The organism is Sphingobium sp. FW306-1B-F04DB (genome assembly GCF_058781925.1).
Map to the genome: position 1 here is coordinate 1 of NZ_JBYSXE010000022.1, position 54292 is coordinate 54292.

General features: G+C 65.1%; 63 protein-coding genes, 1 tRNA gene and 1 pseudogene (1 of these 65 cut by a window edge). 35 read left to right on the top strand and 30 right to left on the bottom strand.

From position 1 onward, the window contains the following. The 3 genes from AC3WJD_RS11360 to AC3WJD_RS11370 form a co-directional block, all read right to left on the bottom strand. Window positions 1–810: TIGR04222 domain-containing membrane protein (locus tag AC3WJD_RS11360; protein ID WP_492746751.1), on the bottom strand; the 810-nt coding region annotated here is incomplete at its 3' end. Between the two features lie 16 nt (window positions 811–826). After that, window positions 827–1396, bottom strand: a complete 570-nt coding sequence (locus tag AC3WJD_RS11365; RefSeq protein WP_492746752.1) for a glycine-rich domain-containing protein — start codon at window positions 1394–1396, stop codon at window positions 827–829. Between the two features lie 69 nt (window positions 1397–1465). Then, window positions 1466–2077, bottom strand: a complete 612-nt coding sequence (locus AC3WJD_RS11370; RefSeq protein ID WP_492746753.1) for a TetR/AcrR family transcriptional regulator — start codon at window positions 2075–2077, stop codon at window positions 1466–1468. A 64-nt stretch (window positions 2078–2141) separates the two neighbouring features. On the opposite strand from AC3WJD_RS11370, the gene AC3WJD_RS11375 reads away from it, so the two are divergent. Continuing rightward, window positions 2142–3593 (top strand): 8'-apo-carotenoid 13,14-cleaving dioxygenase, encoded by a 1452-nt coding sequence (locus tag AC3WJD_RS11375; protein ID WP_492746754.1) that lies wholly within the window; start codon window positions 2142–2144, stop codon window positions 3591–3593. A gap of 3 nt (window positions 3594–3596) precedes the next feature. Here AC3WJD_RS11375 and AC3WJD_RS11380 read toward each other — a convergent pair whose 3' ends face one another. From AC3WJD_RS11380 to AC3WJD_RS11440, 13 genes are all read right to left on the bottom strand, one after another. Next, a complete protein-coding gene (locus AC3WJD_RS11380) occupies window positions 3597–4316 on the bottom strand; it encodes a hypothetical protein (protein WP_492746755.1) in 720 nt (239 codons plus the stop codon). Window positions 4317–4508: 192 nt separating this feature from the next. Next, window positions 4509–4886, bottom strand: a complete 378-nt coding sequence (gene rplL / locus AC3WJD_RS11385; protein WP_492746756.1) for a 50S ribosomal protein L7/L12 — start codon at window positions 4884–4886, stop codon at window positions 4509–4511. Window positions 4887–4939: 53 nt separating this feature from the next. Continuing rightward, complete coding sequence (rplJ, locus tag AC3WJD_RS11390; protein ID WP_492746757.1) at window positions 4940–5455, bottom strand: 50S ribosomal protein L10; 516 nt, start codon at window positions 5453–5455, stop codon at window positions 4940–4942. 316 nt (window positions 5456–5771) lie between these two features. Continuing rightward, on the bottom strand, window positions 5772–6344 hold the full coding sequence (locus tag AC3WJD_RS11395) for a VOC family protein (RefSeq protein WP_492746758.1): 573 nt from the start codon (window positions 6342–6344) through the stop codon (window positions 5772–5774). Between the two features lie 38 nt (window positions 6345–6382). Next, on the bottom strand, window positions 6383–7177 hold the full coding sequence (locus AC3WJD_RS11400) for an SDR family NAD(P)-dependent oxidoreductase (RefSeq protein WP_492746759.1): 795 nt from the start codon (window positions 7175–7177) through the stop codon (window positions 6383–6385). Between the two features lie 164 nt (window positions 7178–7341). Next, complete coding sequence (rplA, locus tag AC3WJD_RS11405) at window positions 7342–8040, bottom strand: 50S ribosomal protein L1 (protein ID WP_492746760.1); 699 nt, start codon at window positions 8038–8040, stop codon at window positions 7342–7344. Between the two features lie 4 nt (window positions 8041–8044). Then, entirely contained in the window at window positions 8045–8476 is a 432-nt protein-coding gene (gene rplK, locus AC3WJD_RS11410) for a 50S ribosomal protein L11 (RefSeq protein ID WP_241630223.1), read from the bottom strand. 187 nt (window positions 8477–8663) lie between these two features. Continuing rightward, complete coding sequence (nusG, locus tag AC3WJD_RS11415) at window positions 8664–9200, bottom strand: transcription termination/antitermination protein NusG (RefSeq protein ID WP_492746761.1); 537 nt, start codon at window positions 9198–9200, stop codon at window positions 8664–8666. Between the two features lie 20 nt (window positions 9201–9220). Then, window positions 9221–9418 (bottom strand): preprotein translocase subunit SecE, encoded by a 198-nt coding sequence (gene secE, locus AC3WJD_RS11420; RefSeq protein ID WP_492746762.1) that lies wholly within the window; start codon window positions 9416–9418, stop codon window positions 9221–9223. 138 nt (window positions 9419–9556) lie between these two features. Further along, window positions 9557–9632: transfer RNA gene (locus AC3WJD_RS11425), tRNA-Trp, on the bottom strand. A gap of 67 nt (window positions 9633–9699) precedes the next feature. After that, window positions 9700–10257 (bottom strand): cysteine hydrolase family protein, encoded by a 558-nt coding sequence (locus tag AC3WJD_RS11430; protein WP_492746763.1) that lies wholly within the window; start codon window positions 10255–10257, stop codon window positions 9700–9702. Between the two features lie 44 nt (window positions 10258–10301). Beyond that, the gene (locus AC3WJD_RS11435; protein ID WP_492746764.1) at window positions 10302–12656 is read right to left on the bottom strand and encodes a putative bifunctional diguanylate cyclase/phosphodiesterase; all 2355 of its coding nucleotides are present in this window, start codon (window positions 12654–12656) and stop codon (window positions 10302–10304) included. Window positions 12657–12773: 117 nt separating this feature from the next. Beyond that, window positions 12774–14501, bottom strand: a complete 1728-nt coding sequence (locus AC3WJD_RS11440) for a fatty acyl-AMP ligase (protein WP_492746815.1) — start codon at window positions 14499–14501, stop codon at window positions 12774–12776. 84 nt (window positions 14502–14585) lie between these two features. Here AC3WJD_RS11440 and AC3WJD_RS11445 point away from each other — a divergent pair, with 84 nt between their 5' ends. The 5 genes and pseudogenes from AC3WJD_RS11445 to AC3WJD_RS11465 all read left to right on the top strand — a co-directional run. Further along, entirely contained in the window at window positions 14586–15218 is a 633-nt protein-coding gene (locus AC3WJD_RS11445; protein ID WP_492746765.1) for a regulatory protein RecX, read from the top strand. Between the two features lie 205 nt (window positions 15219–15423). After that, window positions 15424–15909 (top strand): cold shock domain-containing protein, encoded by a 486-nt coding sequence (locus tag AC3WJD_RS11450; protein WP_492746816.1) that lies wholly within the window; start codon window positions 15424–15426, stop codon window positions 15907–15909. An 8-nt stretch (window positions 15910–15917) separates the two neighbouring features. Continuing rightward, window positions 15918–16406 (top strand): DUF192 domain-containing protein, encoded by a 489-nt coding sequence (locus AC3WJD_RS11455; protein ID WP_492746766.1) that lies wholly within the window; start codon window positions 15918–15920, stop codon window positions 16404–16406. Window positions 16407–16461: 55 nt separating this feature from the next. Further along, entirely contained in the window at window positions 16462–16857 is a 396-nt protein-coding gene (locus AC3WJD_RS11460; protein ID WP_492746767.1) for an NADH:ubiquinone oxidoreductase subunit NDUFA12, read from the top strand. Between the two features lie 257 nt (window positions 16858–17114). Further along, a pseudogene (locus tag AC3WJD_RS11465) lies at window positions 17115–17282 on the top strand (DUF2155 domain-containing protein); the annotation flags it as partial. 35 nt (window positions 17283–17317) lie between these two features. Here AC3WJD_RS11465 and aat read toward each other — a convergent pair. Beyond that, window positions 17318–18040: a leucyl/phenylalanyl-tRNA--protein transferase gene (aat, locus tag AC3WJD_RS11470; RefSeq protein ID WP_492746817.1), complete on the bottom strand. Its 723-nt coding sequence runs from the start codon at window positions 18038–18040 to the stop codon at window positions 17318–17320. Window positions 18041–18176: 136 nt separating this feature from the next. Between aat and AC3WJD_RS11475 the strand changes: the two genes are divergently transcribed. Beyond that, window positions 18177–18884 carry a hypothetical protein gene (locus tag AC3WJD_RS11475; protein ID WP_492746768.1) on the top strand — a complete coding sequence of 236 codons (708 nt, stop codon included), beginning with the start codon at window positions 18177–18179 and terminating at the stop codon, window positions 18882–18884. Between the two features lie 151 nt (window positions 18885–19035). Here the strand turns inward: AC3WJD_RS11475 and AC3WJD_RS11480 are convergent, their stop codons facing one another. The 6 genes from AC3WJD_RS11480 to aroQ all read right to left on the bottom strand — a co-directional run bounded on the left by AC3WJD_RS11480 (window position 19036) and on the right by aroQ (window position 23418). After that, window positions 19036–19788, bottom strand: coding sequence for a ParA family protein (locus tag AC3WJD_RS11480; RefSeq protein ID WP_492746769.1), 753 nt, complete (start codon window positions 19786–19788; stop codon window positions 19036–19038). 73 nt (window positions 19789–19861) lie between these two features. Continuing rightward, window positions 19862–20206, bottom strand: coding sequence for an arsenate reductase (glutaredoxin) (gene arsC, locus AC3WJD_RS11485; RefSeq protein ID WP_492746770.1), 345 nt, complete (start codon window positions 20204–20206; stop codon window positions 19862–19864). Window positions 20207–20280: 74 nt separating this feature from the next. Further along, on the bottom strand, window positions 20281–20985 hold the full coding sequence (locus tag AC3WJD_RS11490; RefSeq protein WP_492746771.1) for a glutathione S-transferase N-terminal domain-containing protein: 705 nt from the start codon (window positions 20983–20985) through the stop codon (window positions 20281–20283). 121 nt (window positions 20986–21106) lie between these two features. Then, window positions 21107–22459 carry an acetyl-CoA carboxylase biotin carboxylase subunit gene (accC, locus tag AC3WJD_RS11495; RefSeq protein WP_492746772.1) on the bottom strand — a complete coding sequence of 451 codons (1353 nt, stop codon included), beginning with the start codon at window positions 22457–22459 and terminating at the stop codon, window positions 21107–21109. Between the two features lie 7 nt (window positions 22460–22466). Then, window positions 22467–22913, bottom strand: a complete 447-nt coding sequence (gene accB / locus AC3WJD_RS11500; protein ID WP_492746818.1) for an acetyl-CoA carboxylase biotin carboxyl carrier protein — start codon at window positions 22911–22913, stop codon at window positions 22467–22469. A gap of 64 nt (window positions 22914–22977) precedes the next feature. Further along, the gene (gene aroQ / locus AC3WJD_RS11505; RefSeq protein ID WP_492746773.1) at window positions 22978–23418 is read right to left on the bottom strand and encodes a type II 3-dehydroquinate dehydratase; all 441 of its coding nucleotides are present in this window, start codon (window positions 23416–23418) and stop codon (window positions 22978–22980) included. 78 nt (window positions 23419–23496) lie between these two features. Here aroQ and thiS point away from each other — a divergent pair, with 78 nt between their 5' ends. The 4 genes from thiS to AC3WJD_RS11525 all read left to right on the top strand — a co-directional run bounded on the left by thiS (window position 23497) and on the right by AC3WJD_RS11525 (window position 27530). After that, entirely contained in the window at window positions 23497–24486 is a 990-nt protein-coding gene (thiS, locus tag AC3WJD_RS11510) for a sulfur carrier protein ThiS (protein ID WP_492746774.1), read from the top strand. A 41-nt stretch (window positions 24487–24527) separates the two neighbouring features. Then, window positions 24528–25163 (top strand): protein-L-isoaspartate(D-aspartate) O-methyltransferase, encoded by a 636-nt coding sequence (locus AC3WJD_RS11515; RefSeq protein ID WP_492746775.1) that lies wholly within the window; start codon window positions 24528–24530, stop codon window positions 25161–25163. 71 nt (window positions 25164–25234) lie between these two features. Then, the gene (locus AC3WJD_RS11520) at window positions 25235–25363 is read left to right on the top strand and encodes a hypothetical protein (protein ID WP_492746776.1); all 129 of its coding nucleotides are present in this window, start codon (window positions 25235–25237) and stop codon (window positions 25361–25363) included. A gap of 37 nt (window positions 25364–25400) precedes the next feature. Further along, window positions 25401–27530 carry a tetratricopeptide repeat protein gene (locus tag AC3WJD_RS11525; RefSeq protein ID WP_492746777.1) on the top strand — a complete coding sequence of 710 codons (2130 nt, stop codon included), beginning with the start codon at window positions 25401–25403 and terminating at the stop codon, window positions 27528–27530. Here AC3WJD_RS11525 and AC3WJD_RS11530 read toward each other — a convergent pair whose 3' ends face one another. Beyond that, entirely contained in the window at window positions 27531–28766 is a 1236-nt protein-coding gene (locus AC3WJD_RS11530; protein ID WP_492746778.1) for an alpha/beta hydrolase, read from the bottom strand. 345 nt (window positions 28767–29111) lie between these two features. Further along, complete coding sequence (locus tag AC3WJD_RS11535; protein WP_492746779.1) at window positions 29112–30785, bottom strand: thiamine pyrophosphate-binding protein; 1674 nt, start codon at window positions 30783–30785, stop codon at window positions 29112–29114. 95 nt (window positions 30786–30880) lie between these two features. Between AC3WJD_RS11535 and AC3WJD_RS11540 the strand changes: the two genes are divergently transcribed. After that, window positions 30881–31792 carry an SMP-30/gluconolactonase/LRE family protein gene (locus AC3WJD_RS11540; protein WP_492746819.1) on the top strand — a complete coding sequence of 304 codons (912 nt, stop codon included), beginning with the start codon at window positions 30881–30883 and terminating at the stop codon, window positions 31790–31792. Window positions 31793–31826: 34 nt separating this feature from the next. On the opposite strand, the gene AC3WJD_RS11545 is transcribed toward AC3WJD_RS11540, so the two are convergent. Further along, on the bottom strand, window positions 31827–32501 hold the full coding sequence (locus AC3WJD_RS11545) for a hypothetical protein (protein ID WP_492746780.1): 675 nt from the start codon (window positions 32499–32501) through the stop codon (window positions 31827–31829). 605 nt (window positions 32502–33106) lie between these two features. Next, entirely contained in the window at window positions 33107–33505 is a 399-nt protein-coding gene (locus tag AC3WJD_RS11550; RefSeq protein ID WP_492746781.1) for a DUF488 domain-containing protein, read from the bottom strand. A gap of 74 nt (window positions 33506–33579) precedes the next feature. On the opposite strand from AC3WJD_RS11550, the gene AC3WJD_RS11555 reads away from it, so the two are divergent. The 14 genes from AC3WJD_RS11555 to grxD all read left to right on the top strand — a co-directional run bounded on the left by AC3WJD_RS11555 (window position 33580) and on the right by grxD (window position 45014). Beyond that, a complete protein-coding gene (locus AC3WJD_RS11555; protein ID WP_492746782.1) occupies window positions 33580–34674 on the top strand; it encodes a DUF2855 family protein in 1095 nt (364 codons plus the stop codon). Window positions 34675–34789: 115 nt separating this feature from the next. Then, complete coding sequence (locus AC3WJD_RS11560) at window positions 34790–35497, top strand: CoA transferase subunit A (protein WP_492746784.1); 708 nt, start codon at window positions 34790–34792, stop codon at window positions 35495–35497. After that, complete coding sequence (locus AC3WJD_RS11565; RefSeq protein ID WP_492746785.1) at window positions 35497–36147, top strand: 3-oxoacid CoA-transferase subunit B; 651 nt, start codon at window positions 35497–35499, stop codon at window positions 36145–36147. The genes AC3WJD_RS11560 and AC3WJD_RS11565 overlap by 1 nt, the downstream gene beginning before the upstream one ends. 104 nt (window positions 36148–36251) lie before the next feature. Then, the gene (locus AC3WJD_RS11570; protein WP_492746786.1) at window positions 36252–37226 is read left to right on the top strand and encodes an NAD-dependent epimerase/dehydratase family protein; all 975 of its coding nucleotides are present in this window, start codon (window positions 36252–36254) and stop codon (window positions 37224–37226) included. Window positions 37227–37308: 82 nt separating this feature from the next. Further along, window positions 37309–37998 (top strand): glutathione S-transferase family protein, encoded by a 690-nt coding sequence (locus tag AC3WJD_RS11575; protein WP_492746787.1) that lies wholly within the window; start codon window positions 37309–37311, stop codon window positions 37996–37998. Window positions 37999–38029: 31 nt separating this feature from the next. Continuing rightward, window positions 38030–38374 (top strand): DUF6665 family protein, encoded by a 345-nt coding sequence (locus AC3WJD_RS11580; protein WP_492746788.1) that lies wholly within the window; start codon window positions 38030–38032, stop codon window positions 38372–38374. Window positions 38375–38751: 377 nt separating this feature from the next. Further along, on the top strand, window positions 38752–40035 hold the full coding sequence (locus AC3WJD_RS11585; protein WP_492746790.1) for a serine hydrolase domain-containing protein: 1284 nt from the start codon (window positions 38752–38754) through the stop codon (window positions 40033–40035). 81 nt (window positions 40036–40116) lie between these two features. Next, the gene (gene leuC / locus AC3WJD_RS11590; protein WP_492746791.1) at window positions 40117–41547 is read left to right on the top strand and encodes a 3-isopropylmalate dehydratase large subunit; all 1431 of its coding nucleotides are present in this window, start codon (window positions 40117–40119) and stop codon (window positions 41545–41547) included. Between the two features lie 10 nt (window positions 41548–41557). Next, the gene (locus AC3WJD_RS11595; protein WP_492746792.1) at window positions 41558–42391 is read left to right on the top strand and encodes an N-acyl homoserine lactonase family protein; all 834 of its coding nucleotides are present in this window, start codon (window positions 41558–41560) and stop codon (window positions 42389–42391) included. A gap of 7 nt (window positions 42392–42398) precedes the next feature. Beyond that, window positions 42399–42995, top strand: a complete 597-nt coding sequence (gene leuD, locus AC3WJD_RS11600) for a 3-isopropylmalate dehydratase small subunit (protein WP_492746793.1) — start codon at window positions 42399–42401, stop codon at window positions 42993–42995. Next, on the top strand, window positions 42992–43993 hold the full coding sequence (locus AC3WJD_RS11605) for an NADPH:quinone oxidoreductase family protein (RefSeq protein WP_492746794.1): 1002 nt from the start codon (window positions 42992–42994) through the stop codon (window positions 43991–43993). The genes leuD and AC3WJD_RS11605 overlap by 4 nt, the downstream gene beginning before the upstream one ends. Before the next feature lie 115 nt (window positions 43994–44108). Beyond that, entirely contained in the window at window positions 44109–44435 is a 327-nt protein-coding gene (locus tag AC3WJD_RS11610) for a DUF1476 domain-containing protein (RefSeq protein ID WP_492746795.1), read from the top strand. Continuing rightward, entirely contained in the window at window positions 44435–44668 is a 234-nt protein-coding gene (locus AC3WJD_RS11615; protein WP_492746796.1) for a BolA/IbaG family iron-sulfur metabolism protein, read from the top strand. Before AC3WJD_RS11610 ends, AC3WJD_RS11615 begins: the two co-directional genes overlap by 1 nt. Window positions 44669–44681: 13 nt before the next feature. Next, window positions 44682–45014 (top strand): Grx4 family monothiol glutaredoxin, encoded by a 333-nt coding sequence (gene grxD / locus AC3WJD_RS11620; RefSeq protein ID WP_492746797.1) that lies wholly within the window; start codon window positions 44682–44684, stop codon window positions 45012–45014. A gap of 18 nt (window positions 45015–45032) precedes the next feature. Here grxD and AC3WJD_RS11625 read toward each other — a convergent pair whose 3' ends face one another. Beyond that, on the bottom strand, window positions 45033–45434 hold the full coding sequence (locus AC3WJD_RS11625) for a hypothetical protein (protein WP_492746798.1): 402 nt from the start codon (window positions 45432–45434) through the stop codon (window positions 45033–45035). Between the two features lie 123 nt (window positions 45435–45557). On the opposite strand from AC3WJD_RS11625, the gene AC3WJD_RS11630 reads away from it, so the two are divergent. Then, window positions 45558–46328: a helix-turn-helix domain-containing protein gene (locus tag AC3WJD_RS11630; RefSeq protein WP_492746799.1), complete on the top strand. Its 771-nt coding sequence runs from the start codon at window positions 45558–45560 to the stop codon at window positions 46326–46328. A 215-nt stretch (window positions 46329–46543) separates the two neighbouring features. Here the strand turns inward: AC3WJD_RS11630 and AC3WJD_RS11635 are convergent, their stop codons facing one another. Together AC3WJD_RS11635 and AC3WJD_RS11640 are read right to left on the bottom strand one after the other, a co-directional pair. Next, entirely contained in the window at window positions 46544–47308 is a 765-nt protein-coding gene (locus AC3WJD_RS11635; protein ID WP_492746800.1) for an enoyl-CoA hydratase, read from the bottom strand. Further along, the gene (locus AC3WJD_RS11640; protein WP_492746801.1) at window positions 47305–47790 is read right to left on the bottom strand and encodes a MarR family winged helix-turn-helix transcriptional regulator; all 486 of its coding nucleotides are present in this window, start codon (window positions 47788–47790) and stop codon (window positions 47305–47307) included. The genes AC3WJD_RS11635 and AC3WJD_RS11640 overlap by 4 nt, the downstream gene beginning before the upstream one ends. 170 nt (window positions 47791–47960) lie before the next feature. Between AC3WJD_RS11640 and AC3WJD_RS11645 the strand changes: the two genes are divergently transcribed. The 8 genes from AC3WJD_RS11645 to AC3WJD_RS11680 form a co-directional block, all read left to right on the top strand. Then, on the top strand, window positions 47961–48329 hold the full coding sequence (locus AC3WJD_RS11645; protein ID WP_492746802.1) for a BlaI/MecI/CopY family transcriptional regulator: 369 nt from the start codon (window positions 47961–47963) through the stop codon (window positions 48327–48329). Beyond that, window positions 48326–49897 (top strand): M56 family metallopeptidase, encoded by a 1572-nt coding sequence (locus tag AC3WJD_RS11650; protein ID WP_492746803.1) that lies wholly within the window; start codon window positions 48326–48328, stop codon window positions 49895–49897. The genes AC3WJD_RS11645 and AC3WJD_RS11650 overlap by 4 nt, the downstream gene beginning before the upstream one ends. A gap of 22 nt (window positions 49898–49919) precedes the next feature. Further along, window positions 49920–50342, top strand: a complete 423-nt coding sequence (locus tag AC3WJD_RS11655) for a hypothetical protein (protein ID WP_492746804.1) — start codon at window positions 49920–49922, stop codon at window positions 50340–50342. A gap of 79 nt (window positions 50343–50421) precedes the next feature. Next, on the top strand, window positions 50422–51294 hold the full coding sequence (locus tag AC3WJD_RS11660) for an MBL fold metallo-hydrolase (protein ID WP_492746805.1): 873 nt from the start codon (window positions 50422–50424) through the stop codon (window positions 51292–51294). Continuing rightward, window positions 51291–51917, top strand: a complete 627-nt coding sequence (locus AC3WJD_RS11665; RefSeq protein ID WP_492746807.1) for a DUF4230 domain-containing protein — start codon at window positions 51291–51293, stop codon at window positions 51915–51917. Before AC3WJD_RS11660 ends, AC3WJD_RS11665 begins: the two co-directional genes overlap by 4 nt. A 5-nt stretch (window positions 51918–51922) precedes the next feature. Beyond that, window positions 51923–52930 carry a quinolinate synthase NadA gene (nadA, locus tag AC3WJD_RS11670; protein WP_492746808.1) on the top strand — a complete coding sequence of 336 codons (1008 nt, stop codon included), beginning with the start codon at window positions 51923–51925 and terminating at the stop codon, window positions 52928–52930. A gap of 111 nt (window positions 52931–53041) precedes the next feature. Beyond that, entirely contained in the window at window positions 53042–53887 is an 846-nt protein-coding gene (nadC, locus tag AC3WJD_RS11675) for a carboxylating nicotinate-nucleotide diphosphorylase (RefSeq protein WP_492746809.1), read from the top strand. Beyond that, window positions 53880–54292, top strand: partial view of a ribonuclease T2 family protein gene (locus tag AC3WJD_RS11680; protein WP_492746810.1) — the 5' portion only. 301 nt of this gene lie beyond the right edge of the window; only the first 413 of its 714 coding nucleotides appear in the window; its start codon is at window positions 53880–53882; its stop codon lies off the right edge, out of view. The genes nadC and AC3WJD_RS11680 overlap by 8 nt, the downstream gene beginning before the upstream one ends.

Here is a 54292-nt window from a genome sequence, read left to right on the forward strand (position 1 = left end):
GCCCCCGCAGCCGCCTCCGCCGCCGTCACCCCCTCCGTCACCTCCGCCGCTGCTTCCGCCATCGCCCGAGTTGGCGCTGCGCAGTTGATGGTAGTTGGACCATGCCGAGCCCGACAGCACCGAAGTACCGAACAATGCCACCGCAAGATCGGTTTCGCTGGCGGTCGGTGCCTGCCGCAGCCGTTCGGAGCGCGCCTGCGCTTCCTTGACCGCCGCGATCCCGGCGCGCGTGCGCCGGTCAACCGCGCACCACCGGATCAGCGCAAGGAGCGCGGTCACGATCAGCAGCGCGGTGAGAAAGCCGACCGGACGATCGCGTGCCGTGCCGATATCCCATTTGATGGCGCCGAAGATGATGAGCAGCAGATAGGGGAGCGTCTGCCAGATGCGCATCTGGAGCACGAGGCCCTTGTCCATCGCAAGACCGGCGTCGACGAGCTTGCGTTCGACGGGCTCGGCATAGGCCTTGAGCGTCTTCTCTATCATCGGCCAGCGGATCGGCGCGGGCATCGCCAGCACGCTCGCCTCGGCCGCCGACTGGCCCCCCGATCGTGCGAGCACCTGGAAGCGATTGTCGCTCGTCAGCGCCAGTGCCCGCATCGTGAGCAGCCGTGTGACGATGGTATCGACGAAGCGGGACCTGCCTGCCGCCAGCCAGGCGATCTGATCAGGCTCGGTGGCGCGCCGGGTGCGGCCTTCGGGGCGCAGCCAGCGGGGAATGACAAGGCCAGCGATGATCGTGACCACCAGCAGCGTGCAATACAGCGCAAGGAAAGGGCCGCCGGTCAGATCGAATGGACCAAGAGGCATGACTGTGTCTTCTCCTCTACCAGAAAAGGATGTGCGCAAACGCAACGGTCGCTGCAAGCACCAGCAGCGGCCTTGACCATGTTCTCGGAATGACGATGGCGTCGCGCGGATGGACGCGCCGGGCCTTGGGGTCTTCGACCAGCCGTTGCGCCGCGTTCGGCCAGATGTCTGCTGGCGGCAAGCTGCCGAACACCTGCTCATAGCTTTTCAGCGTCTGCGCATATTGCTCGAAGAAGCGATGACGCTCCTCGGACCCGCCTGCGGTCGGGCCGTGATGGAGCGCGCGGCCCAGCACTTCGGGGCAGAAGCGCTCCCAATAGTCACGGGTGCAGGTCAGGTGCAGGTGCCACGCCTGATCGACCGCGTCGGACGGCGTCATCTCTTCGGCCGAAATCACCGCAAGCAGGCAAAAGCGCTTATATTCCTCGATGACACGTCGGGCGTGATCCGCGCTCCAGCCGTTTTCGCGCGCGAGCCGGTCGGCGAAGGGGAGTGCCGCGCTGTCGGGCCCTACGGTATATCGGGAAAGCGCGGCCCAGACGGCGTGGCCGGGATGGGTTTCGGGCAGACAAATCGTCCTGCTCATCTAATATCTACTTACACAGTAGATATTGCGATTTGATGAATCCTTTTTGATGGCCTTGCGGCCTTCCCGTCATCGCTGCTGTTCGGGAAAGTCCATCCCCCGCAGCACCCGTTCAATGTCCTCCGGCTCATATGGCACCTGGCCGTCCAGGATGAGCATCGCCAGCCCGTGCACCAGCGACCAGGCATGGAGCGCGGCCGCCCGCCGTGCAGCTTCGGGCAAGGTAGCGGGCATCAGCGCGGCAATGTCCTCGCGCAGGCCGCGCATCGCGACCCCGACCTTGTCGAGTTCGGCGTCGAGCAGGTTGATCGGCGGCGCTGAGGCGAAGATGAGGCGGAACAACGCCGGGTTCTTGACCGCGAAGTGCACATAGGCCGCGCCCGAGGCGGCAAAGCCGTCGGCCCCGCCGCCTGCCTTCGCGCTGGCCGACCGCTGGAGGCGTCCGAGTTCCTCCATCCCCTCTGCGGCGAGTGCCGAAAGCAGTGCCTGCTTGTCGGGGAAGTGGCGATAGACCGCCGTGGCACTCACCCCAACCTGACGCGCGACCTCGCGCAACGAGAGATCATCGGCCGAGCGTTCGGCAAGCAATTTCAATCCGGTATCGATCAACGCGGTGCGCAAGTCGCCGTGATGGTAGCGCCTGCTCAAATCAATGTTGACACTGTTATCTTTGTTCGTCATGTTGTCACTGTAAACATTCTGAGTCGGATGTGAAGACCCGACTCCCATAGCAAGGAGAAGCCAAGTGGCGAGCAGTGTTGAAACAGCAATCCGGTCGGTTGTCGGAAAGGGGCTCCAGATGGTGGCGTCGCATAATCGCGGCAAGCTGCCCCAGCTCGAGGGCGATCATCCCTTTCTCTCGGGCATTCATCGCCCGATGACGAGCGAGGAAACGATCGCGGACCTGACCGTGACGGGCAGCATTCCCGAGGCGCTCGACGGTCGCTATCTGCGCATCGGCCCCAACCCCGTGACCGCGCCCGATCCCGCATCCTATCACTGGTTCACGGGCGACGGCATGGCGCATGGCGTGCGGATCAAGGGTGGCAAGGCGCTGTGGTATCGTAACCGCTGGATCCGCTCCAACGCGGTCAGCGATGCGCTGGGCGAGGCGCGCGCGCCGGGCAAGCGCAAGTCCACGAGCGACAATGCCAACACCAACATCATCGGCCATGCCGGCCGGACCTGGGCAATCGTCGAGGCGGGCGCCAATCCCGTCGAGCTTTCCGACACGCTCGACACGATCGCGCACAATCCCTTCGACGGTTCGCTCGACGTTGCCTTTTCGGCGCACCCGCACCTCGATCCCGCAACCGGAGAGTTGCATGCGATCACCTATGAAGCGACGACGATGGACACCGTGTGGCATGTCGTCGTCGACAAGGCGGGCAAGGTGGTCCGGCAGGAGCCGATTGCGGTGAAGCACGGCCCCAGCATCCATGATTGCGCGATCACCGAGAATTACGCGATCGTGCTCGACCTGCCCGTCACCTTCTCGATGAAGACGATGCTCGCCGGCCACCGCTTCCCCTATCAGTGGAACTGGGAGCACAGCGCACGCGTCGGACTGGTGCCGCGGGGTGGTAGCGGTGCCGACACGATCTGGTGCCATGTCGAGCCCTGCTATGTCTTCCACCCCGGAAATGCCTTCGAGCTGCCCGATGGGCGCGTGATCATGGACGTCGTGGCGCACGCGACGATGTTCGCCGAAAGCACCAAGGGGCCGGACTCGCGCGCCTCGCGGCTCGAGCGCTGGACGATCGATCCCGTCGCGCACAAGGTCGAGCGCCGCGTCCTCCACGATCATTGCCAGGAATTTCCGCGGTATGACGAGCGGCTGACGACCAGGCCTTATCGCTGGCTCTACACCATGGCGCTGCCGGCGCCGGCCGACGGCGCATGGTCGATCAGCGACACGCGGCTGTTCAAGCACGATCTCGAGGCGGGCACGGTCGCGATCCACGATTTCGGCCCCGGCCGCCATCCGGGCGAGTTCGTCTTCGTGCCGCGGCCTGGCGAAAGCGCCGAGGATGCGGGCTGGCTGATCGGGCTCGTCGTCGACCTGCCCAACGAACGGACCGAACTCCACATCCTCAATGCCGATGATTTCGAGGGCGAACCGCAGGCGGTGATCCACATTCCGCACCGCGTGCCCCCGGGCTTTCACGGCAACTGGGTGCCCACCGAAGAGGTCTGAGGTCTAGTCCCGCGGCGGCGCGTCGATCGAAATCCAGGTCGACAGCGCCGACGCGACCAGTCGGCCGCCGGCATCATGGAGGGCAGTGCCCGCGTGATGCTTGCGGCCTTCGCTCACGATCGGCCAGCCCGTCACGACAAGCGTTTCCTCGCGCGCGACAGGGCGGTGGACGACAGCCCCGATACGTCCCAGCAACGCCGGCCCCGCCTGTTGCTGAACCGCGAAATAGCCGGGGCAGTCGAGCGCGGCCCAGATGAATTCGGGCAGGACGTGGCCGTCCGCGTCGAACAAACTGGCGTCTGGCGTCCAGCACGTGGCTACCTGCGACGCGGTATCGTCGAGCTTGCCGGGAAAGATGCGCAACCCGTCGCCCTGGGTGCGCTCGGGACCGCAGACGAAGCAGCCCGGAAAGCTGTGCTGGCAAAAGCCCGTGAAGCGCGCCGAAGCGCGTTCGGCTTCGGCGAGCGATGGAGGGGCGGGCACATCGAGCTCGATCGGCGCTGGAAGTGCGGTCGCGATCGCCGCTTCTCCGAACCGCAGCGTTGCTTCGGTCGCGTCGGACGCCAGTTGCAGTACCGTATCAAGCGGCGGCGGCGCCTTCAGCGTCACCAGGCATCCTGTGCTGCCCAAGGGTGCCGCGACCATGCCGGCCACATAGCCGCCATTGCCGCTGGCGGGAGGTCCGCGAAAGCGCGGGTCGATGCGTATCTGCGTCTCGGCCATGGAGGTCCGGTCGCATGATTGGCGGGCAGGGGCAATGCGCGACTGCAACCGCAGCAAAGGAAAAGGGCGGCCCGTTGCCGGACCGCCCCTTCCTTTGGCATGGAACCCGGCTTTCGCCGGATCCGGTGCGTCCTTTGACGCCCTGATTCACGCCCCGGTCCTTGCGGACCGGAACGATCAGGGCGACCGAGCTTACTTGAGCTCGACGGTCGCGCCGGCTTCCTCGAGCTGCTTCTTGAGCTTCTCGGCTTCGTCCTTGTTGATGCCTTCCTTGACGGCCTTGGGCGCGCCTTCGACGAGCGCCTTGGCTTCGGTCAGGCCGAGACCGGTGATGGCGCGGACTTCCTTGATGACGTTGATCTTCTTGCCACCGTCGTTGACGAGGACGACGTCGAACTCGGTCTTCTCTTCAGCGACGGGCGCGCCAGCGCCGGCACCGGCGGGAGCGGCAACCGCAACCGCAGCAGCGGCCGAAACGCCCCACTTCTCTTCGAGGAGCTTCGAGAGCTCGGCGGCTTCGAGGACGGTGAGAGCCGAAAGGTCTTCAACGATCTTGTTAAGGTCTGCCATGTGTATTCTCCATTCGGGGCAATCGCCCCATCAGTTCAGGTTGGTTGCGATATTCAGGCGGCGTCCTTGGCCGCATAAGCGCCAAACACGCGGGCCAGCTGGCCTGCGGGTGCCTGGGTGATGGACGCGAGCTTCTGTGCGGGCGCCTGTACGAGGCCCACGATCTTCGCACGCAGTTCATCGAGCGACGGCAGAGCCGCCAGCGCCTTCACGCCGTTCGCGTCGAGGAGCGTTTCGCCCATCGCGCCGCCCACGATTTCCAACTTTTCGTTGGTCTTCGCGAATTCCACGGCTGCCTTGGCGGCGGCCACGGGGTCGGACGATGTTGCGAGCGCCGTCGGCCCCGTCAGCATGTCGCTGATCGGAGCGTAGGGCGTGCCCTCGAGAGCGATCTTGGCAATGCGGTTCTTCGCCACCTTGTAGCTGGCGCCGACTTCACGCATCTTGCCCCTCAGCGCCGTCGACTGCGCGACGGTGAGGCCGAGATTGCGGGTGATGACCACCACGCTGGTCTCGGAGAAGGTGCTGTTCAGTTCGGCAACCAGTTCGGCTTTTTGAGCACGATCCATGCCATTCTCCACTACATTCCGGCTCCGCACCGTGCGGAACCGACAAACCCGCGAGCCGAACCCGCACCGGGGCGCACGCGCGAAACGCGGGGCATTTTGTCCGAGGGGAATGGGCTACCTGCCTTGCATGGCAGACCCTGCGGCGCGCGTCAGCGCGGCGAGGGCTATAAAACTCTTTCCCCGTCTAGGCTGGAAATTAAGAGGGCCGATGCCCTCACCAACTGTCTCGGACGGCGATCGTTCGGACAAGCCGGCCGATCAAGCCGCGGCGCATAACAGATTTGCGCCCCGGGTCAAGCGATACCGCGCCTGCTCTCTAGGCGTCGGCCTTCAGGGGAAGCAGCGGAACGCTGGCATAGTCGCCGATCTCGCCGATCTCGATTGTCGTGGGGCTGTTGCCGTCCCAAGCCTCATGCGCGCGCTTCCACCGCGCGAAAAGTCCCATGACGTGCATCGGGTCGCCGTGAATCTCGGTAAAGCCGCCGTTGAGCGTGCGCGTATCGAAATAGGCCGCGTTGACGCCGTCGGCGAAGAGCTCGGTTGCCAGCTCATAGCCAAGGTCGAGCCAGCGCTGCCGTTCTGCCGCGAAGTCGGAGACCAGATAGGCGATGTGGTGAAAGCCCTCTTCGCCCGCGGCGTACATGTCACGATAGATCGAGGGCTGGTCGTCATGCTGCTCGATGAACTGGATCATCATGTCGCCCAGATAGCCGAAGGCATAGGAGACGTGCGCCTCGACCGCGGTGCCGCGGTGGGAGAATTGCTCGGTCTCATGGTGGCGCACCATGAAGAAGGGCCCCGCGCCGAACGCCTTCGCCCATTTTTGCGCGGCCTCGTCGATGCTGCGAACATAATAGGCCTCCTGGAACAGCGGATATTTGGTGATCATCTGGCTTTCCTTTCGTCCCTGCGCGAGCTGGGGTGTGCTCAGGGCAAGGTGTGCATGCCACCCTCAAGCATGAACGTGCTGCCGGTCATGTAGTCGGAGCCCGGCCCCGCGAGGAACACCGCGAGCGGCCCGGCGTCGCGCTCGGGGTCACCAAGCCGCCGCATCGGGATCTTCTCCTTCAATGCTTCCACGAAATCGGGCCGGGCCGTCTTCCACGCATCGAAGGCGCGCGTCTCGAGCGCCGGGTTGATGATGTTGACGTTGATGCCGTGCTGGCCCCATTCGCGCGCGGCGGTGCGGCTGATCGCGCGGATCGCCTCTTTGGCGGCGTTGTAGGAGGTATTGCCCTCGAACCCGATCTGTCTCGAGGACGAGGCGAAATTGATGATCTTGCCAGAGCCCTGCTTCTTCATGTGCGGGAACGCCGCCTTCATGAACCGGAGCGTCGCTGTCGGCCCGGTGCGGAGCGTATACTCCCACTCATCCTCGTCGGTATCCTCGCAGGCGACGAACACGGTCGAGGGCTGGGGGCTGGCCTCGGTACCGAAGCCTTGCGCATTGTTCACCAGGATATTGACGGTGCCATAGCTCGAAACCGCCGCCGCGACACAGGCAAGGATGTCGTCGAGCCTGCCGACATCGCACGCCACCCCGATCGCCTCGCCGCCTGCATCGCGGATTTCCTGCGCAACCGCGTCAACGGTCTCGGGCGTGCGCGAGGCGACGACCACCTTCGCGCCCTCGCGTCCATAGGCGAGCGCGATCGCGCGCCCGATCCCGCGTCCCGCGCCCGTGACGATGGCGACCTTGCCCTTCAGCGACTGCGTATCCACGCTCTTCTCCCGGCTTTCCGCCATCAAAGGCGGCGAGAGCCGGGGTGTCATCTGGGCAATGCGTTAGGTTCGTCCGCGCCGCGATAGTCCGCTGCAGCGGGGATCAAAACAAAAGGGCCGGGGCTTTCGCCCCGACCCTTCATGTCTTTACGCTAAGGGCAGGCTCAGGCGGCCGCGATCTCCGCGGTGTCGACCTTGACGCCCGGGCCCATCGTCGAGCTGACGGCGATCTTCTTGACGTACTTGCCCTTGGCGCCCGACGGCTTGGCCTTGACCACCGCATCGACCAGCGCGTCGAAGTTCTCGCGCAGGTCCGCGGCCGAGAAGCTCGCCTTGCCGATGCCGGCGTGGATGATGCCCGCCTTTTCGACGCGATATTCGATCTGGCCGCCCTTGGCGTCCGAAACCGCCTTGGCGACGTCCATCGTGACGGTGCCGAGCTTGGGGTTGGGCATCAGGCCCTTGGGACCCAGAACCTTACCCAGGCGGCCGACAAGGCCCATCATGTCGGGGGTCGCGATGCAGCGATCGAACTCGATCTTGCCGCCCTGCACGATCTCGAGCAGGTCTTCCGCACCCACGACGTCTGCGCCAGCGGCCTTGGCTTCGTCAGCCTTGGCGCCCTTGGCGAACACGCCGACGCGCACGGTCTTGCCGGTGCCCTTGGGCAGCGTGACGACGCCGCGGACCATCTGGTCGGCGTGACGGGGATCGACGCCCAGGTTGAGCGCGACTTCGACGGTCTCGTCGAACTTCGAGGTGGCGTTGGCCTTCACCAAGCCGATCGCCTCGTCGACGCCGTGCAGCTTCTCACGGTCGATGGTGTTGGCGAGGGTTTTCGCCTTCTTGGTCAGCTTTGCCATTGGATCAGCCCTCCACCACTTCGAGGCCCATCGCGCGGGCGCTGCCTTCGATGATCTTCGTCGCCGCTTCGATGTCGTTGGCGTTCAGATCGGCCATCTTGGTCTCGGCGATCTGCGCGAGCTGCGAGCGCTTGATCGTACCGGCCGAGGTCTTGCCCGGCTCTTTCGAGCCTGACTTGAGGCCAACGGCCTTCTTGATGAGGAAGGTCGCCGGCGGCGTCTTCGTCACGAACGAGAAGCTGCGATCCGCATAGACGGTGATGATCGTCGGGATCGGCATGCTCTTTTCGAGGTCACCGGTCGCCGCGTTGAACGCCTTGCAGAATTCCATGATGTTCACGCCGCGCTGACCCAGGGCAGGGCCGATCGGCGGGGACGGGTTTGCGGCGCCCGCGGGCACCTGGAGCTTGATATAGCCCGTTATCTTCTTTGCCATGTTTCACTCTCTTTCAAGTTTAGCGGTTCTGACGGTCCGAAGACCTCCCGCAATTTTCCCGGAGCAAGCTCCGAAAACTCATACCGTCATCCTGGACTTGATCCGGGATCCATGAACACGATCGCGTCCGGAATGCGCGCTGCGGTGTTCATGGATCCTGACTTTCGTCAGGATGACGCCTGTGGCGTTACTTTGCGCGTTCCACCTGCTCGAAATCGAGCTCGACCGGGGTCGCGCGGCCGAAGATCGACACCGCGACCTTGACCTTGTTCTTTTCGAAGTCGAGTTCCTCGACCAGGCCGTTGAAGCTTGCGAAGGGACCGTCGAGCACCTTGACGCTGTCGCCGATCTCGAAATCGACCTTGATCTTGTGCTTGGGCGCCGCGGCGGCTTCCTCCTTGGTGTTGAGGATGCGCGCGGCCTCGGCCTCGCTGATCGGCTGCGGCTTGCCCGACGAACCGAGGAAGCCCGTCACCTTGGGTGTGTTCTTCACGAGGTGATAGACGTCGTCGTTCATCTCGAGCTTGGCGAGCACGTAGCCGGGGAAGAACTTCCGCTCCGACTGAACCTTCTTGCCGCGTCGGACCTCGGTAACCGTCTCGACGGGAACCTCGACCGATTCGACAAGCTGTTCGAGGCCCATGCGCGCGGCTTCCGCCATGATCGCGTCACGAACCTTGTTCTCGAAGCCCGAATAGGCGTGAATGATGTACCAGCGCGACATGTAAGTCCCTAAAACCGGGCTCAGCCGACGAAGCTGAGCAGAAGCTTCACGATCCGGCTGAACGCCGTATCGACCCCGAAGAAGAACAGCGCGAGGATCGTGGTCATGATGAGCACCATCACCGCGGTCATCACAGTTTCACGACTGGACGGCCACACGACCTTTGCCGTTTCCGCACGCACCTGACGGATGAACTCGCCGGGATTGACCTTTGCCACGCCTGTTCAGTCCTCAAAAAACCATAGACAACGAAAACGAGGCCGCAGGCACGCTCCCGGTCCCATCGACCGGAGCCGCCCGAAGACCTCGATTTCGTATCCCGCCCATGTAATCCGCGCTGCCCTTCAAAGCAAGCGTGGCAGGGGCAGAGGGACTCGAACCCACGACCCTCGGTTTTGGAGACCGATGCTCTACCAACTGAGCTATACCCCTAAAGGCGGGAAGAGGGCGGCTATTAGCCCTGCGTCGGGACAAGCGCAAGGGCTGGCTTGCGTAAATCTTACGCCTGCAGAATTTGCGCGGTTGACGCGACCCGGCAGTATTCACCGTCGAGATTGCAGAGGCTCAGCGCATGGACGTCATCGGCGCTCCACAGTCGGCCGGAAAGGTCGCGCCGGGCGAAGGTGAAGCAGGCGTCCTCGGCGAGCAGCACATCGAAGCCCAGATTGCCCGCCATGCGTACCGTTGCCTCGACCGAATTGTTGGTGATGACGCCGGCGATCACCAGCCGGCCGATGCCCGCGCGGCGCAGCGCGCCATCCAGGCCCGTGCCGATGAAGGCGCTGTTGGTGTGCTTCGGAATCACCGTCTCGTGCGCGAGCGGGGTCGCTTCGGGCTTGAAGGCGTGGCCGGGCTGGCCGGGGCGATAGCTGGAGTCTGGCTCGGTCGAATCGTGGCGGACATGGATCACGGGCCAGTGCCGGGCCCGCCAGTGCGCCAACAGCGCGGCGACGCGCGCTTCGGCTTCGGGATTGTTGCGCTGGCCCGCCTCGGCCCAGCGCGGATCGTCGATCGCGCACTGCAGGTCGATGAGAAGGAGGGCGGTTTCGCCGGTCATCGGTCAAGTCTAGCGCCAACGCGCCCGACAGCGAAGTCTCCAGTTCAAGCCGCGGCGCGATTCCGGCTCGCCTTGGCAAGCAGTGCGCGCGCTTCCTCGGCGATCATCGGCTTGCCGAACAGATAGCCCTGGACCTTGCGGCAGCCGAGCTGGCGGATCATCTCGAACTCTTCTTCGGTTTCGGCGCCCTCGGCGGTGGTCGACATGCCGAGGCTGTCCGCCATCGCGACGACGGCGCGGATGATCGCAAGGCTTTCGGCGCTGTTCTTGGCGGCGCCCTGGACGAAGCTGCGGTCGATCTTGATCGTCGAGAACTGCGTCTTTCTGAGATAGCCAAGCGACGAATAGCCCGTGCCGAAATCGTCGAGCGCGAGCTTCACGCCAAGCCCGAGGATCTGGTCGAGCACGTTGATCGCGCCCGTACCTTCGCGCAGGAAGATGCTTTCGGTCACTTCGAGTTCGAGCCGGTGCGGCGGTAGCCCGCTGTGCGACAGCGCCGAGATCACCGAGGTGACGAAATTGGGATCATTGAGCTGTTCGGGCGAGACGTTGACCGCGACCCGCACCGTCGTCGGCCAGCTGGCCGCCTCGGCACAGGCGGCGCGCAGCACCCATTCGCCGATCGGCGCGATCAGGCGCGCATCCTCGGCGACGGGCACGAACTTGTAGGGCGGGATCGCGCCGAGCGTCGGGTGCGTCCAGCGCAGCAGCGTCTCGAACGCCTCGATCGTCGTGTCCCTGGCCGAAACCACGGGCTGGAAGACGAGATGAAGCTCGCCCTTTTCGAGCGCGCTCCTGAGCGCGATCTCGAGCGTGCGGCGCTCCTCGGCGTCGGCGTGGAATTGCGGTTCGTAGCGATGGTGTGCGCCGCCGCCCGCATCCTTGGAACGATAGAGCGCGAGGTCGGCGCTGCGGATCAGCATTTCGGCGGTGCGCCCGTCCTTGGGGCCGACCGCGGTGCCGACGCTCGCGCCGATGAACAGCGTGTGCTGGTCGACCTCATAGGGACGCGACAGCGTCTCGATGATGTTGTGCGCCAGCGCCTCGAGCCGGCTCGGGTCGCTGGCGTCGCGCACCACCACCGCAAACTCGTCGCCGCCCAGTCGCCCGCACAGTTCGTTGTCGGTCATCAGCGACCGCAGCCGCTCGGCGACATGGCTGAGCAGCCGGTCGCCCACGGGATGGCCGAGCGTGTCGTTGACCGCCTTGAAGCGGTCGAGGTCGATCATCATGAATGCACAGCGGCTGCGCCATTGCTCGGCATCCTGCATCGCGCGCGCCAGCGTTTCATTGATGAGCATGCGATTTGGCAGCCCGGTGAGTGTGTCGTACCGCGCCAGTCGGTTGATCTTGTCCGCCGAATCGCGCTGCGCGGTGACGTCGGAGCCTACGCCACGAAAGCCGAGAAATGTGCCGCGGTCATCGAGGCGGGGCGAAGCGGACAGTTCCCACCAGCGAGCCTCGCCGTCGATCTTGACGGGCAGGATCAGGTCCGAAAAGCTCTCGCGGCGCTTCAGCTTCTCGGCGAGTTCGCGCAGGCCCGAGGCGAAATTACCCGCTTCCCAGCTGTCGCCCGCAAGCACCTGCAGGAAGGGTTTGCCCTCGAGCTCGGTCAGATCGAGGCCGAGCGCGGTCGCGAAGCGCGGCGAAACATGCGTCAGGCAGCGTGCGGCATCGATCTGCCACAGCCAGTCGGCGCCGCTGTCCTCGAATTCGCGGAGCAGCAGGCTGACGACTTCCTTCTTTTCCGCGAGTTGGAGCTCGGCGACGCGATTGTTGACGAACTGGCGGCCGTTGAGCGATGCGGTGATCAGCAGGACCAGCGTGTTGAGGCCCGCCGCCACTGCGAGGATGGGCAGGTCGATCTGCCACATCCAGGCGCCCAGTGCGCCGCCCACGATCAGCAGGAAGCTGACGGTGGCGAGCGGGATCGAGGTCAGTACGAAGGCCGCCGCTGCCATCAGTGCGGTCAGTACGGCCCAGAGCGCCAGCGTTTCTTCCAGACCCGCGCCTGCCGAAAACAGCAGCGCCGGAAAGCCCCAGAGCACGCCGGTCAGCGCAGCGCCCGTGGTCTCCTTGTGCAACTCGCCGCGCGTCGCTGAACGGTCGTTCCAGCCGCGCAGCCGCCATTTGCCGACCGCGGTGTGCGTTGCGAGCAGCAACGTCGAGGCGCCCCAGCCATAGAGCAGCAGCGGATCGGCGTGATTGTGCAGCGCGAGCGCGAGCAGCATGACGCCGATGACATTGGCGAGGAATCTTACGCCCGTAGAGCCATGAAGCGCGGCGATTTGCGCGGCGCGGATCGTGCCCCAGTCGAGCCCGGTCGAATCGCGCAGGCCGAGAACGGCTCCCCAGCTTATCCGCGGCGCGGCATCATCGTTGTCATGCTTCTGGTCCACGCCCCCGCGTTAACCGCAAGTGGTTAGCGATCCGTTAGGAGGGTGAAAGTTTTTGTCCCGAAACGAACCCTGCCGCATGCCGGCCCGGCGATGCGGGGCCGGCGTGCGGCAATGTGTTCAGGCCGCCAGATCGAGGGGCTGAATCTCGCCGGAAAGATAGAGATTGCGCGCCTTTGCGCGGCTCAGCTTGCCCGAGCTGGTGCGCGGCAGCGTGCGCGGTGGTACGAGTTCGACGACGCAGTGCATGCCCGTGATCGAGCGCACTTTTTCGCGGATCTCCTCGCGCAGGCGAACGCGCTCGGCATTGTCCGAAACACGGCAATGCACAAGCACCGCGGGTGCTTCCTCGCCGCCCGGGGTCGTGATCGCGAAGGCGGCGATGTCGCCCTGCTTGAACCCCGGCAGCTGTTCCACGGCCCACTCGATATCCTGCGGCCAGTGGTTCTTGCCGTTGATGATGATCATGTCCTTGGCGCGGCCGACGATATAGATGTAGCCGTCGGACATATAGCCCATGTCGCCGGTGTCGAGCCAGCCGTCGTGCATGCACGCATCGGTCGCATCCTGGTCGCGGAAATAGCCGACCATGACCGACGGACCCTTGCACCAGACCTTGCCGATAGCCTTGTCCGGGAGCGGCGCGCCGTCCTCGTCGCGGACCTCGATCGCCATGTCGCGGCACGGCTTGCCGCAATTGACGATCGCGCGATAGCGCTGCGGCCGATCCCTATTGCCTTCGCCACCCGAAAGCTGGGTTTCTTCGACGAGCTCGACGACGATTCCCTCGCCAGGGGGCATGATCGACACCGCCAGCGTCGCTTCGGCAAGGCCATAGCTGGGCAGGAAGGCGCTGGCCTTGAAGCCCGCCTCGGCAAAGGCATCAACGAAGCTCTGCATCACGTCGGGGCGAATCATGTCGGCGCCATTGCCCGCCAGCCGCCAGCGCGACAGGTCGAAACGATCCGACGCGCGCGTCTGGCTCGACATGCGGCGCGCGCAGATATCGTAGCCAAAGGTCGGCGAATAGCTGATCGATGTGCCCTCGTTGCGGCTGATCATGTCGAGCCAGGCAAGCGGGCGCCGCGCGAAATCCTCGGTCTTGAGGTAATCGGTCGACACCTGATTGGCGATCGGCGAGAGGAAACAGCCGACCAGCCCCATGTCGTGGTACCAGGGCAGCCACGAGATGCAGCGATCGCTGTCCTGCACTTCCATGCCGTGCGAATGCGCCGCGAGGTTGTTGAGCAGCGCATGGTGCGTGATGATGACGCCATGCGGGAAGCGCGTCGACCCGCTCGAATACTGCAGATAGGCAATATCGTCGGGTTTCGCCTGGGGCAGTTCGACAGCATCGGCCGGGCGCTTGGCAAAGCTGTCCCAATCCAGCCCCTCGACATTCGACTGGCGCGCGGCTTCACCCGCCATCGCCTCGAGTTCGGCGGGGAAGAACAGGATGCTCGGGTCCGAGCTCGCAAGCTGGACCTTGAGCTGGTCGATATAGCTGTCCTTGCCGCCGAACGAGGTCGGCAGCGGCAGCGGCACCGGCCAGGCGCCCGCATAGACCGCGCCGAAGAACAGTGCGGCAAATTCAACGCCCGTTTCGGCAACCAGCGCGATCCGGTCACCGGGTTTCACGCCGTGCGCGATCAGGCGATAGGCGGTGTCGAGCGCGTCCAGGCGCAGCTCGGAAAACGGATAGGACCGCGCCAGATTACCGCGGGCGTCATGGAAATTGAGCCCGCGCTGTCCGGCTGCGGCATAATCGAGCGCTTCGCCCAGTGTGCCGAAATCGGAGAAGCGCCGCGCAAGACTATCGTGCGTCGGCGTGGCGTTCAGAATGTGCATATCGGCGACCTTCATGCCGGGAGCAGTCTCCCTTGCCAGATCGAGCATTGTGCCTGCGTCCCTTATTGCCGGGTTTGCAAGGGCATGGTCCCCCAATGCCGCCCGGCGCGAATTGTTACAGTTTTGCTGTTTAGCGGTAAAGGCGCGTTCAAATTCCGGCCCGACTGTGGCACAAACGTGGCGGTGAGCATGAATGCCCGAAAATCCGCGCGTGCGCCGCTTGATTCCCAAGCGCTCGAGCGCCTCGCGCTGCATTATGTCGAGCGCTACGCGACAACGCGCGCGAAGCTGCTTGCCTATCTCGAGCGCAAACTGCGCGAGCGCGGCTGGGCGGGGGAGGGCGAGCCGCCGCACGAGGCACTGGTCGCCCGCTTTGCCGAGCGCGGCTATGTCAACGACCGCCTGTTCGCCGAAAGCCGGGCCGAGGCGCTTGCCCGGCGCGGCTATGGCGCCCGCCGAGTCGATTCGGCGCTCCGAATCGCGGGAATCGGGGACGCCGACGGCGCAGTTGCGCGCGCGCAGGCCGATGAACGGGCATGGGACGCGGCGTTGACCTATGCACGACGCAAGAAAATCGGTCCGTTTGCTGCCCAACCGTCAGAGGAAAATCGGCGCCAAAAGCAGCTCGCGGCGATGCTGCGTGCCGGCCATCCTTTTGAATTGTCTCGTCTATTGGTAACCGCGCGGCCCGGCGAATATCCGGCCGACCCGAATTGATACACGTTTCATCGCTCGGTTTCGGTTTCGAATCGACTGTGCTAAATTCATTCAGGGCGCATAAATTATGGAGGGGACCGCTCGCGTGCATGAGTCTGGTCGCTTGGATGCTTTGAATCGCGACACTGATCTCCCACAGACGGAGACCGAGTGCGCGGCCGTGAACGAAGGCGATGCCGAAATCCTGGAGCGCTTTGAAGGCACCATGAAGTGGTTCGACGCCACGCGTGGCTTCGGCTTCATGGTCGCGGATGACGGCGCCGGGGATATTCTGGTGCATTTTTCGGTGCTGCGCGAACATGATCGCCGGAGCCTGCCCGAAGGCACGCGGCTCGTCTGCATGGCGGCGCGGCGCAATCGCGGGCTGCAGGCGCGCAAGGTCGTCTCATTCGACCTTTCGACCGCGATCGGGCCGGATCTCGACAAACAGGCAGGGGACCGGGCGAACCGTGTCGATCCCACGGCGCTGGTCGAAAGCGCCGGGCCGTTCGAGGCCGTCACCGTCAAATGGTTCAACCGCGTCAAAGGCTATGGTTTTCTGGTGCGCAGCGAGGATGGCAGCGATATATTCGTCCATATGGAAACGCTGCGCCGCGCGGGACTCGCCGATATCGAACCCGGCCAACCGCTTCGGGCGCGGTGTGTGGCGGGCAACAAGGGGCTGCTCGCCGTGTGCGTCGAGAGGTCCTGAAGATCATCATGCAGTCGAGGAATTTTCTGGTCGCGCTTGCCGCGGTGACGCTGGTCACGGGCTGCGGCGCGGCCTCCAATGCGGTGTCGGCGACCAAGGCCGAGGAAACGGCGCTGCTGCCGCTCTCGATCAAGACCCCAAAGGGCGTGCACAAGTTCCGCGTCGAAGTGGCCCGCACCGGCGAGGAGCAGGCGCGCGGCCTGATGTACCGCACCTCGCTGCCCGACGATGGCGGGATGATCTTTCCCTTCTCGCCACCGCGTCCGGCGAGCTTCTGGATGAAGAACACGCTCATTCCGCTCGACATGATCTTCATCCGCGCCGATGGCAGCATCGCGCGGATTGCGGAGGAAACCGTTCCGCAATCGCTCGAGGGTGTGGAATCGGGTGAGCCCGTCGCCGCGGTGCTCGAGATCGCGGGCGGCCGATCGGCGCAACTCGGCATCGCCGAGGGCGATCATGTCAGCTGGGAAGGCGGGCCGGCGCTGCCCAAATAGGCACTCCGCCGAAAACCGGTTTTCTCGCGCGCACCTTTGCAGTAACGGAGCCCCCATGGGCGTTTTCAAGAATATCTTCACCTGGTGGGAAGGCGCGACCTTCGGCACCGCGCTGAACACGATGCGCAACGGGCGCAAGGTCGGCGAGGACGATCAGGGCAATCTCTACTATGAGGGCAAGAAGGCCCAGGGCGGCGTCACGCGTCGCTGGGTCATCTACAAGGGCCAGAATGATTCGAGCCGCGTGCCGCCCGAATGGCACAGCTGGCTGCACCACACGATCGACACCGCGCCCGATCAGGCGCTTCCGCCCGCGCGGAACTGGGAGCGCGAGCCCACGCCCAACCTGACGGGGACCACCGCCGCCTATCGTCCCGCGGGTGCGCTCGAACAGGGCGGTCGGCGCGCAGCCGCCACCGGAGACTATGAGGCATGGACGCCCGGCGCGTGAAGAAGGGCTGGGCGTTCGCGGGCATCGCGACCATCGGCCTGGGGCTGGCGGGATGGCAGGTCGCCGGGGCGCTGCAGAATGAACAGCCGGTCGCGGACAATGCCGCCGCTGGACCCGGCCAGACTCAAGCCCCTTCGCGCGGTCCGGCACCCGTGATCGCGGCAGCGGCGCCGTCGCGCGGCACGACCCCGATGGCGGAGCGAGTCGCGGTGATCGGCGTGCTCAACAAGCGCAACGGCATCGAACGCGATCTGACGATGAAGCCGGGCGAGGCATTGCGGCTCGGGGACGTGATTGTCCGCCTGCGTGCTTGCGAAAAGACCGCGCCGTGGGAGGCCGAGCAGCTTACCGGCGCCTTCGTGCAGGTCGATGTGCGCAATCCCAGGGATCATTGGGGCCGCGTGTTTTCGGGCTGGCTCTACAAGGAATCGCCATCACTGAATGTGGTCGAGCACCCCGTTTACGATGTCTGGCCCAAGAGCTGTGCGATGAGCTTTCCCGACATCGGGCCCGAGACCGAGACGGTGTCGGGCGGCGAATCGGGCTCCGCACCCGCTGCCAAACGGTCGAGTGCGCCGAAATCGGGCGAGGCGGAGGAGCCGACGCCCCCAGCCAGCGCCGAATCGAGCAACGCCACATAATCGTCGCGGTTGATCTCGACCGCGCCGAGCGAGGCGAGGTGATCGGTGATGAACTGGCAGTCGAGCAGGCTGAAACCGCCGACGCGCAGCCGCGCCACGAGATGCGCGAGCGCGACCTTTGACGCGTCGGTCGCGCGGCTGAACATGCTTTCGCCGAAGAACGCGCCGCCCAGCTTGATGCCGTAAAGCCCGCCGACGAGCTGGCCGTTGTGCCAGGTCTCTACCGAATGCGCATGGCCGCGCGCATGCAGTTGCAGACAGGCCTGCTCGATCTGCGCGTTGATCCAGGTACCCGGCCGATCGGGCGTTGGTGCCGCGCAGCCCGCGATCACCTGCTCGAAGGCGGTGTCGACGGTGACAGTGAAGCGATCGGATTTGAGCGTTTTCGCGAGCGAATGCGAAAGGTGGAAATTGTCGAGCGGCAGGACTCCGCGCTTCTTGGGCTCGACCCAGAACACCTTGTCCGCATCGCGGTCGTCCGCCATCGGAAAGACGCCGCAGGCATAGGCGCGAAGCAGCATGGTGGTATCGAGCGGTTGCACCGCAGTAATATGTCGCGTCGTCGCGCTTCGATCAATGTGCACCGACATGAGTTGCCGCGGATGACCGCAACGGTTAGGCCGCTGTCGGATGGCGTTGGCGTATTCCCGAAATTTAGCGATTCCCGCTCGTGCGCGATTGACCCCCCGGGCGGTCGCACTGGCACTGGCAATCGCCATCCATGTCCTGATGATCGTCATCCTGCTGCACCAGTCCTTCACGCAGATGCGGCCGCGGCAGGGCGGCAGCCTGCCCGCGACCTTTCACCTGCTGCCTGAGCGCAGCGACAGTGCCGATGCCGCCAAGCAATCGGCGCGGCGCGAATCGGTGCGGCAGCCCGCGAAGCAGCGTCCAAAGCCGCCTGAAGTCGATGTGACCAAGGTGGAGGACGTGCCCAAGCCGCCTTCCTTCCTTGTCCTCACCAAAGAGGAATATGCGGCGGCCGACATCGGTCGTTTTCCCGCACGGCGGGCTGCACCGACCGAGGCGGGGGGTGGCAATTCCGGCGCGCCCGGCGATGCGCGTCAGGTTGGCGAAGGGCCGGGGGGTGAGCGGCTCTACGAGGCCGACTGGTACCGCCGGCCGACGCATGCGGAGCTCTCTTCCTATGCGCCCGCGAACGCGCCGCCGATGGGTTGGGGCCTGATCGCCTGCAAGACGGTAGACGGATACCGTGTCGAGGACTGTCAGGAACTGGGTGAATCGCCGCGTGGTTCGGGGCTGGCGCGCGCGGTGCGGCTCGCCGCGTGGCAGTTCCGCGTGCTGCCGCCGCGGATCGGGGGCCGGCCGATGATCGGCAGCTGGGTGCGGATACGGATCGACTACACCGAAAGGGCGACTCGCTAGACCGCGGGACGTTAAATCGGGTTCAGTGCTCCTGCGAAAGCAGGAGCCCATTTGTCCGACCGCCTTGCCGCTTCCGACAGGGGCTCCGGGTCAAGCCCGGAGCACCCGCATGGATCAGATTTCGCACACGCCGTTCTGGCGCACGATGCCGTCAGCGCATCGTGGCGAGTTTGCGCTCGACCCCCTGCCACAGCCTGGAGAATGCCTGTCCAGCGGGGGACGCGTGCGCGAAATGGCCGACTGGTGCGCGCCGGATCGCCATCTGCTCGACCGCGCTTGCCATGGGGATGACCGGCCAGTCGGGGCGCTGGTCGACCGCCGCCCTGTGCAGCGCACGCCGGCGATCGACCATCGAATAGATCGGCAGAATTGGCGCGTGGCGGGTGTTCTGGCGGTCAAGAAAGGTAGCAACGTCGTTCAGCGCTCGCTCCGAAAGCGGCGAAGGGATAACCGGCGCAAGGATCAGGTCGGCGGCACGCATCACCTGTTCGCTCGTCTCGGTCAGACCGGGCGGGCAATCGAGGATGATACGGTCATAATGCTTGCCCAGCATTTCCAGTAGCTTTGCAAGGCGCTTCTTCTTGTCGAGCGTGAAGAGGAAACGGTCGAGCCCCCTGAGCGACGTGTCTGCAGCGAGCAGGTCGACCCGGTCGACGGTGGATGGGCGGATCAGCTTTTCGGGCGCGACGTCCTTGGCGAATACCGCCTGCGCGGCGTCCTTGGCTTCCTTGCCGTCGCCGATCAGGAAGCTCGCCGCCCCCTGCGGGTCGAGATCCCAGAGCAATGTGCGGCGCGAGGACTGAATCGCGGAGGACCAGGCAAGATTGACCGCGAGCGTGGTCTTTCCCACGCCGCCTTTCAGGCTGTAGACCGCGATCGTCGCCATGTCCCTGTCATTCCCCATGATTGCTCCATGCCGGGGTGCTAGACGGGCGAATGTGACATGGCGATTGCAGTTGGGGCAACAGGCTTGACGATCAGATGATTTCGCGCACCTTTTCCTGCGGGCGACAAAGGCGCACGCCCTTTTCGGTCTCGACCAGCGGGCGTTCGATAATGATCGGGTCAGCCACCATCGCGTCGAGCACGGCCTTGTTGCTGACATGTTCGAGGTCGAGATCCAGGACGAGCCTTTCCTTCTTTCGCAGCCCTTCATGGGGCGTCATTCCCGCGCGCTTGTAGAGCTCGGCGAGCTTCTCGCGGCTCGGCGGGGTCTTGAGGTATTCGATAACCTCGATCTCGATGTCCGGGGTGGTCTGCAGGATTTCCAGCGTCTTGCGCGATGTGCCGCATTTGGGGTTGTGCCAGATCGTCGCCTTCACGAGCTTACTCCTCGCCTTGTTCTGGTTGCATTCCTAAGACATTGAACGCGCAGTCGTTCCGTAGGGGTCCCTGATCAGGGGCGTGGCGGAATGTTGAGGCCGCGCTGCACCGCAGGGCGCACCAGTCCGCGCTCAAGCCAGGCGGGCACATTACGCAAACTGTCGAAATCGACCAGCACGCCGGCGTCGTAAAAGCCGACGAGGTTGCGCACCCAGCCCAGCGTCGCGATGTCGGCGATCGTGTAGTCGTCGCCCATGATCCAGTCGCGCCCCTCGAGCCGCGTCTCAAGGACGCCGAGCAACCGTTTGCTTTCCTGGACATAGCGGTCGCGCGGACGCTTGTCCTCATATTCGCGGCCGGCGAATTTGTGGAAGAAGCCGACCTGTCCGAACATCGGCCCGATCGCGGCCATCTGGAAGAACACCCACTGGATCGTCTCGTAGCGTCGCGCGATGTCAGTCGGGATGAACTTGCCGGTCTTGTCCGCGAGATACAGCAGGATCGCGCCCGATTCGAACAGCGCCAGCGGCTTGCCGCCGGGACCGTCGGGATCGATGATCGCGGGAATCTTCCCGTTGGGGTTGAGCGACAGATATTCGGGCGACTTCTGGTCGTCGGTCCCGAAATCGATCAGGTGCACCTCATAGGGCAGCCCGATCTCCTCCAGCATGATCGACACCTTCACGCCATTGGGCGTGGGCAGCGAATAGAGCTGAAGGCGGTCCGGATGCGCCGCCGGCCAGCGTCGGGTGATCGGAAAAGCGGACAAATCGGGCATCTCCTATACTCCCAACGACTTAACGACACCGTCATCCCAGCGAAGGCTGGGATCTCCATCAGAAAGAGGCGCAACCTGGTTGGCAGACCCCAGCCTGCGCTGGGGTGACGCTCAACTTGACTCAGCCTTCGTCCTGCTTCGCCAGCCATTCCTCGAGCCACTTGATCGTATAATCGCCTGACTGGAATTCGGGGACGTCGAGCAGCGCCTGATGAAGCGGGATCGTCGTCTTCATGCCATCGATCACGAATTCCTCCAGCGCGCGGCGAAGGCGCCGCAGCGCGCCCTGGCGCGTCGTGCCATAGACGATCAGCTTGGCGATCATGCTGTCGTAATAGGGGGGCACCTTGTAGCCGGCATAAAGCCCGCTATCGACGCGGACGTGCATGCCGCCCGGTGCGTGGAACTGCTTCACCAGTCCCGGCGAAGGTGCGAAAGTGCGCGGGTCCTCGGCATTGATGCGGCATTCGATCGCGTGGCCGCGGAACTGGACGTCCTGCTGGCGCAAGGTGAGCGGATTTCCCTCTGCGATCCGGATCTGTTCGCGGACGAGGTCGAGGCCCGTGATCGCCTCGGTCACCGGATGCTCGACCTGAAGTCGAGTGTTCATCTCGATGAAGTAGAATTCGCCATTCTCGTAGAGGAATTCGATCGTGCCCGCGCCGCGATAGCCCATTTCGGCCATCGCCTTCGCGCAGATCATGCCCATCTCTTCGCGCTGCGCGTGCGTGATGACGGGAGAGGGGGCTTCCTCGAGCACCTTCTGGTGGCGGCGCTGGAGCGAGCAGTCGCGCTCGCCCAGATGGATCGCATTGCCCTCGCCGTCGCCGAACACCTGGAATTCGATGTGGCGCGGATTGCCGAGATACTTCTCCATATAGACGGTGTCGTCGCCGAACGCCGCCTTCGCCTCGCTCTTGGCCTGACCCATCAGGCTTTCGAGGCTGTCGGCATCGGGCACAACCTTCATGCCCCGCCCGCCGCCGCCCGAGGCGGCCTTGATGATCACCGGATAGCCGATCTTCTCGGCGATGATCCTGGCGCTCTCGATCCCCGTGATGGCGCCGTCCGAACCCGGCACCAACGGCAGCCCGAGCTTGCCCGCGGTGCGCTTGGCCTCGACCTTGTCGCCCATCGTGCGGATGTGCTCGGGCTTCGGTCCGACGAAGATGATGTTGTGCGACTCGACGATCTCGGCGAACTGCGCGTTCTCCGAGAGGAAGCCATAGCCCGGGTGGATCGCGTCGGCATGGCTGATCTCGGCGGCCGAGATGATGTTGGGGATGTTGAGGTAGCTCTCGCCCGCGGGCGGCGGGCCGATGCAGATCGCTTCGTCGGCGAGGCGCACGTGCATCGCATCGGCGTCCGCCGTCGAGTGCACCGCCACCGTGCGGATCCCCATCTCATGCGCCGCGCGGTGGATGCGCAGCGCGATCTCGCCGCGATTGGCGATCAGCAGCTTCTCGATCTTCATGGGGATGTTACTCGACGACGACGAGCGGCTGGTCGTACTCGACCGGCTGCCCACTGCCCACGAGGATCGCGGTCACCTTGCCCGCGGCGGGGGCGGTGATCGGGTTCATCACCTTCATCGCCTCGACGATGAGGAGCGTGTCACCCGCCTTTACGGTGCTGCCGACGCTGACGAAGTCGTTGGCGCCCGGTTCGGGCGCGAGATAGGCGGTGCCGACCATCGGCGACTTGATCGCGTTGGCATGGGCCGGCGCCGCGGCGGGCGCAGCTTCGACGGGCGCTGCGGCAGGTGCTGCGGCGGCCACGGGAGCCACTGCGGCAGGCGCGGCCGCGGCAACGGTCACATTCCGCGCGACGCGGATGCGTCGTTCGCCGTCCTGGACCTCGATTTCGGTGAGCTTGGTATCGTCAAGCAGTTCGGCCAGTTGGCGGACCAGTGCTGGATCGACCTGCATGGTATTGTTCGTCTTCGCAGTGGTCATGCGACCCTCTTATTACCCCTTGTTGCGGGCGCTATTGTCAGAGACGGGCGGCCGCGTCCAGCGCAAGGGCATAGGAGAGCGCACCGAAGCCCGCAATGGTTCCCTTGGCTGCACGGCCTACATAGCTGATATGGCGAAAGTTTTCCCGCGCGTGTGGATTGGAAAGATGGACTTCGATCACCGGCACCGTGATCGACTTGATGGCGTCGTGCAGCGCAATCGAGCTGTGCGTATAGCCGCCCGGATTGAGGATAACAGCCTTCACCCCCTCGGCATTGGCCTCGTGCAGCCAGTCGATCAGGTGGCCCTCATGGTTGGACTGGCGCATGTCGATCGTCAGGCCCAGGTCCTGCGCCTGATCCTCCAGCCGATCGGCAATGTCGTCGAGCGTGTCGTGCCCGTAGATCTCGGGTTCGCGCAGGCCCAGCAGGTTGAGATTGGGCCCGTTCAGCACGAACACGGTCTTTGCGTCAGCCATGAAGAGCCTTTCGGTTGCGGCACTGCCAAGGCGCCCCCTATATGGCGCGCGAACGGAACACGCAAAGGTTTGGGTTTGATGAGCAGCGACGGCACGATTTCGATCCGGGTGAATGGCGAGCATCGCAGGGTCGCGGCCGGTCTGACGCTGGCAGCTCTTGCCGCCGAACTCGGGCTCGATCCCGCCAAGGTCGCGGTCGAGCGCAATCTGGAGGTGGTGCCGCGCTCGACACTGGCCGTCGTGAAGATCGAGGATGGTGACGAACTCGAGATCGTCCATTTCGTCGGCGGCGGACAGGATGATGACACCTGGACCGTCGCGGGCAGGACCTTCCGCTCGCGCCTGATCGTCGGCACGGGCAAGTACAAGGATTTCGCGGAGAACGCCGCCGCGGTGGAGGCGTCTGGCGCAGAGATCGTCACCGTGGCGGTGCGCCGCGTCAACATCGCCGATCCCAAGGCGCCGATGCTGACCGACTATATCGACCCCAAGAAGATCACCTACTTGCCCAACACCGCGGGCTGCTTCACCGCCGACGAGGCGATCCGCACGCTCCGCCTGGCGCGGGAGGCGGGGGGCTGGGACCTCGTCAAGCTCGAGGTTCTGGGTGAGGCCAAGACGCTTTATCCCGATATGCGCGAGACGCTGCGCGCGACCGAGACGCTGGCGAAGGAAGGCTTCCTGCCGATGGTCTATTGCGTCGACGATCCAATCGCGGCGAAACAGCTCGAGGATGCAGGCGCGGTGGCAGTTATGCCCCTGGGCGCGCCGATCGGCTCGGGACTCGGCATCCAGAATCGCGTCACGATCCGCCTGATCGTCGAGGGCGCCAAGGTGCCCGTGCTCGTCGACGCGGGCGTCGGCACCGCGTCGGACGCCGCCGTCGCTATGGAGCTGGGCTGCGACGGTGTGCTGATGAACACCGCGATCGCCGAGGCGAAACAGCCGATCATGATGGCGCGCGCGATGAAGGCCGCAGTCGAGGCGGGGCGTCTGTCCTATCTCGCGGGCCGCATGGGCAAGCGACGCTACGCCGATCCCTCCAGCCCCTTGGCGGGCCTCATCTAAAAGCGCATCCTGTGGTGCATCGGAGGCTTGAAGGAAGCCCGATGCGCGATTTCCAGCGCGAGCGTGATCGCATGGTCGATCGCCAGATCGCCAGCCGCGGGATCACCGATCCGCGACTGCTCGCGGCGATGCGCGAAGTCCCGCGCGAACATTTCGTTTCCGACGATCTGGCCGATTACGCGCACAGCGACCGTGCGCTCCCGATCGAGGCGGATCAGACGATCTCGCAGCCCTATATCGTCGCGCTGATGATCGCCGAGGCTGCGATCGGCCCGCGGTCGCGCGTGCTCGAAGTGGGCGCAGGCTCGGGCTATGCAGCAGCAGTAATGAGCCGGCTCGCGTACCATGTCTTCGCGATCGAGCGCCATGCCGAGCTCGCGCGTCTCGCTCGCGCGCGCATCGCCGCGCTCGCCTATGACAATGTTACGATCCGTGAGGGCGATGGCACGCTTGGCTGGCCCGACCAGGGGCCCTTCGACGCTATTCTCGTAGCGGCCAGCGGACGCGTCATCCCCGAACCGCTCAAGCAACAGCTTGCGATCGGTGGACGGCTGGTGATGCCGCTTGGTGGGCTGGACGACATCCAGACGCTGGTCAGGGTGACACGTACCGGCGCCGACAGTTTGTCGCTAGACGAGCTTTGCGCGGTGCGCTTCGTGCCGCTGGTCGGCGCGTAGTTTTCCCCGGCGCTTCGCGCTGCGGGCGGTGCTATCGTCCGCGGCCATCACAATCGCCAGGGAGAGGTGAAATGGCGACGATGGCTCCGGAAATTGCGGGCGAGCAGCGTCTGACCGAGGTTCTGCGTGAAGCCGGGTTCACGTCGGTGCGCCGCGCCGCCGAGACGCTGACCAACATGGTGCTCGAAGCGCGTGCCTGACGGCGCCGGGCCGATGGGCGGCGAGGGCGAGGCTCGAATGAGCGTGCTGGCCGAACTCAAGCGCCGCAACGTCATCCGCATCGCGGGGGTCTATACCGTGACCGCCTGGGTGATCTTCCAGGTGGTCAGCGCGGTGGCCCCCGCGCTCGACCTCCCCAGATGGACTGTGACCTTTTCGCTGGTGTTGCTGGCGCTGTGCCTTCCCGTCGCGCTCATCATCGCCTGGGCATTCGAGCGCTCGCCCGAGGGCATCAGGCCGACCGCGCCCGCAGCACCCGATGCGCGCGCGCCAGGGATGGGGCGACTCGATTGGGCGGTCCTTGCTGCGGCGCTGCTCATCGCGGGCACCATGGGATACCAGTTTCTCGCCGGGCGCGGCGGCGATGGGGGCGTCGGTGCGGGGGACCGGTCGGTCGCGGTGCTGCCCTTTGCCAGCTTCAGCCGATCCGCCGATGACGCCTTCTTTGCCGACGGGCTGACCGAGGAACTGATCAACAGCCTTGCACAGCTGCCGCAGCTGAAGGTCAGCGGGCGGACATCATCCTTCTATTTCAAGGGGCGCAACATCGATCTGCGCGAGGTCGGCAAGACCCTGGGCGTCGCGCATGTCGTCGAAGGCAGCGTGCGGCGCGACGGTGACCGGCTCCGCATCACCGCGCAGCTGATCAAAACGCGCGACGGCTTTCATCTCTGGTCCGAAACCTATGACCGGCCGATGCGCGACGTGCTGAAGGTGCAGACCGAGATCGCCCGCGCGGTGGCGGGCGTATTGAAGGCGCAATTGCTCGATGGCAATCCTGCGCCCGCTTCGCGCAGCGGTCAGGCAATTGCGGTCGAGCTTCAGGCACGTGCGCGGCTGCGCACGCTGCGGATCGAGGATACGCAGGCAGCGCATGCGTTGTTTCAGCAGCTGACCGAACTCGAACCCAACAATCCGGATGCGTGGGCGGGCTTGTCCGACGCGCTGATGAAGCTCGCGCAGGACCATCTCGCGATCGAGTTCGACGTTGCATCGCAGCAGGCGCGCGCCGCAATCGCCCGGGCACTCGCAATCGATCCGGGATCGCCCGCGGGGCTGCGCGCCAAGGCTTTCTACCACCGCGTGCTTGCAATCCGCACGGGCAATACCGCCAATCATCGCATCGCAGAGGCCGCGCTACGTCAGGCGCTCGCGCGCGAACCGCGCAATCCCGACACGTTGACGCTCTATGGCAGCCAGCTTGCGACACTCGGCCAGTCCGAGCGCGCGCTGACGGCACTGCGCCAGGCGCTGGCGCTCGACCCGCTCAACCGGACCGCGCAGACAATGCTCGGCGCGACGCTCGAAAGCCTCGGCCGGCTCGACGAGGCTGAGCGCCAATATCAGAGTACTGCCGAACTGTTTCCCGATTTCACCCCCAATCTGCTTGCCCTGGGGCAGCTGCGCATCTCGCGTGGAGATCTCGGGGGCGCAATCGCACCGCTCAGCCGCGCCCGGGCGGTCGACAATGACGCGGCCGCGGGCTTCATGCTTGCGCACATTTATCTCAATCTGGGGATGCAGAGGCAGTTCGACGATGCCCTGGTGACGATGGGTCAATCCCCCACCGCGGGCGGGTTCGCGCGGGCGATCCGCCTGCTTGCGGCGCGCGACTATCACGGCCTGCTCGCGCTTGCGGAGCGCGAATTCGCCGACAACCGGGATCCGGTCTGGGAGGACACGATCGCCAAGGCCGCGATGTTCACGGGCGATTTCGAGCGCGCGCACGGCCTGATGGCAAGGCTGAAGCCGGGACTTTTCCTGCCCGAACCGCAGATCGACGCCTCGCCCTATGATGTGATGCTGACGGCCGGCGTGATGCAGGCGGTGGGCGATCAGCGGCAGGCGCGGCGGCTTCTCAGGCATGTCGTCGACGGCGCCAAACCGACCGCAGGCGCGCCCGAGGGAACGCTGGTGATCGCGCGCGTCGTGGCATGGGAGGGGTTGAGCGATCGCGAGGCGGCGCTGCGCGAACTCGAGGCCGCGATTGCGAACGGCTATCGCACGCCGATCGATCTGGAGATATTCGCGCCGATCACCGACTATCCGCTCGCGCGCGGGCTGGCGGGTGATGCGCGCTTCAAGTCGCTCCTGTCGCGCATAGCCGCCGCAAACGCTGACACGCGCGCCAAACTGGAGGCGTCCTGATCACTGCACGGGGCAGGGTGGCGCGTCCTGGCGCAGCGGAAAGCGTTTCGGATCGAAGGGGCAGGCCGCTGCGCCCAGCGTGATCCGGTAGAAGGGTTCCTTCCCCGTCGGGTTGACCGCGCCCTCGGCGTTCAGCCGGCACAGGCAGGGGCGCTCGGAGACGGGCGTGCCGAGCAGGTCGGCCTGGATCTGGCGCGTGATCAGCGGCGAATCCTCGAAGCCCGCATGATTGAGCCGCGACTGGCGCACCGGCCCCACATCGATCGTGTGGAAGGTCGCGCCGGTAAAGGGCGCGCCGTCGAAATCGCCGAGCGCATAGCCGCCGTTGACGCGCCGCGAGACCGACAGCGGAATGTCGTAGGTGTTGGCATAGACCGAGGTACGCCGCGCGAAACGCGGGAGTTCGTTCATGAAAAGCCGCTGGAAGACGAGCGTGTCGAGATCGGGGGCATAGAGCACCAGCGCGGTTAGCGGTACGAAGCGCTCCGAGCGCTCCACAGAAAGCTCGCTCAATGCCTGGAGCGTGATCCGCGTGCCGAGGCTGTGCGCGATCAGGTAGAATTCGTCGGGTTTCACCTTGTCCACGATCCCCGCGATGAGCTCCTTGAGCAGCGGCCCCGCGCGCTCCGCATAGGTCCGGTCGCGCGTGTATTTGACCAGCGATTGCTGCGTCGGCCAGCTGAAGAAGACGGGTGCGGCGCGGACGTCGACGTCATAGGCGAGTTGCGCCGCGTTGCCCGCTGCCTCGGCAAAGGAATCGTTGAAGCCGTGGACATAGAGGATGACGCGGCGCACGGGGCGGGCCAGCGCCGTCGCCTCATGGCACGGCGCCGCGGGCATCGCTGCAAGCCGATCGACCTCCTGGCGCAATCCCGCATAGAAGTCCTCGCGCTCCAGCGGCGATATCGAGCGCAGCGGAAAGCGCGATTTGGCCGCGCCGGTCACTACCTCCTGCGGCCACCAGCCCGGTTCGCACGGGCCGAGCGAAGTGGGCTGGCGCGCGATCGCGCCCCTCGCGGTGCCGAAGGTGAGCGGATTGGCCCGACTGAAGGAGATCGCGCTGCCATAGGGCTGGGCGAGATATTCGGGGCTGTCGGCGGGCGCGGTGTTGGCGATCCGGTCGGTCGCGAAGAAAACGGGCATCACCGTACGCGTCCCCGGCGGGGCGTCGGTCGTGCGCCACAACGGCAGCGTGCCCGATGTGGTGCAGGCGCCGAGCAGCACAAACGCCAGCATTGCAACTATTTGGGAACGTAAACGCATCGATGCCTCCGGCGGGATACGTCGCCTTGTCGCATCAACATGGCAACATCGCGGCAAGGCCCGATCAACGGATCGTCCCCTTAAGGTCAACCGCCTGTCGCAAACAGGGGAACCCAGGCGGGCGCTGCCCGTTGCCCCCTGCATCGTCGCCGGGCTCTACCCTTGTCCGGTGGCTGAGAACGGGAGGTGCGTGCGCTATGCGCGAAACGTTCGCAGCAGTGCCCGAATCCGCAGGTCTCAGCCTGCGTTGATCTGAATACCCCCCGAGGGTCGCGGGAGGCCTCGTTCCGATGTATTGGAACGGGGCCTTTCGCTTTTTCAGTCCTCGCTGCGCGCCTTACGGCCCGCCGCGCGCACCTTGTCGAGCGTGTTGCCGCCCGCGCCGATATGCTCGACCTCGGTCTTCAGGTGGAGCAGCCTGACGCCCTTGTGCCGCATCGCCTCGGCAAGCGCGGGTGCGAAATCGTCGGTCTTCTCGATAGTCGCCGCCCAGGCCCCATAGGCACGCGCCAGCGCCGCGAAATCGGGGTTGACCAGTTCGGTCGCCGAAACGCGGTTCGGATATTCGCGCTCCTGATGCATGCGGATCGTGCCATAGGCGGCGTTGTCGATGACGAGCACCAGCAGGTCGCAACCATAGCGCACCGCGGTCGCCAGTTCCTGCCCGTTCATCAGGAAATCGCCATCGCCCGCGAGCGCGATCACCTGCCGCCCGGGATTGCGCAGGCACGCCGCGACCGAAGCGGGCACGCCATAGCCCATCGCGCCATTGGTGGGCGCGAGCTGGCTCACCGGACCGGCATAGCGCCAGTAACGGTGCCACCAGCCCGAGAAATTGCCCGCGCCGTTGCAGATGATCGAATCGGCGGGCAGCCTTTCGCGCATTTCCTTGACGCACAGGCCGAGGTCGAGCGCCGCGCCATTGGGCGCCGGCGTGTTCCAGACCTCCCATTCGGCGTGCGCCTCTTTCCCCGCGTCGAAGTCGAGCAGGTCGTCCTCCCAGTCGGCCGCCTGTTCGGCGAATTCGCGCATGTCCGCGCAGATCGCGAGGTCGGTGCGATAGACACGGTTGAGCTCATTGGGATCCGGGTGGACATGGACGAGAATCTGATCGGGGTGGTCGGGGGTGATCAGCGCATAGCCGTCGGTCGTCGCCTCGCCCAGCCGCGCGCCGACCGCGAGGATCAGGTCCGCATTCTTCACGCGCTCGACGAGCTTGGGATTGGGGCCATAGCCGAGATTGCCCGCATAGGCGGGGCTGTCGTTGGGGATCGCATCCTGGCGGCGAAAGCCGACCGCGACGGGGATACCCACCCGCTCGGCCCATTCGCGGAAATAATGCGACGTCCCCTTGCACCAGCCCGCCCCGCCGACGATCGCGACGGGCGCGCAGGCGTCCTTCAAAAGATCGACCAGCACCATCATCGCCTCGGGGTCGACGGGCTGTTCGGGCGGCACGACCTTGGGCCGGTCGAGCGCCTCGACGACGTCGGTCAGCATGTCCTCGGGCAGCGCGAGTACCACCGGTCCGGGCCTGCCCGACATCGCGGTCGCGTAGGCGCGCGCGATATATTCAGGGATGCGCGCCGCGTCGTCGATCCGCGCCGCCCATTTGGACAACGGAGTGAACATCGCGGTGAAATCCACCTCCTGAAACCCCTCGCGGTCCTTGTCACCGCGCGCCAGGTCGCCAATGAACAGGATCATCGGCGTCGAATCCTGCATCGCGACATGGACCCCGATCGAGGCGTTGGTCGCACCCGGCCCGCGCGTGACAAAGGCGATGCCCGGACGACACGTCATCGCGCCATCGGCTTCCGCCATGAAGGTCACCCCGCCTTCCTGCCGGCACACCACCGTCTCGATCTCGGGGCTGTCGTGGAGCGCGTCGAGCACCGCGAGAAAGCTTTCGCCCGGTACGGTGAAGATGCGGTCGCAACCTTGGATCAGGAGTTGGTCGACGAGGATGCGGCCGCCGGTTCTGGCTGTCATGTACGGGTCTCTCCGGAGAATTTTCTTTGCAAGCCGGGGTGGCCTTTGCTCTTGTTCGTGTCAACAACGACAAGCGGAGGGTGCCAATGATCGCCATGCGCGAAGTCGCGTCGGGCCTGAAATTTCCCGAAGGGCCGCTCGCCATGCCCGACGGCAGCGTCGTGCTGGTCGAGATCGCGGCTGGCAGCATCACGCGCGTCTGTCCCGACGGGTCGAAGGAGACGGTGGCCGAACCCGGTGGTGGTCCCAACGGCCTCGCGATCGGGCCCGATGGCATGCTCTATGTCTGCAACAATGGCGGTTTCGGTTGGGCCGAGATGCAGGGGCTGCTTGTTCCGCACGGTACGCCGGAAGATTACAAGGGCGGATCGATCCAGCGCGTCGACATGAACACGGGTTCGGTCGAGACGCTTTATACCCATGCCGGCGGCGTTCCGCTTCGCGGACCCAACGACATCGTCTTCGACGCCGATGGCGGTTTCTGGTTCACCGATCACGGCAAGACCGGCCCCCGCGTGCGCGACGTCGTCGGCGTTTTCTACGCAAAGGCGGATGGCAGCCATATCGAGGAGGTCATCTTCCCGCTGGAAAACCCCAATGGCATCGGCCTCTCGCCCGATGGCGAGACGCTCTATGTCGCCGAGACCTATACCTGCAAGCTCTGGGCCTTCGACCTTGAGGGACCCGGCAGGGTTGCCAAGGCTGCCGGTCTGTCGGGAGGTGGCGGCCGCTTCCTCTATTCGCCCGCTGGCTACACTTATTTCGACAGCCTTGGTGTGGAAGAAGCCGGTAATATCTGCGTCGCGACGATCGGCGACGCGGGCATCTCGGTGATCTCGCCCGAGGGCAAGCTCGTTGACTTTGTGCCGACCGGCGATCCCTTCACGACCAACATCTGCTGGGGCGGAACAGATCGGAAAACGGCCTATGTGACGCTTTCAGGCACCGGTCGACTCGTCGCGATCGACTGGCCGAGGCCGGGGCTGAAACTCAACTATGGCGCCTAGTCGCCCGGCACGCGCCGGGCATCACAAACGCCAGTCAGGCCGAAGGCGCTATTTCGCGCTGGCCGATATGTGAAAAGGTGCGCTGTCCCTGATCTATCCGGATCGGCCTGAGCCTTTCCCCGGGCAATTCCGGCGTCTGGCCGATGACGAAGATCCGGGTGCTGCCAAATGCACCCCCGTCTGCGCCCGGCGCCGTGATGCGAAAGCGCGCAAGCGGCACGAACAGGCTGGCATCGCCACTGCGCACGGGGAGGATGGCAGCGATCGGAATTTGCAGCTCGCCCGTTAACGCGATGGACTCTCCGGTGGCGAGCGGACCAAGCCTATGCTGCGGCTCAACGATCTCGTCGCCGAACTCGAGCTGTTCGCTCGTGCCAAGCGAGGCATGTGCCGAGATGATGTCGCATGTGATGCTGACCGGCCCGATGGCTGAATCGGCGAGATTTTTCAGTGACAACCGGTAGGAAAGCCTGGCGTTGACGAGAGCCATGATCAGGCTCTGGGGTTCGAACACCAGATCGAGCTGGCTGGATACGACGGGTGGGGACGTGCTTGGCTGCGGCGTCGGCAGCGCTGTTTCCTCCTGCAGCCCTGGCACATCTATTGTTTGCCCGAGATCTTCTTCCTCGCCGGAACGTGATCTGCGGCGAACGAAAATCACGATGCCCGCCAGCAACAACACCAACAGCGCCCCGCCCGCAAGCCACAAGGCCCAAGGCCAGGAGGGGGGCGGACTCACGTCAGCAGCCGGCGGGGCCTGCGGTGGCGCAGTGGCGGGTGGAGGAGGCGGCTCTGCTGATACGGTGGCAGGCACCCGAGGGGATGGGGGTGGTTCAGCGGCCACGGTTGGAGCGGCCTGAACTGTCGGGGCACGCACCCTGGCCGCAACAGGAGGCTGTGACGGCGTATCCGCCGGCACGCGGGCCGGCAGGGGAATGACGATCGGCGGTGGCGCGGTCCTGGTCTCGACCGGTGGCGGTGGCACCTGGGTGCGTCGCGGCAATGACGGCGGTGGCGTGCCCTCGACCGGTGGCCCGGAATCGACCGGTCCCGTTACGGGCGGGGACTGGGTGTCATTGCCGGGCGGAAGGCGGAAGTCATTGATTGATCCGGACGATTGGGCCGCTGCGGGCTGCGCAAGCGCCACCGCCAGCAGAAATGCCGCCTTCGTCATCCAGTCCAGAAGGGTTCCGTGTCGTTCCATCAATGCCCTTGAGCGCTCGTCGGCGTGGCCTGAATGGTCAGTGAACTCTACCGGGCAAGCGACGGGATGGTAACAGCGCAAGGCGGAACGAAGTGTCGCCCCGTGCGGCCTCATGTTTGCGACTTTCTCCCGGCGCGACGGGTCAGCCATTCAACTAGCGCCACTGCATTGTTGCGCGTTTCGTCCGTGGCGGCATAGAGCAGCGTGACCGGCCCGGCGGCATGTGCGGTGTCCAGGTCGTCGAGCGCCCCAGCGACCTCGTCGCCGCCCGCGTCCAACTCAGCGGCATAGGCGGCGCGAAACTCGTCCCACGCCGCATCCGATCCTGCGGTAGCGCCGTGAAAGCGTTTGCGCAGATCGTCGCTCGGCGACAGCGCACGCAGCCAGCCGGTCAGAGCGGCCTTTTCCTTGGAAACGCCGCGCGGCCAGAGCCGGTCGACAAGAAAACGGGCGCCGTCTTCGGGTTGGGGTGGCTCGTGGATGCGCTTGATGCGGATGGGGGAAACCAAAAGCCTGCTTTCCGTCTGTCGCCTGTCCTGTCACAGTTATGCGCCATTCCCGGAACGGAGCAAGGAGAGCAGTTATGGATGACGCGCGCTGGGCCATCGACATCGATCGCGACACGATCGCGTCGGCGGTGCTTGTTGACGAGACTGCACCGGCGCCGGGGGCGGGCGAGATCGAAGTGCGGCTGGACCTGTTCGCGATGACTGCCAACAACGTCACCTATGCGGCGCTCGGAAAACCCGTCGGCCTGTTCGACAATGGCAAGGGTTATTGGGACTTCTTTTCCGAAGGCGCAGCGGGCCGTGTGCCTGTGTGGGGTTTCGCGACCGTCACGCAATCCGGTGTCGAGGGAATCGATGTGGGCGAAACGCTCTACGGCTATTTTCCGCTCGCCTCCCATGTCCGGCTGACCCCGACGCGGGTCGGGCCCGCGGGCTTCGTCGACCAGGCGCCACATCGCGCCGACATGCCGCCGGTCTATCTCCAGTATCAGAAGGTTGCCGCGCTGGGCGACTATGTCGCCGAGGATCACAACTGGTGGCCGGTCTTTCGGCCACTCTACCTGACAGGCTGGCTGATCGCCGACCAGTTCGCGGATGAGAATGACTATGGCGCCGAACAGGTGATCGTCGCGAGCGCTTCGTCCAAGACCGCGCTGTCCTTCGCACATGCGATGCGCGAGCGCTCGCAACGGCCGAAACTGATTGGTCTCACCTCCGAGCGCGGCCGCGCCTTCCTCGAAGGGGCCGGGCTCTATGACGAACTCGTACTCTACGATGCGGTTGGCGAGATTGACCCGTCGATCCCCTCGGCTTTTGTCGATGTCGCGGGGAACGGCGCGGTAACGGGCGCTGTGCATGAGCATCTGGGCGAGGCGCTTCGCTTCAGCCTTATTGTCGGCAAGGCGCATTGGGATGCGGGGGGTGGCGAGGGCAAGAAATGGCCCGTCGCGGGTTTCTTCGCCCCCGGGCGGATCCAGAAGCGGTCTGCCGACTGGGGCTCGGGCGGCTTCCGCGACCGCGTTGCGACCGCATGGACCCGTTTCATCGGCGATGCGCGCAAACTTTTCCGCATCGACAAGCGGAGCGGCCCCGACGCCGCTCTTGCGGCATATCGCGAGGCCGTCGCGGGCAAGGCTGATCCGCGTGCGGGAATTGTCGTGGTGCTCTAAGCAGGTCTTGGATGATTGCAGTTCATGCAACCGCGATTGCAGCCGAGCCGCGATTGACCGTTCCCTGCGCCGCCGCCTATTGCCGTCGCGAAACTGGATCTCAGGAGGGGACCCGATGAAGAAGCTCTATCCCGATGCGGCAAGCGCGCTCGAGGGGCTGTTGTTCGATGGCATGACGATGTGCGCAGGCGGTTTTGGCCTGTGTGGAATTCCCGAAAGGCTGATCGACGCGATCCGCGATTCAGGGGTGAAGGGGCTCACGATCGCCTCGAACAATGCAGGCATCGACAATGAGGGGCTCGGCAAGCTGCTGCGCACGCGGCAGGTCGCCAAGATGATCTCCTCCTATGTCGGCGAGAACAAGGAGTTCGAGCGACAATATCTGGCGGGCGAGCTGGAGGTCGAGTTCTGTCCACAAGGCACGCTCGCCGAGCGCTGCCGCGCGGGTGGCGCGGGAATCCCCGGCTTCTATACGAAGACGGGGGTCGGCACGCTCGTCGCCGAGGGCAAGGAGCACAAGGAGTTTGACGGAGAAACCTATATCCTCGAACGCGGCATCTATGCCGATCTCGCGATCATCAAGGGCTGGAAGGCCGATGAGAGTGGCAACCTGATCTTCCGCAAGACCGCGCGCAACTTCAACCAGCCGATGGCGACTGCCGCGAAGATCTGCGTGGCGGAAGTGGAGGAAGTGGTGCCCGTGGGAAGCCTCGATCCCGACGCGATCCACCTGCCCGGCATCTATGTGAAGCGGATGATCGTGGGGGCTCCTTACGACAAGAAGATCGAATTCGTGACGACGCGCGAGCGGGAGACGGCATAATGGCCCAGGAAAACAAAGGCTGGGATCGTAACCAGATGGCCGCTCGCGCCGCCAAGGAACTGCGCGACGGATATTATGTCAACCTGGGCATCGGCATTCCGACGCTGGTCGCCAACAACATCCCCGAGGGGATGACGGTGACGCTGCAGAGCGAGAACGGGATGCTTGGCATCGGGCCGTTCCCTTACCCCGACGAGGTCGATCCTGACCTGATCAACGCGGGCAAGCAGACTATCTCCGAACTCCCCAGTTCAGTCTATTTCTCGTCGTCTGACAGCTTCGCGATGATCCGCGGCGGGCATATCGACCTGACCGTGCTCGGCGCGATGGAGGTCGCCGAGAATGGTGACATCGCCAACTGGATGATCCCGGGCAAGATGATCAAGGGCATGGGTGGCGCGATGGACCTCGTCGCGGGCGTGAAGAAGATCATCGTGGTGATGGAACACAACGCCAAGTCGGGCGATCCCAAGTTCATCCCCGAATGCACGCTGCCGCTCACCGGCAAGAATGTCGTCGATATGATCATCACTGATCTCGCGGTGTTCCAGCGCGCCGACCACAGCAGCCCGTTCAAGCTGATCGAGCTGGCGCCGGGTGTGACCGCGGAAGAGGTTGCGGCCAAGACGACGGCGAAATACGAGCAATAATCGGGTGTCATCCCCGCGAAAGCGGGGATCCAGACGATACCGCCGTTGCTCCAGCGTCGCATGGATTCCCGCTTTCGCGGGAATGACACTGAGGGGATGGCCGAATGAGGGTGCTTCTGACCGGATCGTCGGGCTGGCTAGGGCGTTTCCTGGCACCCCGGTTGCGCGAGGCAGGACATGTGGTGACAGGGCTCGACGTTGCGCTCGGCGCGGACACAGCCATCATCGGCTCGGTGGCCGACCGCGCGACGGTCGACCGCGCCTTTGCCGAGCATGGTGTGGAGGCGGTCATTCACGCGGGCGCGTTGCACAAGCCCGATATCGCGCGCTACCCCGCGCAGACTTTCGTCGACGTCAATGTCTCGGGCACGCTCAACCTGCTCGAGGCGGCGGTGGCGGCGGGCAATGACCGTTTCGTCTTCACCTCGACGACATCGCTGATGATCTCGGCCGCGATCCGTGCGGGCAAAGGCGGCGGTGCGTTGGAGGCAGCGTGGATCACCGAGGAACTGGCGCCGCTCGAACCACGCAATATCTACGGCGTTACCAAACTCGCCGCCGAACAACTCTGCCGGCTCGCGTGGAACGAGAAGCGGCTACCCGTGACCGTGCTGCGCACCGGGCGTTTCTTCCCCGAGGACGACGACATGGCCGACGCGATCGATCATGACGGCCCCAACACCAAGGCCAACGAGTTCCTCAACCGGCGCCTGACCGTCGAGGACGCGGTGGCAGCGCATGTCGCGGCGCTCGAGCGCGCGCCCGCGCTTGGTTTCGAGACCTTTATCCTTTCCGCAGCGACGCCCTTCACGCGCAACGACTGCGCCGCGCTCCTCGCCGACGCGCCCACCGTGATCGAGCGCCATTTCCCCGGCGCGGGCGCACTCTATGCCGCGCGCGGCTGGACGCTCCCCGCGCATATCGACCGCGTCTATGTCGCCGAAAAGGCGGAGCGGCTGCTCGGGGTCCGCTGCATCGGCTTTGCCGAAGTGCTCGCGGCGCTGGCGCGCGGTGAGGAACCGCCCTTCGTCCATGATCCCGACTATGTGCCGCCCAAGGAGTTGGTGCGCGAACGATAAGGTCAGCTTGTCATCGCGTGCGCACTTCTGTTTTTGTCACGCGCGCTGAACGGGTTAGGGGCGCGCGCGAAGGGAGACTGCCATGGCCTATACGCTGATCACCGCCAATCGGAACTATTCGAGCTGGTCGCTCAGGCCCTGGCTGCTGATGAAGGCGCTGGGCATCGATTTCGTCGATCGCATAGAGCCCTTCACCAAGCCCGACAATTATGAGGATTTTCGCAAATTCTCGCCTACGGGGCAGGTGCCCGTGCTGCTGCATGACGACCGCACGATCTGGGATTCGCTCGGCATCGCGCTCTATCTGGCCGAACGGCATCCTGGCGTGTGGCCCAGCAATGAAGCGGCGCGCGCCTGGGCCTATGCGGCGGTGGCCGAGATGCACGGCGGCTTTCGAAGCCTGCGCAACGATTGCACGATGAATGTCGGGGTGCGCGTCAAGCCGCGCACACAAAGTTCCGCGTTGCAACGCGAGGTAACGCGCATCGGCGAGCTTTGGGCCGAGGGGCTTGACCGCTTCGCCGGTCCATGGCTCGCGGGGAGCGAATTCAGCGTCGTCGACGCCTTCTACGCGCCGGTGGCTTTCCGCGTGCGCGGCTATGGTCTCGATGTCGGCGCGGCGGGGCAGGCATGGGTCGATCGCGTCATCGCGCATCCTGCGATGCAGGCGTGGGAGACAGCAGCGCTCGCGGAGGACTGGCGCGAGGAAAGCCACGAGGCCGAGCTCGCCGCGGCGGGCGAGATCGTCGCGGATTATCGCAGCACGGGCTGACGCGCGCAGCCGGGCGGCCTATATCCGCGATATGGCCCATCGTCCGCACCTGACCGCAATCCGCCCGCAGGCGCGCGAGGCAGCGCTTGGCGCGCTCGAAGCCGAGGTGCTCAACGAAAAGGTGGAGGCGCTCGGCCGCGCCGGCCGCCAGGTCGAACAGGCGCTCGCCACGTTGCGCGGCTTCGATGGCGAGGCGGGCAGCGAGGCGCACGAGGCGCTGCTCGACCAAGTCGCCGCGCGCGTCTGGGCGTTCATCGTCCAGCGCGAGCTGTGCGGTTTCAGGAACAGCGCGATGATCGTCGAGGATTTCGCGATCCCTCCCCAAGTCATGGCGCGCCTGGGAATTGCGCGCAAGAGTTCGACACCGTCTATGTGAGTGGTGGCCGGGATGGAAGTTTCGGTAGCGAGCGTCGTTACGTCACTTGGACTCTCCGCTGTCTTGGCTGGCGATCCCGCTGCTCGATGTACCGGTCTATGGCGGGCTGATCGCGGCGGCGCTGCTCAATCGCCGCACGCCGCAGACGCACAAGCGGCTCATGCTGACTCGCGATCTGGGAAACCGACGGATGGCTGCGATTTGCGGCCTGGGCGTCGGCATTTGTGGGTCCGTGATGCGGGCCGTGCGCCAATCGCGATGAACGCGTTGTCTTTCGGGACCGATTGAATCCGCGCGCCTTGGCAACAAATGTGAAACAGGATTACCCTTCGACCATAGAAAAGGCTTAATGAAGCCTTGGGGGTCGCGAGATTGTTATGACATCAAACCGATCGCGTCGCTGGACGCTCGGCCTGCCCGCAGCCATCATCTGTGCGGCCGGCGCAGTTCTCTATGGCTTCGCGCAGGCGGGGCCAAGCCAGGCCGCGGGCGATGCCCCCGATGGCCTGAAGCCGACGAGCAGTGCTCTCGTCGCGGACCCGATCGCCTTCAACGGACCGCAGAACATCGACTATGCCCGCCTTGATGCGCGGCTGCAGCACCTGGTGCAGTCAAAGGACATGGTCGGCCTTGGTGTCGCGGTAATCGAGAACGGCCAGATCCGCTTCGTGAAGGGCTATGGCGTCACGACCGCGGGAACCGCCGATCCGGTGACCCCATCGACGGTCTTCCGCTGGGCGTCGCTTTCCAAGGCGGTTGCCTCCGCGACCGTCAACCGGCTCGCCGAGCAGGGCAAGCTCTCGCTCGATACCCCCGTAGCGCAATTCCAGACCTCGCTGCGCCTGCCCGGCGGCAACGAAGCGCGCGTGACGGTGACCGACCTGTTGTCGCACCGCACGGGGATTACACGGAACGCTTACGACGACAAGCTTGAGGCGGGCCAGGATCCCGCGATGATCCGCGGCCTGCTTGGATCCCTGTCGCCGCAGTGCCCGCCCTCGACCTGCTACACCTACCAGAACGTCGCATACGACACGACCGCGGAGATCGTGAAGCATGTGACGGGGAAACCCTATGGCTCGGTCGCGAAGGAGCTGATCTTCGGGCCGCTTGGCATGTCGAGCGCGAGCACCGATCGCGCCGGACTGCAGAGCGCGGTGAGCTGGGCGCGGCCCCACGTCGGCCAGCACACGCTCGAGGTGAACGACAACTACTACCGCGTGCCCGCCGCAGGTGGTGTCAACTCGTCGATCTTTGATCTCGCGAAATGGATGCGCGCGCAGATGGGCGGCGCGCCGGGCGTGCTCTCCAACAAGCTGCTCGATCGTGTTCATGCGCCGCTGGTCGCGACACCGCATGGCGGGGGGCGCGTCGATTATGCGCTCAAGAACGCGCACTATGCGATGGGCTGGCGGGACTATAACTACGCGGGTCATGCGCTGGTCGGACACCGTGGGGCGGTCAACGGCTATCGTTCGCTGATCCTGTTCGATCCTGTCAGGAAGGCCGGGATCGCGATGCTGTGGAATTCGCAGAGCAACCGGCCCGTGGGCATCCAGCTTGAGGTGATGGACATGCTCTATCAGCAGGCTTTCACCGATTGGGCCGATCTGGGCCAGTTGCCTGCGCATGGTGGCGGCGCTACGATGACGGCCAGATAGTCCCGCTGGCCGGATGCGCACGAAAATTGCAAACTTCCCGCTTTCCCGGCAATCAGAAATGGGTCTATGGGCGTTCCCACTATGAGTGGACCGCGCACGCTTTACGAAAAAATCTGGGATTCGCACGTCGTCGAGAAACGCGACGACGGCACCTGCCTCATCTATATCGATCGTCACCTCGTCCATGAAGTGACGAGCCCGCAGGCGTTCGAGGGGCTTCGTGCCTCGGGCCGCGCCGTGCGCCGCCCCGACCTCACGCTTGCGGTGCCCGATCACAACCTGCCGACCACGCCGCGCGTCGACGCCGAGGGACACCGGCTGCCGATCGCCGATCCGATGTCGGCGCAGCAATTGGCCGCGCTCGAGAGGAACGCGCCCGAATTCGGCATCCGCTATATCGACGCGATCGACCGCGAACAGGGTATCGTCCATGTCGTCGGCCCCGAACAGGGCTTCACGTTGCCTGGCTGCACACTGGTCTGCGGCGACAGCCATACCGCAGCGCACGGCGCGCTGGGCGCGCTCGCCTTCGGCATCGGCACAAGCGAGGTCGAACATGTGCTCGCGACGCAGACGCTGCTGCTCAAGCCGTCAAAGACGATGGAGATCCGCGTCGAGGGCAAGCTCGGCTTCGGGGTCAGCCCCAAGGACGTGATCCTCGCGATCATTGGTCGGATCGGCGCCGCCGGCGGCACGGGCTATGTCATCGAGTACACGGGCTCGACGATCCGCGATATGTCGGTCGAGGGGCGGCTGACCGTCTCCAACATGTCGATCGAGGGCGGCGCACGCGCGGGCCTGATCGCACCCGACGAAAAGACCTTCGCCTATCTCAAGGGCCGCCCGATGGCGCCCAAGGGCGCCGCGTGGGACGCGGCGCTGGCGTGGTGGAAGACGCTGCCGACCGATCCGGGCGCGCGCTATGACCGCGTCGAGCTGTTCGACGCCGCCAATATCGCGCCCAATGTCACCTGGGGGACCAGCCCCGAGGATGTCGTCCCCGTGACCGGCGCGGTTCCCGATCCCGAGAGCTTCGCCGACGCGTCCAAGCGCGAGGCGGCGAAGAAGTCGCTCGACTATATGGGGCTGATACCGGGCACGCGGATGCAGGACGTTGCGGTCGAGAACATCTTCATCGGCAGCTGCACCAACAGCCGTATCGAGGATCTGCGCGCCGCGGCCTATGTGCTGCGTGGCCGGCATGTCGCCAACGGGATCAAGCAGGCGCTGGTCGTGCCGGGGTCGGGGCTGGTCAAGCATCAGGCGGAGCAGGAAGGTCTCGACCGCGTGTTCCGCGAGGCGGGCTTCGAATGGCGTGAGCCGGGCTGTTCGGCGTGCCTCGGCATGAACCCCGACAAGGTTCCGGCGGGCGAGCGCTGCGCCTCGACTTCCAACCGCAATTTCATGGGACGGCAGGGACCGGGCGCGAGAACCCATCTGCTGTCCCCTGCGATGGCTGCGGCGGCGGCGGTGACCGGCAGGCTGACCGATGTGCGCGAACTGATGGGATAGGGGGAATGCCGTGAAAAGGGTGATGGTGCTGCTGTTCGGCGGCGCGGTCCTGAGCGGGATCGCCGCCTGGACCGCGATGGCGCAGGGCGAAACGAAGATCACCCTGCAGGGGATCGAATGCGGTCGGCTGAAGCAGGACCTGTCGCGCTATTCCGACACCATGCGCTTCAAGGGCGAGAGCCGCGAGTTCGTGGCCGGATGCTACCTGATCCGTCATCCCAAAGGCCTGCTCCTGTGGGACACGGGCCTCAGCCGCGAACTGATCGGCGCAAAGGACGCGCCGCCGCAACTCTCGCTGCAGAAGAGCCTGAGCGACTGGCTGACGGAGAACGGTATCCAGCCGGGCGCGGTCACATATGTCGGGGTCAGCCACTATCACGCCGATCATACCGGCGGCGCCCCCGAGTTCCCCAACGCCGAGCTGCTGATCGGCGAGGGCGACTGGAAGGCGCTCAAGGCGATGAAGCCCGACGATCGCGCCGCCGTGCAGCTTGCGCACTGGCTTTCAGGCAAGGGCAAGGTACGCCCGGTCAAGGGTGACCTCGATATTTTCGGCGACGGCACGGTGACGATGCTCGCTTTGCCCGGGCATACGCCCGGGCACAGCGCGCTCCTGGTGCGGCTGCCCAAGAGCGGCGCGGTGCTTCTGACCGGTGATCAGTATCATTTCCGCGAGAACCGGGCGGTGCGCGGCGTGCCGGGTTTCAACGCCAATCGCGCCGACACGCTTGCATCGCACGACCGGTTCGAGGAGATCGCGAAGAATTTGAACGCGCGCGTCGTCATCCAGCATGACGCACGCGACATGGCGGAGCTGCCCGTCTTCCCCGCAGCGCTTGATTGAGGATCGCATGAACAAGGTTTCCGTGATCGACGGCCGCGCCTATCCGCTGGGGCTGAAGAATGTCGACACCGACATGATCATTGCCGCCGAATGGCTCAAGACGACGAGCCGCACCGGGCTCGGCGCGGGGGCGTTCGAACGGTTGCGCAAGGATCCGGGCAATGTGTTCGACGATCCCGAATATGCGGGCGCGCCGATCGTGATCGCGGGCGACAATTTCGGCTGCGGCTCGAGCCGCGAACATGCCGCCTGGGCGATGCTCGACATGGGGATCACCGCGGTGATCGCGCCCAGTTATTCGGACATTTTTTCGAGCAACGCATTCAAGAACGGGATATTGGCCGTCATTCTTCCCCAGGAGGCGATCGACCGTCTGATGGAGGTAGCGAAGAGCGATCCGATCCATATCGACCTCGAGCAGCAGACGGTGACGACGCGGTTCCAGGACCGCTTCACCTTCGAGATCGATCCCTTCCGCAAGCACTGCCTGATGGAAGGGCTGGACGAGATCGGGCTGACACTGACCATGGACGCCGAGATCGAGGCATTCGAACAAAGGGCCGCGGCGGAGCGGCCATGGATGATGGGAGAAGTCGCTGCATGAAGGCATTGCTGTCCAGGGCCGTTGGCGGCCCCGAAACGCTGGTCGTTGACGAGATCGCCGACCCCGTTGCGGGTCCGGGCCAGATCCTCGTCGCGGTCAAGGCCTGTGCGGTCAACTATCCCGATGTGCTGATCATCGAGGACAAGTACCAGTTCAAGCCGCCGCGCCCCTTCGCGCCGGGTGGCGAGATCGCGGGCGTGGTCGAGGCCGTGGGTGAGGGCGTCACCGACTGGAAGCCCGGCGACCGCGTGATCGCGGTGCCCGGATCGGGTGGCATGGTCGAGAAGATCGCCATCCCTGCGGCGAGCGCGTTCCGCCTGCCCGACAGCCGCAGCTTCGAGGACGGTTCGGCGCTGTTGCTGACCTATGCGACGACGATCCATGCGCTGGTCGATCGGGGCCAGCTGAAGGAGGGCGAGACCTTGCTCGTGCTTGGCGCCGCGGGCGGCGTCGGGCTGGCGGCGGTCGAGCTCGGCAAGGCATTCGGCGCGCGCGTCGTCGCAGCGGTCTCGTCCGAGGAAAAGGCCGAGGCGGTGCGCGCGGCGGGTGCCGATGAGGTCGTGATCTATGGCCGCGCACCTTTCGACAAGGACCAGTCAAAGGCGCTGGCCGACCAGTTCAAGGCGGCGGTCGGCCCCGACGGCGCCGACGTCATCTACGATCCCGTCGGCGGCGATTATTGCGAGCCTGCGCTGCGCTCGATCGCATGGGAAGGGCGCTATCTGGTCGTCGGCTTCCCCGCCGGGATCCAACGGCTGCCGCTCAACCTGACGCTGCTCAAGAGCTGCGACGTCTGCGGGGTGTTCTGGGGTGCCTTTGCCGCGCGCGATCCCAAAGCCAATCAGGCGCATGTCGCGCGGCTCTTCCGGCTGTGGGAGACGGGGCAGATCGCGCCCAAGGTCACCGCGACCTTCCCGCTGGAAAGGGGTGGCGATGCGATCGCGCAAATGGCGGCGCGCCGGGTGATCGGCAAGGTGGTCGTTACGCTGGGTGACTGAGGCCTCGCGATTCGAACGGCACCGGCACGAAAAACCCGTAGCGCGGGCTCTGGCCCGTTGCGGTCGCGCGTGCACGCTCCTATTTCAGTCGTGAAACGTAAGCCAAGGGATCGACATGACCACTTTCGACGACCGCGAGCGCGCCTTTGAGGCGAAATACGCGATGGACCAGGACACGCTCTTCAAGATCATCGCGCGTCGCAACCGGTTGTTCGGTCAGTGGGCCGCGGAGAAGATGGGGCTGACCGCGGAAGAGACCGAGGCTTACGCCAAGGCCGTGGTTCAGGCCGATTTCGAGGAAGCCGGCGACGGCGACGTGATCCGCAAGGTTCTGGGCGACCTGACCTCGGCGGGCGTCGAGGTCGACGAGGGCACGGTTCGTACCGCGCTTGAGGAAAAGACGGTGGAGGCGCGCCGCCAGTTCATCGAGGCGCAGCCCTGATGCCGATGGCGGCGACGGAAATCGAGGCGATGATCGTGGCCGCGATCCCCGATGCGCGTGTCGAGATCACCGACCTTGCCGGCGACGGCGATCACTATGCCGCGCGGGTGGTAAGTGAAACTTTCCGGGGCATTTCCCGGGTAAACCAGCAGCGCGCGGTCTATGCCGCGCTGGGCGGCCGGATGGGCGGGGTGCTCCATGCACTTCAGCTCACCACGGCGACGCCCGACTAAGGAGAATTGCAAAATGACCGACGATAGCCAGGCCCGTATCGGCCAGATCGTCACCGACAATGACGTGGTGCTGTTCATGAAGGGCACGCCGCTTTTTCCGCAGTGCGGCTTTTCCAGTCGCGCGATCGCAATCCTCGACCATCTTGGCGTCGCCTATCAGGGCGTCGACGTGCTCCAGGATCAGGCGATCCGCCAGGGGATCAAGGAATTCTCGGATTGGCCGACCATCCCGCAGCTCTATGTAAAGGGCGAGTTCGTGGGCGGCTCGGACATCATGATGGAAATGTACGAGGCGGGCGAGCTGCAGCAGCTCCTCACCGACAAGGGACTGGTGCCGGCGGGCTGATCCCGCCGACCCCGGTCGTTATTGCGTGGTTACCGGCGTGCGGCGCATGATCCGCACGCCGTGAAATTCGAGCAGCGCGAGCATCAGCACTGCGGCCGCCTGTGCGCCGACGAACGCGGTGCCGAGCGCGGTCAGCGTCTCCTGCCGCGTTGTCATCACCGCGACGCTTTCCGCCACCCACAGCAGATTGCCGAGGATCGCGATCACACTGAGCGCGATCGGGGGCGGGGTGCGCGTGCCCAGCCACAGGAACAGCGCGGCGCAGGGGAGGAGCAGCAGCCCGGCGACGCGGATGAACAGTGCATCGAGCCCGAGCAGCGGTGCGAGTGGCGTCGCGCCCACGGTGAGCAGCGCGAAGCAGGCAAAGCAGGTGAGCGCATCGAGCTTGAAGATGCGGCGCAGGAAAAGACTGTTGTCCATGATCGGTCTCCATTGAGGTGATCCCGTAATGGGGTCGAAAGTGGAGATACGACCGGGCAGGTAATGGCGTCGATTACCTGATAGGTAATGGTAGTGCCTCGGCATCGTGCTAGACCCGTTGCCATGACACAGATCGATATCGGATCCGAACTGCGCAAATGGCGCGCACATCGCCGACAGAGCCAGATGGACCTCGCACTCGACGCCGAGATTTCGCCGCGCCACCTGAGTTTCGTCGAGACGGGCCGCTCGCGCCCCAGCCGCGAACTCGTGCTACGCCTTGCCGAATGTCTCGGAGTACCTCCACGCGAGCGCAACACAATGCTCGTCTCGGCGGGCTTCGCGCCACTCTACCCCGAAAAGAGCCTCGACGGTGCCGGGATGGAGGCCGCGCGCAAGGCGATTTCGCATGTGCTCGCCGCCTATCAGCCCTTTCCCGCGCTGGCGATCGACCGGCACTGGAACATCGTCGACGCCAATGCGCCGCTGATGGCGCTGATGGCCGGCGTGGCGCCGCATCTTCTCGTGCCGCCGATCAATGCGCTGCGCGTCAGCCTGCATCCCGACGGTGTTGCGCCGCGGATCGTCAACCTCGCCGAATGGCGTGCGGCACTTTTTCAGCGATTGCGCGAACAGATCGAAACAAGCGCCGATCCCGTACTGGGCGCCTTGCTCGAGGAACTGCGCAGCTATCCGGGTGGCGAGACGACGGCAGCGGCTTCCGCCTATCCGCTCGCCATCCCGATGATCCTTGATACGCCGCTCGGCCGTCTTTCGATGCTGAGCATGAGCGCGGTCTTCGGATCGCCCGTCGACGTCACACTGTCCGAGCTGGCGATCGAATCCTTCCTGCCCGCCGACGCCGAAACGCTTGCGATCTTGCAGAAATTGTGAGGAGCGGGGGTGGCGGGTGGTGCGAGACCAGGGAAGCACCAACCCGCCGGTATGAAGTCGGGGCATGGCTGGAGACCATGCCCCATCGGGAACGCTCTTATTATAGCATCACGCGTGCCAGTTCGAACGAATGGCGGAATTTGAAGCAACACGATGGTTCACGCGCGTTAACCATGCGGCGTCTTTGTAAAGCTTTCCGACATCCGGCGCCGCTATCAGAAACGCGTAAAGTCTGGCGTGCGGCGCTCGGCGAAGGCCGAGAAAGCTTCGCGTGCTTCGGCGGTCTTCAGGCGCGCGGCGAATTGTGCGCTTTCGGCCTCCATCTGCGCGGTAATCGTCTCGGCAGCGCGCATCAGCTTCTTGGTCGTGGCGAGTGCGCCGAGCGGCTGCAGCGCCAGCCGCCGGGCAAAGGCTTCGGATGTGGCGACGAGTTCATTCAGCGGCACGACCTTGTTGGCAAGGCCCCAGGCGACCGCGTCCGCAGCATTGACGGGCTCACCCAGCGCGAACATCGAAAACGCGCGGACATGACCGATCCGGCTGGGCAGCAACAGGCTCGACGCCGCTTCGGGTACGAGCGCGAGATTAACGAAGGGCGTGGTGAGCTGAGTGTCCTCGGCGAGTACGACATGGTCGCAATGGAGCAACATCGTCGTACCGACGCCGACAGCGCGCCCGTGAACCGCGGCCACCAGCGGCTTGGTTGCGGTGGCGAGGGCGTGCAGGAAGCGCGTGACGCTGCGCGGACCATCGTTCCCCGCCGCGATCGCCGCGAACTCGCTGATATCGTTGCCTGCGGTGAACATGTCGCCTTCGCCACGGATTAGCACCACGCGCACCTGGGCGTCGGTCTCAGCCGCCTCGATCGCGTCGGCCAAGGCCTTGTACATGGCGTCGGTCAGCGCGTTCTTCTTGTCGGGGCGATCCATTACCAGGTGCAGAATACCGTCGGCCATCGTGATTTTGACGTGTTCCGTCATTTGTCATTCTCCTTTGGAAACTTGTCGCGGACGGCCTCAAGCCAGCGCGCGACGATTTCGAGTTCGGCCTCGCTGAAGCCCTCGCAAAGCCGCGCATTCAGCGTATGGGCGCCGTGTATCGCATCCTCGCGTGCGGCGAGGCCTGCTTCGGTCGGCGCGATGATCCAGGCGCGTCCGTCCGCGGGATCAGGGTGGCGTTCGATGAGCCCGGCGCGATTCATCCGGTCGATCAGGCCCGAAAGGGCGGCGGCTCCAAGATCGAGCTTCTGCCCGAGTTGGGCCATGGGCGTGCCCCGATCGGGAGAAAGTGCCATCAGTAAGCCCGCACGTGCCGGCGTTTTTCCCTCTACGTCACCCTGTACAGCCATCTGCACACGGCGCTGCGCGACATTCAGCAGGTAGATGAACCTTCGATGGGGGATCGGCGCTTCGCGGCTTTCCATACGACTCAGTCCGGTATTTACTTCGTATGCGTAATACATACTTCGCGTACGAAGTAAATACCGGAAGCGGCGGCGGCGGCGGATGAACGGTTGCAGATGATCAGTCCGAAGCCATTCATCTGCGGTTCAGCGATTTTATGACTACACTTGTAGTCGTAAATGGATTACGACTGTAATCGTGAAGTGATCGGACAAGGGGAGTAGCGCCGATGAACGAGCGTATCAGCGAAGCGGAACATGCGGTGATGGAGGTGCTGTGGGACGAAGCCCCGCTCACCGCCAGCGAGGTGCATGAGCGTATCGACCCGGCGCGCGGCTGGAGTGATCGGACCGTCAAGACCATGCTATCGCGGCTGCTTGGCAAGGGTGTTCTGGCCCATGAGGAGGACGGCCGGCGCTATCTCTACCGCCCCACGGTTGCGCGCGAGGACTATGTCGCGGTCGAATCGCGCAAGCTTGTCGACAGGCTGTTCGGTGGCCGAGTCTCACCGCTGGTGGCGCATCTCGCCGATCGCGATGAGCTCAGCGACGAAGACATCGCCGAGATCGAAGCCCTTTTGAAGGCGCTCAAGTCATGACCGCATGGATCGTGGAAACGCTCGTCGCGACGACCATCCTCATGGTCCTCGTCCTTCTGGTCCGCGGGCATGTCGCTCGCATGCTTGGTGCACGCACCGCCTATCTGCTCTGGCTGCTCCCGGCGCTTCGGATGGTGTTGCCACCGCTGCCCGAGTCGGTCGGCCCCGCGCCGATCGCGCAGTTGCCCGTGATCGTCGATTTCTCGATGATCGAGGCCGTCGAGGCGGCGCCGGTCACGCCCGAAAGCGGCATCGCCTGGGGTACGCTGCTGCTCGCGGTCTGGCTCACCGGCGCGCTCTGCTATTTCGGTTGGCACCTCGTCGCCTATCGCCGCTTCGTCGGCAATGCGCTCAAGCGTGCGACGCAACTTCCCGAATTCGACCGCGCGGGGATCGAGGTTTGCGCGAGCGAGGCGGTCGACGGGCCGTTTGCCACGGGCATCTTCATGCCGCGCATCGTGCTGCCCTTCGATTACCGGCATCGCTACAGCGCCGACGAACTGCGCCTCGCGCTGACGCATGAATGGGCGCATCACAAGCGCGGCGACCTGTCGTTCAACTATCTCGCGCTCGCGATGCTGTCGCTGCACTGGTTCAATCCGATCGCGCACCGCGCCTGGCGCGCCTATCGCGCCGATCAGGAACTGGCGTGCGACGCGATCGTGCTGGCCGGGGCAACCGCCGACGAGCGCCATTCCTACGGTTCGGCGCTGGTCAAGTCGGCCTGCCGCCGCACTCCCGTTGCCGCATGTGCGCTCAATCCGCGCAACCAGCTCAAGACGCGGCTGCGGATGATGCGCGACATGCATGAGCGAACGGTCGCGGGGCGTGCGCTCGCGGTGGCGCTGGTCGGCGGCGGACTTGCGCTGACGGCGTCAGGTGGCATCGCGGCAGAGACGACGCGCGAGATGGAAACCACGCTGCGTCACGCCGTGGTCGAAAAGACCGCGATGCTGCAGGTTGGCGTCGTGCCGCTGCCCCCGTCGGTCGTCGCGCCCGAGCCCGCCCCGGTACCCGAGGCGCCCGCTGCACCGGCAGCGCCCGCGGCTCCCGCTGCAGCTGCTGCCCCAGCGGAACCGGCAATCGCGGTTCCGGTCCCTCCGGTGCCGCCTGTTCCCGCGACGCCTCCCGTGCCGCGCTTCGTCTGGCATGACCAGGAATGGCAGCAGGAGGTCGACGAGGCGATGCGCGAGGCCGACAAGGCGCGCCGCGAGGCGATGCGCGAAGCGCGCGAGGCACATCGGCTTGCGGCCGAGGCACTGCACGACCAGCCGCGCATCAAGATCGTGCGTATGACGGGCGCCCAGTGCAAGGAGAAGGACAAGCCCGAGCGCACGGTCGAGACGCGCACCAACGTGATCAACGGCAAGAAGCAGGAGTTTTCGATGGTGCGGATATGCGTGCCGCAGATCGATGCCGCCCACATTCGAGCCAGTCAGCTCGAGGCACTAACCTCGGCGCGTGAAAGCATCGCCGCGGCGCAAGGCTTCGACGCCGAGCACCGCAAGCAGGTGCTTGTGTCGATCGACGCGCAGATCACGCGACTCCGTCACCGTGACGAGAATTGAGACCATTGGGAGGGAGTGAAGTATGAAGGTGGTGGAACTGGCGATGCGGAGCCTGGCGACGGTCGTGCTGGCGGCCTTGCCCGCAATCGTCATGGCGCACGAAGGCCATGAGGAAGCCAAGGTCGAAAAGCGCGTGGTGATCGTCAAGCGCGGTGATGGCGGCAAGGTCGTTGACGACGCGCATGTCGACGCTGCGATGGCCAGGTGCAAGGCCGAGGGTCAGGAAGTCCAGACCGACGTCCAGACCGAGACAGAGGGCAAGAAGCAGCGCACGCGGATCATGATCTGCGGCAAGGCCGACGCGGATACGCTTACCGCACTCGAAAAGGCGCGCGGCGAGCTGGCCGAGGAACAGGGGCTGAGCGAGGAGCATCGGGCCAAGGCGCTCGCAACGCTCGACGCCGAGATCGCGCGGCTGAAAGCCGAACGTACGCCGAAGAACTGAAGGTCCACGGGCCGATCCGGTCGGGCGGAACCTTGCAGGAGGTTCCGCCCGATCTTGTTTCTGCACAGGAACATGCCACATGAGGGGCATGAACGAGTTCCCGACGGGCGAGGCGATGAAACTGACGCCGCTGGTGCGCCGCGTGCTCGCGCCCAATCCGTCCCCCTACACATATAGCGGCACCCAGACCTATATCGTCGGCCGTGGCCGTGTCGCGGTGATCGACCCCGGTCCCGACGATCCGCGCCATATCGAGGCGATCCTGCGCGCGACGGCAGGTGAAGAGATCGGCTTCATCACCTGCACGCATACGCATCGCGATCACAGCCCGGCCTCTCGCCCACTGAAGCAAGCGACGGGCGCCGAGATCGTCGGCTGCGCGCCGCTGGTGCTCGACGACAATGGTCCGCGCGCCGACGAGGCATTCGACCGGGGCTATGCCCCGGACCGCATACTCGCCGATGGCGAAGCTATTGCAGGCGAGGGCTGGACGCTTCGGGCGGTTGCCACGCCCGGGCACACTTCAAACCATCTCTGCATCGCGCTTGTCGAGGAAGGCGCGCTATTCACGGGCGATCACGTCATGGCCTGGTCGACCAGTGTGGTTTCGCCCCCCGATGGCGACATGGCCGCCTATATGGCGAGCCTCGAACTGCTGATGGGACGCGAGGGGGACCGGATCTATTATCCCGCGCATGGCGATCCGATCGAGCGCCCGCAGCGCTTCGTGCGCGGACTGCTCGGCCACCGCAAGCAGCGCGAGGGGCAGATATTGCGGTTGCTGGGCAAGGGCGCCGGCGAGATCCCCGTGATGGTCTCGCACATGTACAAGGGTCTCGACCCGCGCCTTACGGGGGCTGCGGGGCGTTCGGTGCTCGCGCACCTCATCGACCTGCGTGACCGTGGCGTGGTTCGCGAGCATCAGGATGGCTGGGAGCTGGTTGCGGCATGAAACCACTGGGCAAGTGGCTGATCGCGATTGCCTTCGCAGTCGCGCTGGGGCTTGGCGCGCTGCTGCTGATGCAGCGAACCTGGGAAAAGCGCTGGCAGGGCGATGTCGAGACGATCGCAGCGTCGAGCCTTCAGGGGTTGCGCGAGCAGAACCGGCTCTCGGCGTTCGCGGCGCGCTTCGTCGCTGTTGTCACCTCCGAGCAGAGCCGTTTCGGGCTGAGCGCGAAGAAGACGCTTATCATGCCGGGCATGGTCCGTTACGAGGTGGACCTGTCGAAGCTGCAGCAACGTGACGTGGCTTGGGACGAGGCGACAAGGACGCTCACCGTCACGCTTCCGCCCGTCGAGATCGCGGGGCCGCAGGTGGATATGCGCGCGATCCAGGAGTATGATGGCGGCGGAATCCTGCTGGCGCTGACCGACGCGGAAAAGGTGCTCGACACCGCCAACCGCAAGGCGGGCCAGGACGAGCTCATGCGGCAGGCGCGCGAGGCGGTGCCGATGAAGCTCGCACGCGATGCCACGCGCCGCGCCATCGCCAACAGTTTTTCTATGCCTTTGAGGGCCGCGGGCGTAGAGGCCACGGTCGTAGCGCGCTTCGGCGACGAGGAATCCGGGAGTTAAGCAAGATGGATGCACGCAACGGTATCGGTGGAAGCCTGACAGGGCTCGATCTGAGGTCGGAGATCGACCGCCTGCGCAAGGAGCGCCACGCCGTCATTCTCGCGCATTATTACCAGACGCCCGAGATTCAGGATCTTGCCGATTTCGTCGGGGACAGCCTCGATCTTTCGCGCAAGGCCGCGGAGACGTCGGCAGACGTTATCGCCTTTTGTGGCGTGCGCTTCATGGCCGAAACCGCGAAAATCCTCTCGCCTCAGAAGACCGTGGTGCTGCCCGACATGGATGCGGGCTGCAGTCTCGAGGATTCATGCCCGCCCGACAAGTTCAGGGCGTTCCGCGAGGCGCATCCCGATCATATCGCGCTGACCTACATCAACTGCTCGGCCGAGGTTAAGGCATTGAGCGACATCATCGTCACGAGCTCTTCGGCCGAGAAGATCCTGAGCCAGATTCCCAAGGAGCAGAAGATCATCTTCGGCCCCGACAAGCATCTCGGCGGCTATCTGTCGCGCAAGTTCGGGCGCGAGATGCTGCTCTGGCCGGGCGTGTGCATCGTCCATGAGGCCTTCTCGGAAACCGAGCTGCTCAAGCTCAAGGCGCAGCATCCCGGCGCGCCCGTCGCGGCGCACCCCGAATGCCCACCGCACGTGCTCGATCACGCCGACATGGTCGGCTCGACCAGCGCGATCCTCGAATTCGCCAAGACGACGCCGCATGACGTGGTGATCGTCGCCACCGAGCCGCACATCATCCACCAGATGGAAAAGGCGGTGCCCGAAAAGACCTTCATCGGCGCGCCCGGTGCGGACGGCAACTGCAACTGCAACATCTGCCCCTATATGGCGCTCAACACGATGGAGAAGCTCTACATCGCGCTGCGCGACCTCGAGCCGCGGATCGAGCTGGATGAAGAGGTCCGCCTGCAGGCGAAGAAGTCGCTCGACCGGATGCTGGCGATGGCATCGTCGACGGTCGGCATGGGCGACCTCGGCGCGCGGGTGACCGGCGATTAGCTTCACTGTCATTCCCGCGAAAGCGGGAATCCATACAGTCTCCGGATCGGCCGCTGGCATCGTCTGGATTCCCGCTTTCGCGGGAATGACATGGCGGCTAGGGGAGGGGCCATGTCCTTCTCTCTGCCCGATTTCGACCTCGATGCCTTCGTCACCGCGACGCTGGCAGAGGACCTTGGCACGGCCGGTGACATCACCTCCGAGGCCGTCATTCCCGCCGACGCCATGTTCGATGGCGTGATGGACAGCCGCGAGGCGGTGACCGTTGCGGGCCTGCCGATCGCGGTCGCCTTTTTCCGGCGCCTCGATCCGGCGGTCGAGATCGAGCTGCTGGTACAGGACGGCGATCGCGTTTCGGCGGGCAGCGATCTGATGCGGCTCCGGGGCAAGGCGCGCGCGATGCTCACCGCCGAACGCTCAGCGCTCAATACCGTCCAGCACCTGACAGGCATCGCGACGATGACACGGCAATATGTCGACAAGATCGCGGGGACGGGGGCAACCCTGCTCGACACGCGCAAGACCATCCCGGGGCTTCGTGTGATCGAGAAATATGCGACGCGCATGGGCGGCGCGACCAATCACCGCATGGGGTTGTGGGACGCGGCGATGATCAAGGACAATCATGTAGCGGTTGCGGGCGGCGTGGCTGAGGCGGTGCGCCGCGCCAGGGACGCCAGGATAGAACGCATCATCGTCGAGGTCGACCGTGTCGATCAGGTCGAGCCAGCGCTGGCTGCAGGGGCGACACACCTGCTGCTCGACAATATGGACCCGCCGACGCTGCGCGGTGCGGTGCGGCTGGTCGGGGGACGCGTGCCTACCGAGGCATCGGGGGGTGTCCGGCTCGACACGATCCGTGCGATTGCCGAAACGGGGGTGACCTATATTTCGGTCGGGCGGCTCACCCAGTCGGCGCCCGCGGCGGATATCGGCCTCGACTTCGCCAATGCGTGAGGCGCTGCTGGCGCTTGCGGGCCTGGCTTCGCTGCTGCCCGCCGTCGCGCATGCGCAGGCGCTCACATGCACGCCGTCCGCGGGTCCGGAGCGGCCGCGTCCGGACGGACCGACCGCCGACCAGCCCAAGCGCGACATCCCGATTGGCAGCTATACGCTCGCGCTCAGCTGGTCGCCCGAATATTGCCGCGGCAAGCGCAGCAGCGCGCGCGACCGCTTCCAGTGCGGCGGCGCCAACCGTTTCGGCTTCACGCTGCATGGCCTGTGGCCCGATGGCCATGGCAAGGAATGGCCGCAATATTGCAAGTCCGCGCAGATCCTCTCGCCGCGCGTCATCCGGGACAATCTGTGCGCGACACCCTCGGCGCAGCTGATCCAGCTCGAATGGGCCAAGCACGGCACCTG

Bases quoted from the DNA above. Each gene is read 5' to 3' on its own strand.
- rplL (WP_492746756.1), bottom strand. From the start codon at position 4,886: ATGGCAGACCTTAACAAGATCGTTGAAGACCTTTCGGCTCTCACCGTC.
- AC3WJD_RS11615 (WP_492746796.1), top strand. From the start codon at position 44,435: ATGCCGATGGCGGCGACGGAAATCGAGGCGATGATCGTGGCCGCGATC.
- AC3WJD_RS11480 (WP_492746769.1), bottom strand. From the start codon at position 19,788: ATGGGGAATGACAGGGACATGGCGACGATCGCGGTCTACAGCCTGAAA.
- AC3WJD_RS11440 (WP_492746815.1), bottom strand. From the start codon at position 14,501: ATGCACATTCTGAACGCCACGCCGACGCACGATAGTCTTGCGCGGCGC.
- AC3WJD_RS11445 (WP_492746765.1), top strand. From the start codon at position 14,586: ATGGTCCCCCAATGCCGCCCGGCGCGAATTGTTACAGTTTTGCTGTTT.
- AC3WJD_RS11635 (WP_492746800.1), bottom strand. From the start codon at position 47,308: ATGACGGAACACGTCAAAATCACGATGGCCGACGGTATTCTGCACCTG.
- AC3WJD_RS11555 (WP_492746782.1), top strand. From the start codon at position 33,580: ATGGATGACGCGCGCTGGGCCATCGACATCGATCGCGACACGATCGCG.
- AC3WJD_RS11570 (WP_492746786.1), top strand. From the start codon at position 36,252: ATGAGGGTGCTTCTGACCGGATCGTCGGGCTGGCTAGGGCGTTTCCTG.
- AC3WJD_RS11520 (WP_492746776.1), top strand. From the start codon at position 25,235: ATGGCGACGATGGCTCCGGAAATTGCGGGCGAGCAGCGTCTGACCGAG.
- grxD (WP_492746797.1), top strand. From the start codon at position 44,682: ATGACCGACGATAGCCAGGCCCGTATCGGCCAGATCGTCACCGACAAT.
- AC3WJD_RS11530 (WP_492746778.1), bottom strand. From the start codon at position 28,766: ATGCTGGCGTTTGTGCTGCTCGGCGCCTGCACCACATCGGGCACGCTG.
- AC3WJD_RS11450 (WP_492746816.1), top strand. From the start codon at position 15,424: ATGAAGTGGTTCGACGCCACGCGTGGCTTCGGCTTCATGGTCGCGGAT.
- thiS (WP_492746774.1), top strand. From the start codon at position 23,497: ATGAGCAGCGACGGCACGATTTCGATCCGGGTGAATGGCGAGCATCGC.
- AC3WJD_RS11535 (WP_492746779.1), bottom strand. From the start codon at position 30,785: ATGACAGCCAGAACCGGCGGCCGCATCCTCGTCGACCAACTCCTGATC.
- AC3WJD_RS11525 (WP_492746777.1), top strand. From the start codon at position 25,401: ATGAGCGTGCTGGCCGAACTCAAGCGCCGCAACGTCATCCGCATCGCG.
- AC3WJD_RS11630 (WP_492746799.1), top strand. From the start codon at position 45,558: ATGACACAGATCGATATCGGATCCGAACTGCGCAAATGGCGCGCACAT.
- rplK (WP_241630223.1), bottom strand. From the start codon at position 8,476: ATGGCAAAGAAGATAACGGGCTATATCAAGCTCCAGGTGCCCGCGGGC.
- AC3WJD_RS11605 (WP_492746794.1), top strand. From the start codon at position 42,992: ATGAAGGCATTGCTGTCCAGGGCCGTTGGCGGCCCCGAAACGCTGGTC.
- AC3WJD_RS11655 (WP_492746804.1), top strand. From the start codon at position 49,920: ATGAAGGTGGTGGAACTGGCGATGCGGAGCCTGGCGACGGTCGTGCTG.
- AC3WJD_RS11370 (WP_492746753.1), bottom strand. From the start codon at position 2,077: ATGACGAACAAAGATAACAGTGTCAACATTGATTTGAGCAGGCGCTAC.
- AC3WJD_RS11430 (WP_492746763.1), bottom strand. From the start codon at position 10,257: ATGACCGGCGAAACCGCCCTCCTTCTCATCGACCTGCAGTGCGCGATC.
- AC3WJD_RS11665 (WP_492746807.1), top strand. From the start codon at position 51,291: ATGAAACCACTGGGCAAGTGGCTGATCGCGATTGCCTTCGCAGTCGCG.
- leuD (WP_492746793.1), top strand. From the start codon at position 42,399: ATGAACAAGGTTTCCGTGATCGACGGCCGCGCCTATCCGCTGGGGCTG.
- AC3WJD_RS11540 (WP_492746819.1), top strand. From the start codon at position 30,881: ATGCGCGAAGTCGCGTCGGGCCTGAAATTTCCCGAAGGGCCGCTCGCC.
- accB (WP_492746818.1), bottom strand. From the start codon at position 22,913: ATGCAGGTCGATCCAGCACTGGTCCGCCAACTGGCCGAACTGCTTGAC.
- AC3WJD_RS11585 (WP_492746790.1), top strand. From the start codon at position 38,752: ATGACATCAAACCGATCGCGTCGCTGGACGCTCGGCCTGCCCGCAGCC.
- AC3WJD_RS11660 (WP_492746805.1), top strand. From the start codon at position 50,422: ATGAGGGGCATGAACGAGTTCCCGACGGGCGAGGCGATGAAACTGACG.
- AC3WJD_RS11565 (WP_492746785.1), top strand. From the start codon at position 35,497: ATGGCCCAGGAAAACAAAGGCTGGGATCGTAACCAGATGGCCGCTCGC.
- AC3WJD_RS11580 (WP_492746788.1), top strand. From the start codon at position 38,030: ATGGCCCATCGTCCGCACCTGACCGCAATCCGCCCGCAGGCGCGCGAG.
- nusG (WP_492746761.1), bottom strand. From the start codon at position 9,200: ATGTCGCGCTGGTACATCATTCACGCCTATTCGGGCTTCGAGAACAAG.
- AC3WJD_RS11625 (WP_492746798.1), bottom strand. From the start codon at position 45,434: ATGGACAACAGTCTTTTCCTGCGCCGCATCTTCAAGCTCGATGCGCTC.
- AC3WJD_RS11575 (WP_492746787.1), top strand. From the start codon at position 37,309: ATGGCCTATACGCTGATCACCGCCAATCGGAACTATTCGAGCTGGTCG.
- aroQ (WP_492746773.1), bottom strand. From the start codon at position 23,418: ATGGCTGACGCAAAGACCGTGTTCGTGCTGAACGGGCCCAATCTCAAC.
- leuC (WP_492746791.1), top strand. From the start codon at position 40,117: ATGAGTGGACCGCGCACGCTTTACGAAAAAATCTGGGATTCGCACGTC.
- AC3WJD_RS11645 (WP_492746802.1), top strand. From the start codon at position 47,961: ATGAACGAGCGTATCAGCGAAGCGGAACATGCGGTGATGGAGGTGCTG.
- nadA (WP_492746808.1), top strand. From the start codon at position 51,923: ATGGATGCACGCAACGGTATCGGTGGAAGCCTGACAGGGCTCGATCTG.
- AC3WJD_RS11395 (WP_492746758.1), bottom strand. From the start codon at position 6,344: ATGATCACCAAATATCCGCTGTTCCAGGAGGCCTATTATGTTCGCAGC.
- AC3WJD_RS11610 (WP_492746795.1), top strand. From the start codon at position 44,109: ATGACCACTTTCGACGACCGCGAGCGCGCCTTTGAGGCGAAATACGCG.
- AC3WJD_RS11460 (WP_492746767.1), top strand. From the start codon at position 16,462: ATGGGCGTTTTCAAGAATATCTTCACCTGGTGGGAAGGCGCGACCTTC.
- AC3WJD_RS11650 (WP_492746803.1), top strand. From the start codon at position 48,326: ATGACCGCATGGATCGTGGAAACGCTCGTCGCGACGACCATCCTCATG.
- accC (WP_492746772.1), bottom strand. From the start codon at position 22,459: ATGAAGATCGAGAAGCTGCTGATCGCCAATCGCGGCGAGATCGCGCTG.
- rplJ (WP_492746757.1), bottom strand. From the start codon at position 5,455: ATGGATCGTGCTCAAAAAGCCGAACTGGTTGCCGAACTGAACAGCACC.
- AC3WJD_RS11560 (WP_492746784.1), top strand. From the start codon at position 34,790: ATGAAGAAGCTCTATCCCGATGCGGCAAGCGCGCTCGAGGGGCTGTTG.
- nadC (WP_492746809.1), top strand. From the start codon at position 53,042: ATGTCCTTCTCTCTGCCCGATTTCGACCTCGATGCCTTCGTCACCGCG.
- AC3WJD_RS11455 (WP_492746766.1), top strand. From the start codon at position 15,918: ATGCAGTCGAGGAATTTTCTGGTCGCGCTTGCCGCGGTGACGCTGGTC.
- AC3WJD_RS11515 (WP_492746775.1), top strand. From the start codon at position 24,528: ATGCGCGATTTCCAGCGCGAGCGTGATCGCATGGTCGATCGCCAGATC.
- AC3WJD_RS11365 (WP_492746752.1), bottom strand. From the start codon at position 1,396: ATGAGCAGGACGATTTGTCTGCCCGAAACCCATCCCGGCCACGCCGTC.
- rplA (WP_492746760.1), bottom strand. From the start codon at position 8,040: ATGGCAAAGCTGACCAAGAAGGCGAAAACCCTCGCCAACACCATCGAC.
- AC3WJD_RS11490 (WP_492746771.1), bottom strand. From the start codon at position 20,985: ATGCCCGATTTGTCCGCTTTTCCGATCACCCGACGCTGGCCGGCGGCG.
- AC3WJD_RS11640 (WP_492746801.1), bottom strand. From the start codon at position 47,790: ATGTATTACGCATACGAAGTAAATACCGGACTGAGTCGTATGGAAAGC.
- AC3WJD_RS11380 (WP_492746755.1), bottom strand. From the start codon at position 4,316: ATGGCCGAGACGCAGATACGCATCGACCCGCGCTTTCGCGGACCTCCC.